The 54,775-nt window shown below is 71.1% G+C and carries 51 protein-coding genes (1 of these 51 only partly in view); 21 read left to right on the top strand and 30 right to left on the bottom strand.

Going from position 1 to position 54,775, the window contains the following annotated elements; genetic code table 11:
• Window positions 1–129 precede the first annotated feature (129 nt).
• Together D0Z08_RS17060 and D0Z08_RS17055 are read right to left on the bottom strand one after the other, a co-directional pair.
• The gene (locus D0Z08_RS17060) at window positions 130–699 is read right to left on the bottom strand and encodes an anthranilate synthase component II (protein WP_118926444.1); all 570 of its coding nucleotides are present in this window, start codon (window positions 697–699) and stop codon (window positions 130–132) included.
• 11 nt (window positions 700–710) lie between these two features.
• On the bottom strand, window positions 711–2,636 hold the full coding sequence (locus D0Z08_RS17055) for an anthranilate synthase family protein (RefSeq protein ID WP_118926443.1): 1,926 nt from the start codon (window positions 2,634–2,636) through the stop codon (window positions 711–713).
• A gap of 2 nt (window positions 2,637–2,638) precedes the next feature.
• Here D0Z08_RS17055 and D0Z08_RS17050 point away from each other — a divergent pair, with 2 nt between their 5' ends.
• The 3 genes from D0Z08_RS17050 (at window position 2,639) to D0Z08_RS17040 (ending at window position 6,677) form a co-directional block, all read left to right on the top strand.
• Complete coding sequence (locus D0Z08_RS17050; RefSeq protein WP_245994053.1) at window positions 2,639–3,820, top strand: carboxylate-amine ligase; 1,182 nt, start codon at window positions 2,639–2,641, stop codon at window positions 3,818–3,820.
• Window positions 3,821–4,198: 378 nt separating this feature from the next.
• On the top strand, window positions 4,199–6,040 hold the full coding sequence (locus D0Z08_RS17045) for a hypothetical protein (protein ID WP_118926442.1): 1,842 nt from the start codon (window positions 4,199–4,201) through the stop codon (window positions 6,038–6,040).
• Between the two features lie 205 nt (window positions 6,041–6,245).
• The gene (locus tag D0Z08_RS17040) at window positions 6,246–6,677 is read left to right on the top strand and encodes a hypothetical protein (protein WP_118926441.1); all 432 of its coding nucleotides are present in this window, start codon (window positions 6,246–6,248) and stop codon (window positions 6,675–6,677) included.
• Between the two features lie 2 nt (window positions 6,678–6,679).
• On the opposite strand, the gene D0Z08_RS17035 is transcribed toward D0Z08_RS17040, so the two are convergent.
• The 3 genes from D0Z08_RS17035 to D0Z08_RS17025 all read right to left on the bottom strand — a co-directional run bounded on the left by D0Z08_RS17035 (window position 6,680) and on the right by D0Z08_RS17025 (window position 9,069).
• On the bottom strand, window positions 6,680–6,988 hold the full coding sequence (locus D0Z08_RS17035; protein WP_220454225.1) for a hypothetical protein: 309 nt from the start codon (window positions 6,986–6,988) through the stop codon (window positions 6,680–6,682).
• Window positions 6,989–7,056: 68 nt separating this feature from the next.
• Window positions 7,057–7,320 (bottom strand): ribbon-helix-helix domain-containing protein, encoded by a 264-nt coding sequence (locus D0Z08_RS17030; RefSeq protein WP_118926439.1) that lies wholly within the window; start codon window positions 7,318–7,320, stop codon window positions 7,057–7,059.
• Window positions 7,321–7,344: 24 nt separating this feature from the next.
• On the bottom strand, window positions 7,345–9,069 hold the full coding sequence (locus tag D0Z08_RS17025; protein ID WP_182481355.1) for a CHAT domain-containing protein: 1,725 nt from the start codon (window positions 9,067–9,069) through the stop codon (window positions 7,345–7,347).
• Window positions 9,070–10,002: 933 nt separating this feature from the next.
• Between D0Z08_RS17025 and D0Z08_RS17020 the strand changes: the two genes are divergently transcribed.
• A complete protein-coding gene (locus D0Z08_RS17020; protein ID WP_118926437.1) occupies window positions 10,003–11,502 on the top strand; it encodes a S8 family peptidase in 1,500 nt (499 codons plus the stop codon).
• A 50-nt stretch (window positions 11,503–11,552) separates the two neighbouring features.
• Here D0Z08_RS17020 and D0Z08_RS17015 read toward each other — a convergent pair whose 3' ends face one another.
• Genes D0Z08_RS17015 through D0Z08_RS17005 form a run of 3 tightly spaced genes read right to left on the bottom strand, consistent with a single transcriptional unit; the run spans window position 11,553 to window position 13,234 of the window.
• Complete coding sequence (locus D0Z08_RS17015) at window positions 11,553–12,164, bottom strand: hypothetical protein (protein ID WP_118926436.1); 612 nt, start codon at window positions 12,162–12,164, stop codon at window positions 11,553–11,555.
• Window positions 12,165–12,179: 15 nt separating this feature from the next.
• Complete coding sequence (locus tag D0Z08_RS17010) at window positions 12,180–12,650, bottom strand: carboxypeptidase-like regulatory domain-containing protein (protein WP_118926435.1); 471 nt, start codon at window positions 12,648–12,650, stop codon at window positions 12,180–12,182.
• Complete coding sequence (locus tag D0Z08_RS17005) at window positions 12,650–13,234, bottom strand: RNA polymerase sigma factor (RefSeq protein WP_220454224.1); 585 nt, start codon at window positions 13,232–13,234, stop codon at window positions 12,650–12,652. The genes D0Z08_RS17010 and D0Z08_RS17005 overlap by 1 nt, the downstream gene beginning before the upstream one ends.
• A 147-nt stretch (window positions 13,235–13,381) precedes the next feature.
• On the opposite strand from D0Z08_RS17005, the gene D0Z08_RS17000 reads away from it, so the two are divergent.
• Together D0Z08_RS17000 and D0Z08_RS16995 are read left to right on the top strand one after the other, a co-directional pair.
• A complete protein-coding gene (locus D0Z08_RS17000) occupies window positions 13,382–13,768 on the top strand; it encodes a hypothetical protein (RefSeq protein WP_118926433.1) in 387 nt (128 codons plus the stop codon).
• Window positions 13,765–14,025, top strand: a complete 261-nt coding sequence (locus D0Z08_RS16995; RefSeq protein WP_118926432.1) for a response regulator transcription factor — start codon at window positions 13,765–13,767, stop codon at window positions 14,023–14,025. The genes D0Z08_RS17000 and D0Z08_RS16995 overlap by 4 nt, the downstream gene beginning before the upstream one ends.
• Before the next feature lie 14 nt (window positions 14,026–14,039).
• On the opposite strand, the gene D0Z08_RS16990 is transcribed toward D0Z08_RS16995, so the two are convergent.
• Window positions 14,040–16,247: a HelD family protein gene (locus D0Z08_RS16990; RefSeq protein WP_118926431.1), complete on the bottom strand. Its 2,208-nt coding sequence runs from the start codon at window positions 16,245–16,247 to the stop codon at window positions 14,040–14,042.
• 104 nt (window positions 16,248–16,351) lie between these two features.
• Here D0Z08_RS16990 and D0Z08_RS16985 point away from each other — a divergent pair, with 104 nt between their 5' ends.
• Window positions 16,352–16,927: a hypothetical protein gene (locus tag D0Z08_RS16985; protein WP_118926430.1), complete on the top strand. Its 576-nt coding sequence runs from the start codon at window positions 16,352–16,354 to the stop codon at window positions 16,925–16,927.
• Window positions 16,928–16,936: 9 nt separating this feature from the next.
• Here D0Z08_RS16985 and D0Z08_RS16980 read toward each other — a convergent pair whose 3' ends face one another.
• Window positions 16,937–17,518: a TetR/AcrR family transcriptional regulator gene (locus tag D0Z08_RS16980; protein ID WP_220454223.1), complete on the bottom strand. Its 582-nt coding sequence runs from the start codon at window positions 17,516–17,518 to the stop codon at window positions 16,937–16,939.
• A gap of 67 nt (window positions 17,519–17,585) precedes the next feature.
• Here D0Z08_RS16980 and D0Z08_RS16975 point away from each other — a divergent pair, with 67 nt between their 5' ends.
• Window positions 17,586–19,133 carry a DHA2 family efflux MFS transporter permease subunit gene (locus tag D0Z08_RS16975; protein WP_118926428.1) on the top strand — a complete coding sequence of 516 codons (1,548 nt, stop codon included), beginning with the start codon at window positions 17,586–17,588 and terminating at the stop codon, window positions 19,131–19,133.
• 104 nt (window positions 19,134–19,237) lie between these two features.
• Here the strand turns inward: D0Z08_RS16975 and D0Z08_RS16970 are convergent, their stop codons facing one another.
• Window positions 19,238–20,011, bottom strand: coding sequence for an enoyl-CoA hydratase-related protein (locus tag D0Z08_RS16970; protein ID WP_118926427.1), 774 nt, complete (start codon window positions 20,009–20,011; stop codon window positions 19,238–19,240).
• 93 nt (window positions 20,012–20,104) lie between these two features.
• Between D0Z08_RS16970 and D0Z08_RS16965 the strand changes: the two genes are divergently transcribed.
• From D0Z08_RS16965 to D0Z08_RS16940, 6 genes are all read left to right on the top strand, one after another.
• Window positions 20,105–21,616: a molybdopterin-dependent oxidoreductase gene (locus tag D0Z08_RS16965; protein ID WP_118926426.1), complete on the top strand. Its 1,512-nt coding sequence runs from the start codon at window positions 20,105–20,107 to the stop codon at window positions 21,614–21,616.
• Between the two features lie 74 nt (window positions 21,617–21,690).
• Window positions 21,691–22,335: a fasciclin domain-containing protein gene (locus D0Z08_RS16960; RefSeq protein ID WP_118926425.1), complete on the top strand. Its 645-nt coding sequence runs from the start codon at window positions 21,691–21,693 to the stop codon at window positions 22,333–22,335.
• A 38-nt stretch (window positions 22,336–22,373) separates the two neighbouring features.
• Complete coding sequence (sigK, locus tag D0Z08_RS16955; RefSeq protein ID WP_118926424.1) at window positions 22,374–22,979, top strand: ECF RNA polymerase sigma factor SigK; 606 nt, start codon at window positions 22,374–22,376, stop codon at window positions 22,977–22,979.
• Entirely contained in the window at window positions 22,976–23,764 is a 789-nt protein-coding gene (locus D0Z08_RS16950; RefSeq protein ID WP_118926423.1) for an anti-sigma factor, read from the top strand. Before sigK ends, D0Z08_RS16950 begins: the two co-directional genes overlap by 4 nt.
• 16 nt (window positions 23,765–23,780) lie before the next feature.
• Window positions 23,781–24,611: a DUF1295 domain-containing protein gene (locus D0Z08_RS16945; RefSeq protein WP_245994052.1), complete on the top strand. Its 831-nt coding sequence runs from the start codon at window positions 23,781–23,783 to the stop codon at window positions 24,609–24,611.
• Window positions 24,608–25,369 (top strand): tyrosine-protein phosphatase, encoded by a 762-nt coding sequence (locus D0Z08_RS16940; RefSeq protein ID WP_118926422.1) that lies wholly within the window; start codon window positions 24,608–24,610, stop codon window positions 25,367–25,369. Before D0Z08_RS16945 ends, D0Z08_RS16940 begins: the two co-directional genes overlap by 4 nt.
• Here the strand turns inward: D0Z08_RS16940 and D0Z08_RS16935 are convergent.
• From D0Z08_RS16935 to D0Z08_RS16920, 4 genes are read right to left on the bottom strand one after another with little or no spacing between them, the layout of a single operon-like run.
• On the bottom strand, window positions 25,363–25,845 hold the full coding sequence (locus D0Z08_RS16935; RefSeq protein WP_245994050.1) for a carboxymuconolactone decarboxylase family protein: 483 nt from the start codon (window positions 25,843–25,845) through the stop codon (window positions 25,363–25,365). The two genes, D0Z08_RS16940 and D0Z08_RS16935, sit on opposite strands and share 7 nt — an antisense overlap.
• 2 nt (window positions 25,846–25,847) lie before the next feature.
• Complete coding sequence (locus D0Z08_RS16930; protein WP_118926421.1) at window positions 25,848–26,915, bottom strand: NAD(P)H-dependent amine dehydrogenase family protein; 1,068 nt, start codon at window positions 26,913–26,915, stop codon at window positions 25,848–25,850.
• A 54-nt stretch (window positions 26,916–26,969) separates the two neighbouring features.
• Window positions 26,970–28,085, bottom strand: a complete 1,116-nt coding sequence (locus D0Z08_RS16925) for a YihY/virulence factor BrkB family protein (RefSeq protein ID WP_245994048.1) — start codon at window positions 28,083–28,085, stop codon at window positions 26,970–26,972.
• Between the two features lie 4 nt (window positions 28,086–28,089).
• Window positions 28,090–28,764: a TetR/AcrR family transcriptional regulator gene (locus D0Z08_RS16920; protein WP_118926420.1), complete on the bottom strand. Its 675-nt coding sequence runs from the start codon at window positions 28,762–28,764 to the stop codon at window positions 28,090–28,092.
• Between the two features lie 82 nt (window positions 28,765–28,846).
• On the opposite strand from D0Z08_RS16920, the gene D0Z08_RS16915 reads away from it, so the two are divergent.
• Entirely contained in the window at window positions 28,847–30,028 is a 1,182-nt protein-coding gene (locus D0Z08_RS16915; RefSeq protein WP_118926419.1) for an acyl-CoA dehydrogenase family protein, read from the top strand.
• Here the strand turns inward: D0Z08_RS16915 and D0Z08_RS16910 are convergent.
• Window positions 29,997–32,792, bottom strand: a complete 2,796-nt coding sequence (locus D0Z08_RS16910) for an AfsR/SARP family transcriptional regulator (protein WP_182481354.1) — start codon at window positions 32,790–32,792, stop codon at window positions 29,997–29,999. The genes D0Z08_RS16915 and D0Z08_RS16910 overlap by 32 nt on opposite strands.
• Before the next feature lie 112 nt (window positions 32,793–32,904).
• Here D0Z08_RS16910 and D0Z08_RS16905 point away from each other — a divergent pair, with 112 nt between their 5' ends.
• Both D0Z08_RS16905 and D0Z08_RS16900 read left to right on the top strand, forming a co-directional pair.
• The gene (locus D0Z08_RS16905; RefSeq protein WP_118926417.1) at window positions 32,905–33,243 is read left to right on the top strand and encodes a response regulator transcription factor; all 339 of its coding nucleotides are present in this window, start codon (window positions 32,905–32,907) and stop codon (window positions 33,241–33,243) included.
• Window positions 33,244–33,260: 17 nt separating this feature from the next.
• Complete coding sequence (locus tag D0Z08_RS16900; protein WP_118926416.1) at window positions 33,261–35,288, top strand: CARDB domain-containing protein; 2,028 nt, start codon at window positions 33,261–33,263, stop codon at window positions 35,286–35,288.
• Between the two features lie 7 nt (window positions 35,289–35,295).
• On the opposite strand, the gene D0Z08_RS16895 is transcribed toward D0Z08_RS16900, so the two are convergent.
• From D0Z08_RS16895 to D0Z08_RS16845, 11 genes are read right to left on the bottom strand one after another with little or no spacing between them, the layout of a single operon-like run.
• Entirely contained in the window at window positions 35,296–36,216 is a 921-nt protein-coding gene (locus D0Z08_RS16895) for an AEC family transporter (RefSeq protein ID WP_118926415.1), read from the bottom strand.
• Window positions 36,217–36,249: 33 nt separating this feature from the next.
• A complete protein-coding gene (locus D0Z08_RS16890) occupies window positions 36,250–36,594 on the bottom strand; it encodes a TraR/DksA family transcriptional regulator (RefSeq protein WP_118926457.1) in 345 nt (114 codons plus the stop codon).
• Window positions 36,595–36,644: 50 nt separating this feature from the next.
• On the bottom strand, window positions 36,645–37,811 hold the full coding sequence (locus D0Z08_RS16885) for an acyl-CoA dehydrogenase family protein (RefSeq protein WP_182481353.1): 1,167 nt from the start codon (window positions 37,809–37,811) through the stop codon (window positions 36,645–36,647).
• Window positions 37,811–39,823 (bottom strand): acetyl/propionyl/methylcrotonyl-CoA carboxylase subunit alpha, encoded by a 2,013-nt coding sequence (locus tag D0Z08_RS16880; RefSeq protein ID WP_118926456.1) that lies wholly within the window; start codon window positions 39,821–39,823, stop codon window positions 37,811–37,813. Before D0Z08_RS16880 ends, D0Z08_RS16885 begins: the two co-directional genes overlap by 1 nt.
• A gap of 8 nt (window positions 39,824–39,831) precedes the next feature.
• Window positions 39,832–41,424: an acyl-CoA carboxylase subunit beta gene (locus D0Z08_RS16875; RefSeq protein ID WP_118926413.1), complete on the bottom strand. Its 1,593-nt coding sequence runs from the start codon at window positions 41,422–41,424 to the stop codon at window positions 39,832–39,834.
• On the bottom strand, window positions 41,421–41,882 hold the full coding sequence (locus tag D0Z08_RS16870; RefSeq protein WP_118926412.1) for an SRPBCC family protein: 462 nt from the start codon (window positions 41,880–41,882) through the stop codon (window positions 41,421–41,423). The genes D0Z08_RS16875 and D0Z08_RS16870 overlap by 4 nt, the downstream gene beginning before the upstream one ends.
• Before the next feature lie 10 nt (window positions 41,883–41,892).
• Window positions 41,893–43,047 carry an acyl-CoA dehydrogenase family protein gene (locus D0Z08_RS16865; protein ID WP_118926411.1) on the bottom strand — a complete coding sequence of 385 codons (1,155 nt, stop codon included), beginning with the start codon at window positions 43,045–43,047 and terminating at the stop codon, window positions 41,893–41,895.
• Window positions 43,048–44,820 (bottom strand): acyclic terpene utilization AtuA family protein, encoded by a 1,773-nt coding sequence (locus D0Z08_RS16860; RefSeq protein ID WP_118926410.1) that lies wholly within the window; start codon window positions 44,818–44,820, stop codon window positions 43,048–43,050. It lies immediately after the preceding gene.
• Window positions 44,817–45,644 carry a TIGR03084 family metal-binding protein gene (locus tag D0Z08_RS16855; protein WP_118926409.1) on the bottom strand — a complete coding sequence of 276 codons (828 nt, stop codon included), beginning with the start codon at window positions 45,642–45,644 and terminating at the stop codon, window positions 44,817–44,819. The genes D0Z08_RS16860 and D0Z08_RS16855 overlap by 4 nt, the downstream gene beginning before the upstream one ends.
• Complete coding sequence (locus D0Z08_RS16850) at window positions 45,641–46,285, bottom strand: TetR/AcrR family transcriptional regulator (protein ID WP_342772356.1); 645 nt, start codon at window positions 46,283–46,285, stop codon at window positions 45,641–45,643. The genes D0Z08_RS16855 and D0Z08_RS16850 overlap by 4 nt, the downstream gene beginning before the upstream one ends.
• A 60-nt stretch (window positions 46,286–46,345) precedes the next feature.
• Window positions 46,346–46,564, bottom strand: a complete 219-nt coding sequence (locus D0Z08_RS16845; RefSeq protein WP_118926408.1) for a PIN domain-containing protein — start codon at window positions 46,562–46,564, stop codon at window positions 46,346–46,348.
• Between the two features lie 131 nt (window positions 46,565–46,695).
• On the opposite strand from D0Z08_RS16845, the gene D0Z08_RS16840 reads away from it, so the two are divergent.
• The 4 genes from D0Z08_RS16840 to D0Z08_RS16825 all read left to right on the top strand — a co-directional run bounded on the left by D0Z08_RS16840 (window position 46,696) and on the right by D0Z08_RS16825 (window position 51,303).
• Window positions 46,696–47,586, top strand: coding sequence for a hypothetical protein (locus D0Z08_RS16840; RefSeq protein WP_118926407.1), 891 nt, complete (start codon window positions 46,696–46,698; stop codon window positions 47,584–47,586).
• Between the two features lie 211 nt (window positions 47,587–47,797).
• Window positions 47,798–48,700, top strand: coding sequence for a hypothetical protein (locus tag D0Z08_RS16835; RefSeq protein WP_118926406.1), 903 nt, complete (start codon window positions 47,798–47,800; stop codon window positions 48,698–48,700).
• A 57-nt stretch (window positions 48,701–48,757) separates the two neighbouring features.
• Window positions 48,758–50,092, top strand: a complete 1,335-nt coding sequence (locus D0Z08_RS16830; protein WP_245994047.1) for a D-arabinono-1,4-lactone oxidase — start codon at window positions 48,758–48,760, stop codon at window positions 50,090–50,092.
• 5 nt (window positions 50,093–50,097) lie between these two features.
• The gene (locus D0Z08_RS16825) at window positions 50,098–51,303 is read left to right on the top strand and encodes an alanine racemase (protein ID WP_118926454.1); all 1,206 of its coding nucleotides are present in this window, start codon (window positions 50,098–50,100) and stop codon (window positions 51,301–51,303) included.
• 18 nt (window positions 51,304–51,321) lie between these two features.
• Here D0Z08_RS16825 and D0Z08_RS16820 read toward each other — a convergent pair whose 3' ends face one another.
• The 3 genes in view from D0Z08_RS16820 to D0Z08_RS16810 are tightly spaced (at most 5 nt apart) and all read right to left on the bottom strand, a layout consistent with a single transcriptional unit that may run on beyond the window.
• A complete protein-coding gene (locus D0Z08_RS16820) occupies window positions 51,322–52,827 on the bottom strand; it encodes a CoA-acylating methylmalonate-semialdehyde dehydrogenase (RefSeq protein WP_118926404.1) in 1,506 nt (501 codons plus the stop codon).
• Between the two features lie 5 nt (window positions 52,828–52,832).
• The gene (locus D0Z08_RS16815) at window positions 52,833–54,179 is read right to left on the bottom strand and encodes an aspartate aminotransferase family protein (protein ID WP_118926403.1); all 1,347 of its coding nucleotides are present in this window, start codon (window positions 54,177–54,179) and stop codon (window positions 52,833–52,835) included.
• Window positions 54,180–54,181: 2 nt separating this feature from the next.
• Window positions 54,182–54,775, bottom strand: the 3' portion of a protein-coding gene (locus tag D0Z08_RS16810) for an ABC transporter substrate-binding protein (protein WP_118926402.1). Its footprint extends 591 nt past the window's final position; 594 of the gene's 1,185 nt are visible here — the last part of the coding sequence; its start codon lies beyond the right edge, outside the window; the stop codon is at window positions 54,182–54,184.

Raw genomic sequence — 54,775 nt, 5'->3', positions numbered from 1 at the left:
GGCCCGAGCCTGGCTCGGTGTGATCTGGCGCTGCTGGCAGAACGACACCGCCTACGACCCCGACCAACACGGCGCCCTCAGAGCACTCCTCGACGCCGCTGACGCGGCCTGACGTTGACACAGGGCTGCTCATCGGTGCTCCAGGAAGTTGGCCAGCATCGCGACCCCGTGCTCGGTGAGGATCGACTCGGGGTGGAACTGCACGCCCTCCTGCGGCAGGTCCACGTGCCGCACCCCCATCACCGTGTCCCCGGCGGTCGCGGTCGGCGTCAGCACGTCGGGCAGCTTCACGGCGGCCAGCGAGTGGTAGCGCACCGCCGCGAAGTCCTGGGGCAGCCCGCGGAAGAGGCCAGCGCCGTCGTGCCGGATCCGGGCCACCAGACCGTGGGCGGGCACGGCACGGTCCACGACGCCGCCGTACGACGTCACCATCCCCTGCATCCCGAGGCACACCCCGAGCACCGGCCGGCTGCCGTCGAGCAGCACCTCCCGGCCGACGGAGAAGTCGCGGAGCTCGGCGGGATGCCCGGGGCCGGGCGAGAGCACGACGTACTCGTGGCGCAGCACCTCCTCCGGCCCGCACTCGTCATGCTGGACCACGGTCGGCAGCACGCCCGTCACGCCGGCGATCAGGTGCACCAGGTTCTGGGTGTAGGAGTCGTGGTGGTCGACCACGACGACGTCGGGCGCGCGGGCCATGCCCCCACCACTCAGCCGGCAGGCAGCAGGACGGCGGAGACCAGGTCGTGGACGATGTCCCAGCCGCGCTCGGTGAGGATCGACTCGGCGTGGAACTGGACGCCCCGGTAGTGCGGCCCGGCGAGCGCGTTGACGTCGCCGGTCGCAGGATCGGCCTCGACGCTGACGCCCTCGGGGAGCGCCGCCCCGGTCGAGACCCGACCGACGAAGGTGTTGTAGAACCCCACCCGCTCGCGGCGACCGTCGACCACGACCTCCGACTGGGTGCCCTGGAAGACGATGTCCTTGTAGGCCAGCGGGATGCCCAGCTGGTGGCACAGCGCCTGGTGACCGAGACACACGGCGAGGAACGGCCGCTCCGCCTCGAGCAGGGAACCGACCGCGTGCCGCAGCGACGCCATCTTCGTGTCCTCGTCGTCACGGGGGTCGCCCGGGCCGGGTCCGACGATGACGAGGTCGTAGCCGTCGAGGCAGCCAGGCTCGTAGTCCTCGTGCCGGACGACGGCCGACGTCATGCCCATCACCGCCAGCAGGTGGCGCAGCATGTTCACGAAGTCGTCCTCGCCGTCGAGGATCACCACACTCTTGCCGGCCAGCCGCGGGTCGGGCGGCGTACCGGCCTGGTCGTTCAGCCAGAAGCCGCTCAGCCGCTGGTTGCGGGAGTTGAGCGCGATCAGCACGTCCTCGTCGGCGACCAGCGTCGCGACGTCGACGGTCGGCACCGGCGCCCGGTCGACGAGCCCGAACGCCGACAGGATGCCGCCGGCCTTGGCGTGGGTCTCGGCGACCTCGTACGCCGGGTCGGAGTCGCGCACCAGCGTCGCGCCTGCCGTCACCTTGAGCCGGCCGTCGAGGTCGACGTCGGCGGTGCGGATGACGATCGGGCTGTCGATGACGTGCTCGCCGTCGGCGTCGCGACCGAACAGCGCGAGCGCCGAGGCGTAGTAGCCGCGGCCCTCGGGCTCGTACTGCTTGATCAGCCGGACGGCGTTCTCCACCGGCGACCCGGTGACCGTGGCGGCGAACATCGTGTCGCGCAGCACTTCGCGCACGTCGCGGGAGGTGCGGCCGGCGAGGAGGTACTCGGTGTGGATCAAGTGCGTCATCGGCTTGAGGAACGGCCCGAGCACCTGGCCACCCTCGTGGCAGATGTCGCACATCATCTTGAGCTCCTCGTCGACGACCATGAAGAGCTCGTAGATCTCCTTCTCGTCGCGCAGGAACTCCGCCAGCCGTACGTCGGTCCCCCGGTCGTCGCCGGCGGGCGGGCGGAGGTGGAAAGTGCCCGAGATCGGGTTCATCCGGACGTCGCCGCCGTGCACGCTGACGTGCCGCTCCGGGCTGGCGCCGACGAGGTAGCGGTCGCCCGTGAAGAACAGGAACGTCCAGTAGGCGCCGCGCTCCCGCTCGAGCAGCCGGCGGAAGACGGCGAGCGCCTTGTCGGCGCCCCAGTCGGCGACGACCGCACGGTAGGTGCGCCCGACGACGAGGTTCGCGCCCTCCCCCTGGCCGATCTCCTCGGAGATGATCTGCTCGACGACCTTGGCGTAGTCGTTGTCGTCGAGGTCGAAGCCGCCACGGTCGGAGAAGTCCACGCCGTCGTCGTCGATGGCGTCGACGATGTCGGCGACGCTGAACTCCTGCTCGGTCTCGACGTCGACGACCACCAGCGGCGTGCCGTCGTCGTGGACGTCGAAGCCGCGCTCGGCCACCTGGCGGAACGGTACGGCGACCAGCCGGTCGCACTGCCGTCCCGGAGGCGGCGGTCCGTCCTCGAGCGGGATGTCCATGATCGAGTCGGCGACCCATCGGCGACCGCCGAGGAGGCCGACCGTGTCGCGATCACCCGCCCGGGTGGAGCGCCGGATGATGGCCCACGCCTCGTGCCCCTGGATGGCCGCGATGGCTTCCCGGGCAGAGGTGGTGGGATGAGTCATGGGTGAAGCCTAAGCGGATCACGCCGAGCGCCTCGGGGTACCTCGCAGCAGTGGAACCGCGGACGATCGGCATCGAGGAGGAGCTGCTCCTCGTCGATCCGGCGACCCGGCACGTCTCTCCGCGCTCCCAGCGGGTGCTGCAGCAGGCCACCCACCGACGTTCGCACAGCCCCGACAGGTCCGAGGAGGACCTCGACAAGGAGCTTTTCCGGCACCAGCTCGAGACCCGCACGCCTCCCGCCGCGGACATCAGCGAGGTGCGCGAGCACGTGGTCGCCCAACGGCGGGCCGCCGCCGGGGCCGCCGAGCGGGCCGGCGTCGTCACGGTCGCGTCCGGGACCAGCCCGGTGGCGACCGGCGAGCTGCGGATCACGCGGGACGACAGGTACCTCGCGATGGTCGCGCTGTACGGCGAGATCGCCCGCACCGGCGGGATCTGCGGCATGCACGTCCACGTCCAGGTCGACTCCGACGAGCAGGGGGTGGCGGTCATCGACCGGCTGGTCCCCTGGCTGCCGGTTCTGCTCGCGATCAGCGCGAACTCGCCGTACTCCCAGGGCCACGACACCGGCTACGAGTCCTGGCGGTCGCAGGTGTGGGCGCAGTGGCCGAGCGCCGGCCCGACGGAGCGGTTCGGCTCGCTGGAGGTCTACCAGGAGGTGAGCCGCCGGTTGATCGCCACCGGCGCCGCGCGGGACCGCGGCATGCTCTACTTCGACGCCCGGCTGTCGGTGGAGAACCCGACGGTGGAGGTGCGGATCTCGGACGTGTGCGCCGACCCGGACGACGGCGTCCTGATCGCGGCCCTGGTGCGCAGCCTGGTGATGCGGTTCGCGGATGCGGGGCCCGACGCCACCGACACTGGCACCTGCCCGCCCTGGCGCGCCGAGCTCCTGCAGGCGGCGCAGTGGCGGGCGGCCCGATTCGGCCTGTCGGACCGGATGCTGAGCCCGACCACGGTCGAGCTCAGCCCGGCGCGCGAGGTGCTGGCGCAGCTCGTGGCGACCGTGCGCGACCAGCTCGAGGCGTGCGGCGACACCGCCTTCGTCCACGACGGACTCGAGCGGGTTCTGGCGGGTGGCGGAGCGAGTCGCCAGCGTGCGGCGTACGAGCGCAGCGGCGGCGACATCACCGCCGTCGTCGACGACCTGGTGGTCCGCACCAACGCGTGTCACCGGAGGTGACGGCCTCGGGATCCGGCAACAAGTGCAGGTCGTGCGCGACGGCCCGGGTCACCGGCTAGCATCAGTGGTGTCCTGCCCGACCGGGCATCACGCCAAGTCAGTACGGAGCCTAGGTGGAATCTGCGCCCGCGTACGAACCGGGCCCCCTTCCGAACGTCTTCTACATCGGCATGGGCAAGCCGGTTCGACCCTCATCCACAAGCTGTTCCTGAGGCACCCGGACATCTGTGTGTCCGAGGACTCAAGGAGCTGAACTTCTTCGGCAACTTCCAGCACTGGAGCAAGGGCGCCGACTGGTACCGCCACCGCTTCAGGAACCACACCGGTGAGCGGTTCGTCGCCGACATCTCGCCCGGCTGCCACATCAAGCCGAAGACCATGGATCGACTGGAGGAGACCGTCGGGACCGACGTCCGCCTGATCTTCACCTTCCGGCGGTTCACCGACTTCGCCTACTCGCGCTACCTCCAGAAGGCGCGCTCCCGGCGGCTGGCGGCGACCTTCCTCGACGAGCTCGAGGGCAAGGGCAAGGGCAAGGGCAAGGGCAATTTCTACCACCCGCTGGGCGAGCTCCTGGAGCGCTACGTCGAGCAGTTCGGGTCCGAGAACTTCCTCTTCATGGAGTACGAGAAGCACTTCAAGCGGGACGCCCCCCAGTTCGAGGAGAAGATCTACGACTTCCTCGGCCTGCCCAACGACGTCTCCTACTACAGCTCCGACGCCGACGAGAAGGTCAACGCCGGCTACACCCCTCGCTTCGTCCACGCCAAGGACGGCGACTACGAGGAGGAGCGCGACGGCGCCGTCTACCGCGTTCCGAAGGGCACCCTGGTCTACTGCAACGGCCGCGGCTACCAGAACCCGCACTGGGACGACCCCTCGCCGCAGGTGATCGAGGAGGCCGCCAAGTGCGAGTCGCTGTGGACCAAGACGATGGACCGCGAGCTCTACCAGTACGTCCAGGAGAAGTACACGCTCCCGCTCGCCGAGGACGTGAAGGCCAGGCTGGGCATCGACCTGTCGTACTGGGACATCGAGCCGCGCGGGATCGCGTACGTCGACGCCCCCTGCCGGACGCCTACATCGTGTCCGGCGGGACGGACGTGCACGCGACCGCGCCGTGGGGATGAGGTAGTCGTGCACGCTGTCATCGTCGGCAACTCGAACTGCGTCTTCCGCTTCGGCTTCAGCAAGATCGTGACCGAGCGGCTCGCGGCCGAGAACATCGATGTCTACAACCTCTCCATGGGCGGCAGCTGCTCGCTGTTCCACGTGCACATGTGGAACCAGCACCGCCAGCTGCTGGAGACGGCCGACCTCGTGATCCTCGATTCGATGATCATCGACATCTACCACCGCAGGAAGGCCGCCCTCTCCGCGGACCAGGTCGAGCGCTCCATCAACGACATGTACGCCCCTCTACAGCACGCTGCCGGGTCGGGTCGTGTCGGTGTTCTTCCCCTCGATGGCCTACGTGCGCTCGTTCCGGGACCTCGACGTCTACGAGTTCCACCGCAAGAGCTCCCAGCTCCACGGCATCGACGTACTCGACATCTACGCCGAGGTGGACAAGCACCAGGGCGAGCTCGACGACGTGTTCATGAAGGACAGCCACCTCCACCTGAAGTACTCCACGAAGATCGCCGACCTGCTGTGCGACCACCTGCTGTCGGAGGGCGAGCTCACCGACCGCGGGCCCGGGCCCGACCGCCGGGTCGTGGTGGATCCCTACCAGTCGCTGACGCTCGACGACCCCTCTTCTTCGACCTCGCGCGGGTCACCCACCAGTCCAAGCACACGACCCGCACGGTCGCCGAGCTCGAGGGTTCGATCCCGTTCCGGCGCTTCGCCGGCCTGTCGGCGATGGGCGTGTTCCAGTGGAACAAGGGTGGCGACGCGCGACTGGCCCTCGACGGCCTCGACGGCCTCGACGAGCCGTTCGTCAAGCAGCTGCGGGGCGGGTTCGCGGTGTTCGACGCGTTCACCGCCGAGCCGGTCGTCGGTGACGAGACCGAGGTCAGGGTCGCGAGCGACGACGAACCACCGTCCGAGCCGCCGTACAAGGAGCCGTCCGACGGAGCCCTGATGAGTCCGCACCTGATGGGTTTCCTGTTCCGGCAGCCCGGCCAGGAGATCGTCCTGGAAGGGGGACCGCGCTCGGCCGTCGAGCTCACCCCGGTCATCGAGGACCGGATCTTCGGGCCGGCAGCGGACGCCTGAGCCGAGGCGCCTGCGGCCGGAGCGTCAGTCCTGCAGGCTCAGCGCCTGGACCGGGCAGGCCTGGACGGCGGCGTAGACGGAGACCAGGTCAACGTCCTCGACGACGCGCCGCCGGCGGGCGGGTCAACCTCTCGGCCCGAGTGGCCAAGGTCGGGCCTGCCGTTTGGCGTCCCGCACAATCGGGTGCATCTGTCAGCATCGGAGGATGGGACCCAGTGAGGAGCACACCCGCCCGGACGGCATCGACGACCTGACCGTCGAGGCGCTCGGCAACATCTCCGAGGCGCTCGAGGCGGTCGAGATCGCGCGCGGCCATCTCTACGCGTTCCACCGGCTGTCCGGCACCGCCGACTTCACGCTGGGGAGGGGCGTGCAGCAGCTGCGCGAGGCGGGTCATGGTGATCTCGCCGACCGGTTCGAGCGGGAGCTCGTGGGGCGCAACGTGCTCGACGGGCGGTGGACGTTCCAGATCGTCGAGGAGTACGACGACGGCTACTACGCGCTGTTCAAGTCACTCGAGGCGTCGGCTCGGGACGAGCTCGTCGGCGGGCGGCGCCACCTGTACGAGGCCGAGCTGAAGGAGGCGCGTCGTACTCATGGCCGGCCGGGGCACGAGGCCGAGCCCGGCGACGACTGAGCTCAGACCTCGATCAGACTGAGGGAAGGATCGACAGCTCGGATGTCGTCGGGGTCGGAGGTCATCACCGCGTGGCCGTGGAGGCGCGCGTGCAGCGCGACGTGGACGTCGACCACGTCGGCATGGCCGGTCAGGCCGATGAGCACTCCGACGGCCTTGGCCGTGTCGGGATCGAGGTTGCCCAGCGTGACCTCAGACTGGTCCATGAACGCGGCCAACCTCGCCTGGCGCGGCCCGCCACGCCAGACCTGCGCAAGCACGCCGGGCACCACATGGATCGCCCGGCCGTCCGCGAGGGCTTGATCCACCATCGATCGGACTGTGCTGTCGCCCCGCTCGATCGCGATGAGAGCTCCGGCGTCGAGCGTGAGATCTACGATCACTGAGGCTCCGCGTGCCGCGCCGCCATCTCCCGATCGACGCGGGCCAGTTGTGCCTTCGCCCAGGCGCGGTCTGCCGCACTGGGCGGGCCGAGCTCCTCGTCCCACTGGCGGAGCAGCGCTTTGAGCCCGATCGGCGGCGTCTTCTCCTGCAGCGCCTCGGCCACGTACGCCGACACCGACGGCGCCTGTCCGTCCTCGACCGCCCGCTTGACCTGCTCGACCAGGTGGTCGGGCAGGCTCACGGTGATGCGGGTCGTCATACTGTGATCATACTCCGAGCTCGCTTAGACGCCGAGCGCGACGAAGGCGGCGGCGGTGCCGGCGGCGACCGGATCGGCGGCTGCTGCTCGGCGGACGTGAAGCAGCGCGGTCGCCGGGTCGTCGCCTCGGACGAGGCCGTCGTGGAGGCCGACCATCAGCCCGGCGGTCGCCGCGTCGTTGACCTCCGCGACGCTGCAGACCAGGCCGGCCGTGCCGATCGAGAAGAGCGCAGCCGCCAGGCCGAGTAGCTCCTGGGCGCCGACGGGGGCGAGGACACCGGACTCGCAGGCGGAGAGCACGACGCGGTACGGCGCGGTGGTGAGTCGTTCCAGGTCGTGAACGGTGAGGGGTCCGTCGGCGAGGTCGAGGGACGAGAACAGCGGGCTGTCGGCTCGGAACCGCCCGTGGGTCGCGAGGTGGGCGAGGTCGGCGCCGTCGAGGGCTGCCAGGACGTCCGCCACGGTGGCCTGCGGACCATCGAGCAGTACGGCGTCCGCGAGCCGTCGGGCGAGGACCGGGACCTCGGCTCCGCCTGACTCGAGGTTCGGCCCGGCGACCAGCAGGGTGCGGCGCGGGGTCGGTCGCCGTACCTCTCGGGCGCGGAGCCACTGCCCCGCCGACGGCACCACGCTGAACGGCCGGTCGTGCAGGGTGGGCACGAGCGACCAAGCCAAGCCGTGGAGGCGGGCGGTCGGGGCGAGGGTGATCGGGCCGTCCGGGATCAGGCGTGCGGCGTCGCCGAGAATCGCCTCCTGGAGGCGGCGGCCGATGTCGGCCGTGTTGGCCGGGCGGCCGCGGGAGGCCCGTCGGAGCAGCATCGACGCAGGCCCCAGCAGGTCGTTGACCTCAGCCGTGGTGCCGGCAACCCGGCGGCGGACGCGGCCGTTGTGAACGACGAGCACGTGCAGGGTGCCGTCGACATCGACCAGCTCGACCAGGCACCCGTCGCCCACGCCAGCCACGATCTCCTCAGCAGTCGCGGGCCGCTGCGGGTCGGTGTCGGCCGCGGACTGGGTGTGGCTCTCGGTGCGGACCGCCCGCTCCAGGCGCAGCCGCTCCTTCTCCAGATCCTCCGTCGGCTCGCCCGCCTGTCGGGCTTCCGCGAGGCGGCGGCCGTTGTCGCGCAACGCCGCGAGGGAGGCGGGGATGGTCGCCGCGTCTGACGTCGCGGGCGGCTGGGCGAGAGCAGTGGCGCGGGTGCGCTCGCTCCAACGGAGGAGGGAGCGCGGCTCGTGCGCGGCGTGGCGGAGGGCAATCTCGGTCAGCTCGCGGCCGTGGGTCGTCGCCAGAGCCCGCAGCTCGGAGCTCCCCATCAACCGCCGGTGCTCGTCGATCGCGTCAAGGCCCGCACCGCAGGCGCGGAGGACGCCGCCCCGGTCTTCGCACTCCTCCCGCTCCAAAGCGCCAGCCAGGTAGGCGCTTGCCCGCACGAGGCCGTTGGGACGATGGCGATAGGTCGCTGCTCTGCGCCAGAGTTGGAGGCGCTCGTCACCGCTGGCGATGCGGCCGGCGGCAGTCAGCGCGACAGGCGCCTCGTCGGCGCGCTCGAGATGGAGTGCTTGCGCCGTAGGAAGGGCATCTCGGGAGAGGCTGACCCGACGGCCAGCCAGAAGACCCGCCCGAACCTCGATCAGACGCGCCCGTGCTTCGTGCCAACCCCGTCCCTGGCGCGAGAACACCGATCTCGCACGGCGTGCCGCGGTTCTCGCGCGCTCGGGCTCATCGGCGGCGAGCATCGCGGTCGCCATCAGCAGATCGAACTCTGCTTGTTCTAGTGCAGGTAGCGACGTCCCGTTGAGTCTGTCCTCAAGCATGGCCACCGCTTCGTCTGCCAATCCAGCCGCTAGGTATGCGGAGGCATGCGCAGCCGTTCCAACGAACCGCATCGGACGTCCTGCATCTCGATAGCCATCGACGATTGCGGCGTAGCGCGTTAGTGCTCCGACCAGGTCACCCCGAGCCATGGCGATCTCAGCGAGGTTCTCCATCGCGGCCAATACGTCGATTGAGTCCGTCCGCAGAAGGACCCGTTCGGCGAGTAGCGATTCGCTTTCGGCGACATCAATCCGGCCCTGGCAGAGCTCGATGAAGCTGAGCCAGATCCTCGTTCGCCCCTCCCAAACGAGATCGCGACTGCGGATGATCTCCTTGAGCGCGGTTCGCATCACAGGCAGAGCCTCATCGTGGCGGCCGAGCAGGACCAAGGCCCCCGCTTTTCGCATCCGGATTCGCGCCCCGCTAGGTCCAGTCGCTCCTGTCAGCGCCTCATCGATCTGCTCCAGGCCGGCCCGGGTGCGACCCGCGAACACCAGGGTGGCGCCGTAGGTCGCCTGGACATCTCGGACCCGTGCATCGTCGCCAGTACGTCGCGCAGCACGGAGACCCTCCCTCAACTCCCCAAGAGCCTCCTCTGACCGTCCCATGTGCCGAAGCACGATTCCCCGACTTTGGTGCGCGTAGGAGCGTGCGGCTGCGTCTGTCCCCTTAGCGGTCAACTGAGCCGCTTGACGAAGGGCCTCATCCGGATCCGCGAACGCCAGTTCGAGCAGTTCCTCCAGCATCTGCGCCTCGAGTAGTCGGGGTTTCCCCTGTTTACGGGTCTGACGGAGCGGGACTACGTTAGCGCCGCGCGCGGGACTCGGCCCGGAGCCCGCCCCCTACCTGCCCCCGCGAGGAGCATCATGACCGAGTCCCCCCGACCGACCTTCTCCCTCCGCGACCTATTCGAAAGGATTCGATTCCGCCTTCCGTGGTCTCCGATCAAGCCGCCGATCGCCAAGCCGGACCCCCCTCGCGTTGACGCCGAGCGGCTTCGAAGTCAGGTCGCGGTCGTCCGGCGGGCGTTCCGTGAAAACGGCGACGTCGGCGTGGCCGCGCCCGATGGCCCGTACCTCGCCAAGGACGACGCAGACGCAAACTTCCTGTTCCGACCGGGGATTGCCCTCGTTCGTGACAACACCGACGACCAGCGCTACTTCGACGAGTTCGTTGACTTCTTCACACGTAGGGACGATCTCTTCGGCGGCCGGGCGCCCGTGCGCAGGGAGGACGTCCGGTTGCCCGATGGCCTTGTGATGGTCGATATGCCCTCTCGTTCTGACGAGGCCGATTCCGTGCTCGTCACCCTCGACGAGATCGACAAGGAGCGCCGCGCACAGTTCGGCGACAGGGAGAGGTCGAACGAGGACGACGAGGAGGAGGACAAGGAGCCACCGGTGCTGGCACAGCCCGACCACGTCCTGTACGTGACCGGCCCTGTCGGCAACCTGTGCCCGGCAATCGAGCCCGAGCGGCCACGCGAGACCGGGCCGTGGCCCCCGGTCAATCCGGACGGGCAAGTCGGCGACGGCGTGCGCGTGTCCGTCGTCGACACCGGCTGGTGGACTGCTGCCGCTTCACACCCGACCACGAAGCAGTGGGTCTCCGACGTGTACGCCGACAAGGAGGACGAGGAGCACCTCAACGGGACAGAGATCCACGAGTACGCCGGTCACGGCACCTTCGTCGCTGGGGTGATCAAGTGCCTGGCGCCGGCAGCCCGCGTCGAGGTCGAGGGCGTGTTGACCCACGGCGGTGCGGTCTCCGAGTCGGAGATCTGCGAGCAGCTCAACGAGGCGATCAACGAGAACGACCTCCCCCAGCTGATCAGCATCTCGGCCGGCTCGCGCACCCTCAACAACAACGGCCTGCTCGGGCTCGAGATCCTGTTGGCCACGAAGGGCGTCATCAAAAACGTCAACACGCTCGTGGTCGCCGCGGCGGGCAACGATGGTGATGACGAGAAGTTCTACCCCGCGGCGTACCCCTGGGTGGTCGGCGTCGGCTCGGTCGACCCGGACAGGAAGCGGTCCAAGTTCTCCAACTTCGGCAAGTGGGTGAAGGTCTACGCCCGGGGTCGCGACCTCGTCAACGCGTTCCCGGTCGGCACCTACACCTGTCACTACCCGGAGAACAAGAACCCCCAGACCCAGAGCGGGACTCCGGAGGTTCGCCAGTTCGACGGCTTGGCGCGGTGGAGCGGTACGTCGTTCGCCGCACCCATGGTGACCGGCGCCATCGCGGCGCACATGAGCGCGACCGGTAACACCACCCATCCGTGGAGGGCCTACAACGAGCTCACCACCGCCGCCGCGGCCGCTGGACCCGGCCCCGACGGGAAGCCGATCATCGGCCCCCTTTAAAGGCTCGTTGGCTCGCGCTGCGTCGGCAGTATTCGCCGACGGAGCGCGAGTTAGTCGATGACGTTGTGGTCCGACGTGATCTCGAGGTCGGCGAAGTCCTCGATCTCCTCGCCCCGGTCGTTGAACGTTGCCGATGTCTCCAGACCGACCAGCGGGTCGGCCACCAGAGCCCGAACCAGCGCGAGGGCGGCTCTCGACGGACGGCCAAAGATCTCCACCAGGACGTCCCCGCGCGCGGCGCTCTCGGCCCGGCCGAGGTAGACCGGCGTACGTGGGCCGACGCGCTTCTTCTCCACCACTTCGCTGAAACGTGGTCCGACCGTGCAGTCGACCTGGACAAAGCCGTCGTCGCCACCGCACGTGCTCCTTCCGGGCGATTCCTCGGACACCAGCACGAAGACGCTGGAGGCGTCGGGTCCATGCAGGCCGATGCTGACGAGGAGCCTTCCGCCCTGACCGGACCCGGAGACCGACGTGATGTCCGACTGTTCGACGTGCGCCATCATCGCGGCCGCGAGCCCGCGCGCGGTCGCGTCCTCGCGGCCTGGGGAGTCTGCGGACGTCGTGGGTTCATCGGCATCCGGCTCTGTCCCTGACTCGCACCCGCTGAGCAGCACCAACGCGGCCAGGCTCGCGGCGACGGACCCCCGGATGTTCAGCACAGGCGCAAGGTAGCCCTAGATCGTCGCCCAGGGCGTGGTGAGCGACCAGCCCTCACGGGTGACCACGAACCGCGCCGGCCCGGGCTCGACACCGTCGAACCGGAAGAACCCGGAAGCGTCGGCCTCAACAGAGCGGTCGTCGGCGTCCGGACGTTGCAGGGTGACCGTGGCGGGGCCAGCCCCAGCGTCGTCGACGACCTCGCCCAGCAGGGCGTCGCCGTCGACCTCGATCTCGAGGGTGATCGCGCCGCGGACGAAGGTCAGGGTGCGCGGGGCTCCGGAGGGGCTGCCGCTGGAACGGACCGCGGCGCCGGCGTCGAGCGCGGAGTCGTGGAGCAGCTCGGCGAGCTCGGCGTCGACGGTGCGCCAGGTGAAGGCCATCCGCGCGGCGTTCCGGCGGCGGTCGGAGACGGCCGCCTCTTCCTCAACCGCGGCCGCGAGCTCGGCCATCAGCTCGTCGTCGTTGAGCTCGTTCGGGTCAGTCATCACACGACACCCCCCACCGGGTCGGGTCCGAGACCGCGCAGGGCGCGGGTCCGTCGTAGCTGTTCGAGGGCGCGGGCGCGCGTCGGCCCGATCGAACCGATCGGGATGTCGAGCCGGGCACTGATCTCGTCATAAGCCAACGGGGGGTCGGTGAGCAGCAGGAGGAGCAGCTCGCGGCGGCCGGCGGGCAGCTCGGCGAGCGCCTCGCGGAGGGCCTGGCGGCGTTCGGCCGCGAGCAGCTCCGTGTCCGCGACATCCCCGGCGACGGCGTCGAGGCCGCCGCTGTCCTGCGGGTCGACGGGGCGGGTCCGGCTGCGGGCGGCGAGGACGCGGAGGCACTCGTTGCGGGTCGTCGTACGGATCCAGCCCGGGAGAGCGTCCGGCTCGCGCAGCGCGCCGAGGTGCTCGACCAGGCGCAGCCACACCGTCTGGCTGACGTCGTCGCCGTCGGCCTCGGACAGCCGGTGGCGGCGGATGATCGCGCCCACCAGCGGTAGGAATCGGTCGACGATCGCATTCCAAGCACTCTGGTCCCCCTCCCGCGCCGCGGGGACGAGAGTCGCGAGCGGATCTGTCGTTTCCATCAGATGCATCGTCCCGCAAAGAGGAGCATCGGCGCAGCCTTGTTGATACACGGGATTTTCCCTGTATCAGGCCAGTCCGCCTGCCGCTCCTCCTTCCGTGAACCACAGCGGTGACTCCCCACCGCACTCCCCGGAAGGACCACAGCAATGACCTGGAACGAGACCCACGCCCGGACCCGCATCTTCCGCGAGGTCGAAGCAGCCGCCGAGAAGGACATGACCGGGGCGCTGCCCTGGCGCGAGGAGTGGGCGCCGTACTTCGGCAGCCCCGAGGGCCTGCTCAAGGCGCTCCGCGCCCGCTGGATCCGCATGTGCGAGGCCCAGCTGGACGTCCGCAACGGTGAGGACGTCTTCGCAGACACCCTCAACCAGCTCCGGCGTACCCAGGCCGGCGTCCTCGCCATCCTCAGGAAGGCCAGCGAGGCGAGCGAGACGGGAGTCAACGGCGCCAAGGTGCTCGCGCTCACCGGCGCGTCGCTCGTCCCGAGCCCCCGCAAGGGCCGTCGCTTCCGGGGCGGACCGGTCCTGCCGTGACTCTCGCCATCTCGGAACCCCGGGCGCACCTGCCCGTACGGCGGCTCGACCGTCTCTCCCGGCGCGAGCTGGAGGTGCTGGAGCTGATTGCCGAAGGCTTCTCCAACGCGGCCATCGCGGCCGAGCTCTACGTCGCCGGGAAGACGGTCGAGACGGTGTGCTCGAACATCTTCCGCAAGCTCGAGCTGCACCCGTCCGACCACGTGAACCGCCGGGTGCTCGCGGTCCTGGTACTGCTGCGCGAGACCGCGAGCTGACGGTCAGCTCACGGTCAGCTGACGGTGGTCAGCAGCTGCGTCGCACGCGTGAGCACGACGTACAAGGTGGCGCGACCGGTCGCCGACTCGGCCTCGATCTCATCCGGGGAGACCACGACGATGCCGTCGAACTCGAGGCCCTTCGTGTCGAGGCCGGTCAGCACCACCACGCGGTCGTCACCCGACGGCGGCACCGACGAGTCGATCGCCGCGCGGGCGCCGCGGGCGTCGTCAGCGAGCTCCGGCCAGGAAGCCAGCCAGGCGTTGACCTCCGACCGGCGCGCGGCAGGTACGACGACGCCGACGGTGCCGTTGACCCGGCCGGCCGTGCCGACCACCGCCTCGCGGGTCGCGGCCTCGAGATCGGCCGACCCGGTGATGACCGTCGGCTCGGCACCGGTACGGCGTACCGCCTCGGGCAGGTCCGCGTTCAGTCCCACCCGTCCGGCGTACGCGGCGGCGAAGTCGTAGATCTCCGCTGAGTTGCGGTAGTTCGTCGACAGGTGGAACTCGTGGATCTGCTTGCCCTCGAGCACGGCCGCGCGCACCGCGGCCGCCTCCTCCGGCGCCGGCCAGGACGACTGCGCCGGGTCGCCGACGATCGTCCACGACGCGGTCCGGCCACGCCGGCCGACCATCCGCCACTGCATGGGCGTGAGGTCCTGCGCCTCGTCGATGAGCACGTGGGCGAAGGGGTCGTCCTCGATGCTGTGGGTCGGCGCGGACCAGGCCCGCCCCGACGGCGCGTACTCCCGGTCGGACGCGGTCATCAGCTCCTGGATATCCACGGCGCCCTCGATCAGCGACACGGGGTCGTCGCGCTCGTCGTCGGCCTTATGCGGCACGTCGCCCAGCGCGTAGCGCAGCTCGTCGAGCAGCGGCATGTCCTCGATCGACAGGTTGACGGTCGCCGTCGTACCGCTCCAGGACTTCAGCAGCAGCCGCTGCTCCTCGGTCGACAGCACGCCCTCCGCCACCCGGGCCAGGAACTCCGGGTCGCGCAGCCACGACAGCACGGTCGGGGCATCGAGCGGCGGCCACCAGCCGAGCGCGAAGTCGAGGAAGTCGTTGCGCGAGAGCATCTCGTCGTCGAACTTCTCCCGGCCGTGCTCGCGACCCCGCTCGCCCCGCACCTGGCGCCACATCGCGTCGAGCAGCGCGGCGGAGACGCGCGGCAGCTGCTTGTTGCGGCGGCCCTGGGACATCAGGTGGCGACGGACCCGGCCGAGCGCGCCGCGGTCGAGGTGGATCCGGTCGTCCCGGAAGAACACGCGGTACTCGGTCGGGCTGCCCGGCGCCTGCTGGCGCGCGGCGCGACGCATGACCTCGGCCATCCGCTCGGAGCCCTTGACGTCGGCCACGGCGGGCTCGTCGTGGCGGGTCGCCCGGAAGCCGTCGACGACCTCACCGAGCGAACGCAGCGCCACCGCGGTCTCGCCGAGGGACGGCAGCACCCGCTCGATGTAGCGCATGAAGACGCCCGAGGGGCCGACGATGAGGACGCCACCGGACTCGTAGCGACGTCGCTCGTTGTAGAGGAGGTACGCCGCGCGGTGCAGCGCCACGACCGTCTTGCCGGTGCCCGGTCCTCCGGAGATCGACACGACGCCCTTGCTGGGCGCGCGGATCGCCTTGTCCTGCTCGGCCTGGATGGTGGCGACGATCGAGTGCATCGACCGGTCGCGGGCCCGCGAGAGCTGCGCCATCAGCGCGCCCTCGCCGACGATGGGCAGCTCGCGACCCGCGGCCTCGGCATCCGTGAGCGCTTCGGCGTCGAGCAGCTCGTCCTCGACGCCGACCACCCGCGGGCCGGTGCAGCGCAGCACCCGGCGCCGGATCACCTCGTGCGGCTCGGCGGCGGTCGCCTGGTAGAAGACCGCGGCGGCCGGGGCACGCCAGTCGATGATGAGCGAGTCGTGGTTGTCGTCACGCAGGCCGATCCGCCCGACGTACCGCGGCAACGGGTCCACAGCAGCGGTCATGTCCAGCCGGCCGAAGACCAGGCCCTCATGAGCCGCATCGAGCTGGGCGATCCGCTTCGCGGCCTGGAAGACCATCGCGTCGCGCTCGACCAGACCGCCCTCGTGGCCGAGGCGTCCCCGGGAATGACCCTCCTTGGCGAGCTGCTGCGCGGCCACTCCGGCCCGCTCCAGCTGCTGGTACACCCGGTCCACGAACGCCTGCTCCGACGCAACCTCGCGATCGACCAGCTGATCTGCCACCGATGCTGCCCCCGCTGTGTTTCCTGAACCGAGTCCTGCCGCGCTGCTCTGTTGGCAGCAAGTTCCCAACTTTACACTGATGGCCCGCCGCACAAGGATCCGCCATGTCCCGACTCCGACACCTCTCAGTCCTCCTCGTCGCGGTGGTCGCCGTGGTCGCCGTTGCGACGCCGGCGTCGGCCGGGCGCCAGACCACGACCGACGCCGCACGCGACGTCTACCGTGCCCCGGCGGGCGGCGGCGTGCCCACGCTGGCGCCCGACAACCGCACCCACGACATCGTGCGGGCGGGCACCGTCCACCGCGGTCCGAGAGTGACGCTCTGGCTGCAGGTACGGCGCCTCGCGCGCACCGACTACATCGCGAGCTGGCACGTCCGTACGCCTGGCGAGACGTGGTCGGTGCACTACGACCGCGAGGAGGGCCCGGCGATCACGTCGCTCTTCCACGGATCCGCCGAGGTGCTCGACTGCGACGGCCTGCTTGGCCGGGCGGTGCCCCGGAAGGAACGCGTGGTGGTGACGGTGCCACGAGCGTGCATCGGCCGCCCCGCATGGATCCGGTTCGGGGCCTGGATGCGCCACGAGACCCCGACCGTCAACGTGATCGACGACGCTCGCATCGACGCCGGCTTCAACGCCAACCAGCCCCGGCTCGGTCCGCGGGTCCGGCACAACTGACGGCGCGGCTCACGCCCTCAGGGCCTCGTCGAGCCGGTCGAGCAGCCGACCGAGGTCGGCGTCGCGCTGGCGTCGCGGCACGTCCCGCAACGGTCCGGTGCTGTGGAGCATCGAGAAGCCGTGGACACCGGCCCAGCAGGTCAGCTCCGCGCCCTCCCGCTTCGCCGGCGGCAGGTACCCGACCGCCAGGCACTCGTCGAGCGCGTCGGTCAGGTGCTGGTAGGGACCGGTGAGATCACCGAACGACGGACCGCTGAACGCGACGGCGAAGAGTCCGGGCTCGGCGAGCGCGTAGTCGACGTACGCCTTGCCGACCTCGCGCAGTCGTCGTCGCGCCCGCTCCACCGGGTCCTTGACCCGCACCCGCTTGACCCGCGCCAGCATCGCGGCCGACAGCCCGTCGAGGCCGACCTGGGTCACCTCGTGCAGCAGCTCGTCGCGGTCGGCGAAGTGGCGGTAGGCGGCGTTGTGGGAGACGCCGGTACGGCGGGCCACCTCGCGGATGACGATCCCGTCCGGGCCCCGCTCGCGCCCGAGCTCCACCGCTGCCTCGACCAGCGCCTCGCGCAGGTTGCCGTGGTGATAGCTCACGTGCCGCATCGTAACGCGATCCGGATTCTATGTTGACAACGTCCACATAGAGGCGCACGATGGACCTATGTTGACAGCGTCCACTTCTCGCAAGGCAGGGATCCTGATCGCCGTGTACGTCGCGGCCCTCGCGATCAACCTCGACATCACGATCGTCAACGTCGCCCTGCCGAGCATCGCGACCGAGCTCGACGCCGGCACCCGCGGCCTGCAGTGGGTCGTCGACGGCTACAACCTCGCCTTCGCCGCACTGGTGCTCGCTGCCGGCAGCCTGTCGGACCGCTACGGCCGACGTCCCGCGCTGATCATCGGGCTGCTGGGCTTCGCCGCAGCCAGCGTCGCCGGCGCCCTGGTCGACACCACCGGCGGCCTGATCGCCGCACGGTTCGCGATGGGGACGTTCGCCGCGCTGATCTTCCCGACGACGCTGTCGATCATCTCCAACACGTTCACCGACCGGCGCCAGCGCGCCGCCGCGCTCGGCGGCTGGGGTGCGGTCGTCGGCGTCGGCGTGGCCTCCGGCCCGGTCACCGGCGGCCTGCTCCTCGAGCACTTCTACTGGGGCAGCATCTTCCTCGCACTTGTCCCCCTCGCCCTCGTGGCCGCGGGGCTCGCGTTCGCACTCGTCCCGGAGTCGCGGGACCCGGCGGTGCCGGCCCTTGACCGGCGCGGGCTGGTGGTCTCGATGGCGATGCTCGGCACCCTCACCTACACGGTGATCGAGGCCCCGGAGCACGGCTGGGACAGCGCGTTCACGCTGCTCGGCTTCACGGCGTCCGCGGCCCTGGTGCTGGTGTTCGTGATGGTCGAGCGCGCTGCCGAGCACCCGATGCTCGACGTACGGCTCTTCGCCGACCGCCGCTTCAGCGCCGCCAGCGGTGCGGTCACGGTGACGTTCTTCGCGCTCTCCGGCTTCATCTTCCTGATCACCCAGTACTTCCAGGTGGTCCGGGACTTCGGACCGCTGTCCACGGGCGCCCGGATCCTCCCCGTCGCGATCTCGATCGCCATCGCATCGGTGGCGGGCGGCATCCTGGCTCCGCGGGTCGGGACGCGCGCCGTCGTCGTGACCGGCCTGACGTTCTTCGGTACGGCGATGGCCTGGATCGCGCTCACCGTGGACGTCGACACGTCGTACTGGGCGACGATCGTGCCCCAGATGGTGGTCATGGGACTGGGCATGGGCCTGATCTCCACCCCTGCCACCGAGTCGATCATGCTGGTCCTCCCACCGGCCCGGGCGGGCGTCGGGTCAGCCGTCAACGACGCGACCCGCGAGCTCGGCGCGACCCTCGGGGTCGCGGTGATCGGCTCGGTCTTCTCGTCGGTGTTCGGTGCCCGGCTCGTCGACAGCGCGTTCGAGGCGACCGGTCGGGCCGAGGAGGCCGCCGACTCCGTGCCGGTCGCGTTCGGGATGGCCGGTGCCGACCCGGGCCTGCTGGCCGCGGTCCAGGACTCGTTCCTCGCCGGGCTTGCCACCGGCTGCACGGTCGTGGCCGGACTCTGCTTCGCTGCCGCGCTGATCGGGGCCTGGGCCCTGCCCGGGCGCCGGTTCCACGCGGCGAAGGCTGCCGACGCCGAGCTGGTCGAGGATCTCGAGCCGGCAGTCGCCTGACGCTCGTCGTACCTGAACTTTCGGCCCTGCGTGGGGCCGATTTGGGGCCGAAACTTCAGGTACGACGAAGCTGCCGGCCCGCCGGGTCAGCACGGTCAGCACGGTCAGCCCTTAGCGGCAGCCTTGCGGTTCAGGAACGCCGTCATCGCCTCGCGGGCCTCGTCGGAGCCGAAGAGGCTGGCGCTGAGCGCGACCAGCTCCTCACCCTTGGTGTCGATCCGCTCGAGCAGGTCGGCGGCGAGCAGCTTCTTCGTCTCCCGGAGCCCCTGCGCAGCGCCGGTGACGAGCTGACCGCACAGCTCGGCGACCGCGGCGTCGAGCTGGTCGGCCCGGACGGCCTTGGTCGCCAGGCCCATCGTCACCGCCTCGGAGCCGGTGAAGACCTCGCCGCCGAGCGCGGTGAGTGCGGCCGCGCGCTGGGTGAGCCGGGGCAGCACGGTGAGCGAGATGACGGCGGGAGCGAGGCCGAGCTTCACCTCGGTCAGCGCGAACGTCGCGTCGTCGGCGGTGACCACGATGTCGGACGCGGCCACGATCCCGATGCCTCCGGCCCGGGCGGCGCCGGCCACGACGGTGACGACCGGCTTGCTGTGGGCGACGATGGCGCGCTGGAGCGAGACGATCGCGCGTGCGCCCTCCTCCATCGGCGTGGTGGCGGCCTCCGAGAGGTCGGCACCGGAGCAGAACACCCGCCCGGACGACTTCAGCACCACGACGAGCGCGTCGTCGTCCTGGTCCGCGCGCTCGAGCCGCTCGAACAGCTCGGTGACGAGCTGGCGCGACAGGGCGTTGCGGTTGTGCGGCGAGTCCAGGGTGATGGTCGCGACCTGGTCGGCGACGTCGTAGTGGACGAGCTCTTCGGGGGTGCTGTCGGCCATGGGCTCCATCTTGGTGGACCACCAAGAAACAATCAAGCCTGACTGTTTCTTTGTGCACCCATCCGCGGGCCCCGCCGTACCGAACCACTCACCATGAGGACCCGACTGATCTGGGCCGCGTACGGCGTGCTCGCCACCCTGGCCGGACTCGGTCTCGCCCACGCGGTCGCCGCACTCACCGATGCCGACACCTCCCCGGTGCTCGCCGTCGGCTCGGCGGTCATCGACCTGACGCCCACCCCGATGAAGGAGTGGGCGATCCGGACCTTCGGCTCCGCCGACAAGCTGGTCCTGGTCGGCTCGGTGCTCGCCGGCGTCCTCGTCCTGGCCGGCGTCGCCGGCCTGCTGGCCCGGCGCCGCCTCCAGTACGGCGCCGGCCTGCTCCTCGTGCTGGTCGCGATCGCCGCGACCGCCGTCGTGACCCGCCCGGAGGCATCGGTAGCCAACCTGGTGCCGAGCGCGGTCGCGGCGGTCGGTGCGGTGCTTGCCCTGGTGTGGCTGGCACGCGAGCAGGCCGGCGCTCCGAGGAATGGCGCTCCCAAGGACGGCAGCCGTCGCGGCGTCCTGATTGCCGCCGGCGTCATCGGCGCCGTCGCCCTCGTCGGCGGCGTGGGTGGCCAGCTGATCAGCAAGCTGCGGCTCCGACCCGAGGACGTCACCCTTCCCGACCCGGCCGACCCGGCGACCCCGCTGCCCCGCGGCCTCGACCAGCAGGTCCCCGGGATCACGCCGTTCCGCACCGACAACGACGACTTCTACCGGGTGGACACCCGCCTCGACACCCCGGTCGTCGGCACCGACGACTGGACGCTGACGATCGACGGCGACGTCCAGCGCACGGTCACCCTGAGCTTCGACGACCTGCTCGCGATGCCGATGATCGAGCGCGACATCACCCTCACCTGCGTCTCCAACAGCGTCGGCGGCCCGTACGTCGGCGGCGCCCGCTGGCTGGGCGTCCGGCTGACCGACGTGCTCGAGCGCGCCGGCGTCGGCGACCGGGCCGACCAGATCCTCTCGACGGACTTCGACGGGATGACGATCAGCACGCCGCTCGCGCTCGCCACGGACGGCCGGGACGCGATGATCTGCGTCGGCATGAACGGCGAGCCGCTGCCACGGGAGCACGGCTTCCCCGTGCGGATGGTGGTGCCGGGCCTCTACGGCTTCATCAGCGCGACCAAGTGGCTCACCCGGCTGACGCTGACGACGTACCAGGCGCAGGACGCCTACTGGACCGAGCGCGGCTGGGCGACCGACGCCCCGATCAAGATCTCGGCCAGGATCGACACTCCTCGGGCGCTGGCCGAGCTCGAGCCGGGCGACGTCGTGATCGGCGGCATCGCCTGGGCCCAGGAGCGCGGCGGGATCGCGAAGGTCCAGGTCCGGGTGGACGGCGGCGCCTGGACCGACGCGACCCTCGGCCCCGACGGCGGCGACGACTACTGGCGGCAGTGGTTCTACCGCTGGACGGCGACGAGCGGCTCCCACCGGATCTCCGCCCGGGCGGTGTCCGGCGACGGCGAGCCCCAGACGGCCGCGCGCGCCGAGCCGTTCCCCGACGGCGCCAGCGGCCTCCACGAGCTGCTGGTCGAAGTCGCCTGAGACCCGACCCATCCGTTCCCCGCACCGCTCCGAACCACTCACATCACCACCCCGAAACCGGAAGGCATGAAGCCATGAAGCTCAACCACCTCCGCCGCGGCACCGGCATCGCCGTCGCCGCCCTCGCACTCTCCGTGACCCTCACCGCGTGCGGCGAGGACGACAAGTCGAGCGACGCGAACGACGACGCCCCCGCTGCAGCCGACGGCGCCGCCGCCCAGACGTTCGGGGAGGGCTGCGCCCAGGTCCCGACCGACGGCGCCGGCTCGTTCGACGGCATGGTCAACGACCCCGTCGCGACCGCCGCGAGCAACAACCCGCTGCTGACGACGCTGGTCACCGCGGTCGGCGCGATCGACGGGCTCGGCGACACCCTCAACGGCGCCGAGGCACTGACCGTGTTCGCGCCGTACAACGGCGCCTTCGAGGAGATCCCGCCGAAGGACCTCAACGGGCTGGTCGAGGGCGGCATGGCCGACGGCCAGGACAGCACCCTCTACAAGATCCTGGCGCACCACGTGGTCGGGATGAACGCGGACACCGACGCGGTCGTCGGCGACCACGAGACCCTCGCCGGCGACTCGCTGACCATCGAGGGCGACGAGGACGGGATGACCGTCACGGACGGCACCGTGACCGCCAACGTGCTCTGCGGCAACATCCCGACGGCGAACGCGACCGTGTACGTGATCGACAAGGTCCTGACCGGCGTCAAGTGACGCTCGCCGGATCACGACGGACGCGGAAGGATCAGCTCATGGATCCCGGCGTGCACGCCTCAGCCGGCGCCCCCCACGTGGGGGCGCCGGCTGGGGCCGGCCCGGACCTGGCCGCGCTCCTCCAGCGCTCGGCCCGCGGCGACCGCGCCGCGTTCGCAGCGTTGTACGACGCCACCGCGGCGCGCGTGCACGGGCTCGTCCTCCGGGTCGTCCGCGACCCCACGCAGGCCGAGGAGGTCACCCAGGAGGTGTTCCTCGAGATCTGGCGGACCGCCAGCCGCTTCGACCCCGAGCGCGGCAGCGCGGTCTCCTGGCTGCTCACGATCGGCCACCGCAAGGCGGTGGACCGGGTGCGCAGCGCCGAGGCGGCGAGCCGGCGCGAGTCGACGTACCACCACCGCAACCAGACCGTCGCCCACGACACCACCGCCGACGCCGCGCAGGCGTCGCTGGAGGCCCGGCGCGTCCGCACCGCGCTCACCCAGCTCACCGAGGTCCAGCGCGAGGCGATCGAGCTGGCGTACTTCGGCGGCTACACCCACACCGAGGTGGCCGCCCTCCTCGACCTCCCGGTCGGGACCGCGAAAACCAGGATCCGCGACGGCTTGATCCGCCTCCGCGACACGATCGGAGTTGGACGATGACCGATCACGACGACACCCGGGACACCCGGGACACCCGGGACGCCCAGCGGGAGTACGACGCGCACGCGCTCTCGGGCGCCTACGCCGTCGACGCCCTCGACGACCTCGAGCGCGCCCGGTTCGAGGAGCACCTGCGTCAGTGCCCCGACTGCCGGGCCGAGGTGGACTCCCTGCGGGAGACGGCCGCGGCGCTGTCGACCGACGCCGTCGAGCCGCCGGCCGGGCTGCGCGCCGACGTGCTGGCGGGCATCGAGGCGATCCGGCCGCTGCCACCGCTCACCGAGCACGGCCGGAACCAGCCCGCCCCCGTCGAGCGCCCGCGCCGGCCCTGGCTGCTCGGCACCGGCCCGATGCTGGTCGCCGCCGCCCTGGTGCTGGTCGCGCTCGTGTCCACCGCATGGCTGCGACCGTGGGCCGGCGACGACGAGCCGGGCGAGATGACCGCCACCGAGCGGGTCCTGGCCGCCGACGACGCCGACCGGATCGTCCAGAGGTTCCCCGACGGGTCTCGTGCGACGGTCGTGTTCTCGCGATCGGAGGGGCGCGCCGTGCTCCTGACCGAGGACATGGCGCTCGCGCCCGACGGCAGCGACTACCAGCTCTGGCTGCAGGCGCCCCAGGGGAGCCCCGTGTCGGCCGGGCTGATGCCGGACCAGGCCGACGCCACCGTCCTCCTCGAGGGCGACGCGAGCCGGGCGACCTGGGTCGGGATCACCGTCGAGCCGGACGGCGGCTCCGCCCAGCCGACGACCGATCCGATCGCCGCCTTCGACCTCCCCACCTGACGGTCCTGGTGCGACCGTGGTGACCGCCGTCCTCGCCTCCCTCGCCTCCGTGGCCGTGGTCGCCGTCGCCGCCATGACCACGACCGCCCTCATCGCGCGTCGACAGGGACGGGTCGTCGTGGTCGACGTGACCTGGGGTGTTGCCCTCGCCCTCGCCGCGGTCGCCGCTGCCCTCGTGGGGGCGGCACTGGCCGAGGGGGCCGCGTGGCGGGCGTGGGCGCTGGTCGCGGCAGTGGGGGTCTGGGGGCTCCGGCTGTCGTGGCACATCCATCGCCGCAGTGGCGGCGGCGAGGACCCGCGCTACAAGCGGCTGCTCGGGGGACCGCTCGACGACGTCGGCATGGGCGTCGCGGTCCGCAAGGTCTTCCTGCTCCAGGGTGCCGCGGTCTGCCTGGTCGCCCTGCCGGTCACGATCGGCGCCGTCGTGGACGTGGAGTGGCATCCCCTGGTCGCGGTCGGAGCGGTCGTCTGGCTGGTCGGCGTCCTCTTCGAAGCAGTCGGCGATGCCCAGCTCGCCGCCTATCGCGCGCAGCCGCGCGCGACCAGGCCGCCCGTGCTCGACACCGGCCTGTGGCGCTTCACCCGCCACCCCAACTACTTCGGCGATGCCTGCGTCTGGTGGGGGACCTGGCTCGCCGGCGGCCTGGCCAGCGGCTGGGTGGCCGGGCTCGCGACCGTGGTCGCCCCGGCGACGATGACGTACTACCTGGTCTTCGCCACCGGCGCCCGGCCGCTCGAGGAGAACATGATGCAGCGGCCGGCGTACCGGGACTATGCGCGGCGCACCTCGATGTTCGTCCCCTTGCCGCCGCGGCGTTCCGCGGCCCCGCCTACGCTCGGCGGGTGACCTCCTCGAGCAACGAGATCCTCCGGCTGGCGTCGGCCGACAACTTCCGCGATGTCGCCGGCCCGGGCTACGCGACGCTCGACGGGGCGCGGGTCCGGCAGGGCGTGTTCTACCGGTCCAACGAGCTCCGGCTGACCGACGCCGACCACGGCACCCTGGCGGGTCTCGGGCTGCGCGCGGTGCTCGACCTGCGCTCCGCGCTCGAGATCGAACGGCACCCCGACGTGGAGGTCCCCGGCGCCGACTGGCACAACTTCGACGTGTCCGGGATCCCCATGGACCTGGTCGCCGAGCTCCGGGACCGGCGCAGCGCGGTCGAGCTGATGGACCGCGTCTACCGCAGCTTCGTCGAGAGCGAGGACGCGCGGGAGGAGTTCGGCGGGCTGTTCCACCAGCTCGCGACCGGCGGCCCGCAGCTCTTCCACTGCACCGCCGGCAAGGACCGCACGGGCTGGGTGGCGGCGCTGCTGCTGCACATCGCCGGGGTCGACGATCCGACCATCGAGAGCGACTACCTGCTGACCAACGAGCTCACCAGCAGCAGCCGCGCCCGGGTCGAGGCCGAGATCGTCAGCCTCCTCGGCGCCGAGCACGTCGCGTCCTACGAGCCGACGCTGGTGGCCGACCTCGAGTACCTGCGGTCCGGCTACGACGCCGTCGAGCAGGAGTACGGCGACCGCACGGGCTACCTGCACGACGGCCTCGGACTCGACGACGCGACGCTGGAGACGCTGCGGGACCTGCTCCGCGATCAGTGACTCGGCAGCACGCAGACGCTGTCGATCCCGAGCACGTGGTTGAGCCGGCCGAAGGCGAGCCACGACCCGAGACACATGCTCAGCTCGACGATCTCGCGGTCGGAGTAGGCCGCCTTCATCCGCGTCCAGAAGCTCTCGTCGAGCCCGTGGTGGTCGAGGGCGTAGCGCTCGGCGTACTCGGCGGCGAGCCGGGTGCGCTCGTCGAACGCCCGGGTCGTGCGCCACTCCTCCACCGCGGCGGGGAAGTCGTCCTCGACCTTCTCCCCGTCGCGGTCGGTCCGCCAGTCGAGGCAGAAGACGCAGCCGTTGATCTGGGCGACCCGCAGTCGCGCCGCCTCGAACTCGCGCAGCCCGAGGGTCGTGTGCTCGTAGACGGCCAGCGAGAACTGCGAGGCCGCCGGGCCGATGCCCGGCACCAGGTCGCCCCACACGTGGCCGATGGGGTCCTTGTCCTCCGGGATGTCGATGACCAGCATGCTCAGCTCCCCAACCTTCCTGTCGCCGGCCGCAGTGGCACGTCGAACGCGTCGTAGATCCCGGGCCCTGCCTCGACCAGCCAGTCGATGGCGTTGACCAACCGGCCGACCGCAGTGGCGTTGCCGCCGGCAGCGGGGTTGCCGCCCTCGTCGGTCGCCTCGAGGGTCACCTCGATCCGCGGCCGTCCCTCGATCACCACCCGGTGCGCACCGACGCCGTTCGGAGCCTGCGGCCAGTCCGGCGCGGCGGACGGGTGGATCCGGGTCACGTGCTCGATCACGATCCGCGCCTCCCCCTCGACGATGCCCTGGACCTCGAACCGGACCGCGCCCTGGGTCCCGACGTCGAACGTGCCCATCGTCGCGGTCTCGACCGCCGCCTCGAGCGGCTCCCGGTCGACGGTCTCCTTGATGTCGGCGACCTCGACCCCCAGCGCCCGGGCGATCATCCGGACCTGACCGCCCCACACCATGGTGGGGACGCTGGGCGCGGTCATCAGCGGCTCGTAGTCCATCGGCTGCCCCATGCCGACGAGGTAGCGGACCGAGTCCTCCGCGTCGTACGTCGAGTAGTCGAAGATCTCCTGGCAGCGCACCTCGTCGATCGTCGTACCGACGCCGGTGAGGAGCGCCGGGAGGATGTCGTTGCCCCAGCCCGGGTCGACCCCGCTGCCGAAGAACGACCCGCCACCCTCGGCCACGGCGGCCTCCAGCGGCTCGATCATCTCCGCCGGCGCGTTGCGCGGGTCGTAGAGCGGATAGAGCGACGGCGTCACGACGACGCAGCCGGCGGACACCGCACGCAGCACGTCGGCGAACGCCTCCTGGTCGCGGCCGTCACCGGTGACGGCGTACACGAGGGCCCGCGGGCGGGCGGCCAGGACGGCGTCGAGGTCGTCGGTGGCGAGCACGCCGGTCGGGCCGAGGTCGGCGAGCTCGCCGGCGTCGCGGCCCACCTTGTCCGGATCGCGTACGACGACCGCGGCGACTTCGAGCTCCGGGTGCGCGTGGACCGCGCGGATGGCGGCCCGGCCGACGTTGCCGGTACCCCAGACGACAGTGGGGATCATGGGGGTCCCTCCTCAGAAACTAGAACACGTTATACATTGCCGACTCGGCGCGTGTCACTGGTTCCCGGGACGGTTGTCCCGATCGAGCTGCCGCGCCTCCTCCTCCGAGGGGAGCGGCGGGGCGGCGGGGATCCGCTGGCGGATGATCTCCTCCGTGCGCGGGTCGAGGACGATCTCGTGGCTGTCGCCGTCGCGGCCGTCGAACCGCACCGCCACGGTCTGGAAGCCCTTGTGCCGCATGCTCTGGGCGTACATCGCGTAGGCCTTGCGGTCGGCCTCGGTGAGATCGACCTGGTCGGTGAAGGGCGTCAGCAGCGCCCGCGGCCACAGCTTCTCCGCCAGGACGACGTTGACCTCGATGCCGAGCACGCCCATGATCGCGCCGACGTAGAGCAGCACCATCAGACCGAGGACGACGCCGAAGGTCTTCTCCATCTCGCTCGTCGCGTCGACCACCCGGGCGACGTAGATCGTGCCCAGCCACTGGAGCATCTGCCAGAGGAACGCGATCGTGAATCCACCCGGCGCAGCACGCGCGATGTCGTGCTTGATCGCCTTGGCCGCCGCCATCCGGAGCAGGATCGTCATCACGGTGCCGAGGATGAGGACGGTGATCAGTCGCACCAGCCAGTGGAACCACCCGGCGGACGACACGGCGCCCAGCAGCTCGGTCTCGGTGACGACCGCCGACAGCACCGAGATCCCGAGGATCATCGTGCCCGCCGTGGCCAGCAGGAACACGCTGTAGACCCGCGTCAGCACCGGATGCGTGCGGATGTTGCGCGGGACCGCCCACGCGGTGGCCTGGACGTTCTGGAGGGCAAGTCCGAGGCCGACGGCGCCGTAGAGCGCGCCGAGACTACCGACGACGATGGCGCCGACCGACCCCTGCAGCCCCTCCGGCCGGCCGAGCTGGCTGCCGATGATGGGGAACTGCGCGAGCGCCGAGTCCAGCGCCTGCTTCTCGAGCTCGGGATAGCCCTGGAGCACGAAGCCGAGGATCGAGGACGCCAGCAGCATCAGCGGGAAGATCGCGATGAAGGCGTAGAAGGTCAGCACCGCGGCCAGGTAGTTTCCCTGGTCGTCGAAGTACTTGTAGACGACCGCCAGCGGGACCCCGATCAGCGGGACCCTGCGCTGGGTGCGGTCTATGCCGGACGCAACCCCCACATGGTCAATCTACGGGGTCGACCACCAGGTCATCGGGGACGTCGTAGCCGAGCTGGGCCAGCATGTCCTCCAGCACCAGGTTGACCTGACGGCTCAGCCGGTCGACCACCTGGTCCTGCGTCTCGTCCTTGTTGTCGAGCCACCAGATGACGCCGGCGTCCACCATGCCCATCAGCCCGGCGAGGACACCGTCAGGGGCGGTCGGCGCCACCTCGGTCGGACGGAGGTAGGCGGCCATCGCTGTCACCAGCTCGTCGAGGAACCGGCTGCGCCCGGTCCGGGCCTGGTGCAACGTCTTCGTCTGCCCCTGGGCGGCGACGAAGCGGTAGAGGTTGGGGTGCTCGGTGGCCCACGCCACGGTCACGCCGATGATGCCGTGGATGACCTCGTACGGCGTACCGCGGCGCCTCAGGTGCGGACGGATCTCGTCCAGCAGGTCGGCCGAGGCCCGCCGCGCGACGTCGAGGTCGAGCTGCTGCTTGCTGGCGACGTACCGGTAGACGTGCGGCCTGGGGATGCCCGCCCGTTCGGCGATCTGGGCCATCCCGACAGCGGGGCCCTCCTCGTCGATCGCCGCGGCGGCGGCCGCGACCAGCAGGGCGCGCCGGCTCGGATCGTCGCCGACCTTGCGGATCCGGCGCGCGACGGTCGAGTCGACCCACTTCGCGACATCCACCATGGGGTTCACGATAACGGGTACACCTTGTACCCTGATTCCCAGTACACCCTGTACCCATTACCTGCTCGAAGGAGCTCCACCGATGCCCGCACGCCGTTCGCCCTGGATGAACTCAGCCGACGGGGAGCTCGACGACCTCCGCGACCTCGCCCGCACGTTCTGCGAGAAGGAGATCAAGCCGAACATCGAGGACTTCATCGCGAACAAGCAGGTCGACCGCGAGCTGTGGACCAAGGCCGGCGAGCTCGGCCTGCTGTGCCTCTCCATCCCCGAGGAGTACGGCGGTGGCGGTGGCACGTTCGCCCACGAGGCGATCGTGATCGAGGAGCAGGCGTACGTCGGCGACAGCTCGTGGGGCGCGTCGCTCCACAGCGGCATCGTGGCGCACTACATCCTCGCCTACGGCACCGAGGAGCAGAAGCACGAGTGGCTCCCGAAGCTCGCCAGCGGTGAGGCCGTCGGCGCCATCGCGATGACCGAGCCCGGCACCGGGTCGGACCTGCAGAGCGTCAAGACCAAGGCCACCAAGATCCAGGATGGCCAGGGCGACCAGTTTTATCTCATCAACGGCTCGAAGACGTTCATCACCAACGGCGCGCAGGCCGACGTGGTGATCACGGTCGTGAAGACGAACCCCGAGGAGGCCGCCGCCGGCATCTCGCTGATCATCGTGCCGACCGACGCCCCCGGCTTCTCGCGCGGCCGGGTGCTCGACAAGATCGGCATGAAGGGCCAGGACACGGCCGAGCTGGTCTACGAGGACGTCCGCGTCCCGGTGACCAACCTGCTCGGCTCCGAGGAGGGCCAGGGCTTCATCCAGCTGATGCAGCAGCTCCCGCAGGAGCGCCTCATCGTCGCGGTCTCCAACGTCGCCGCGATGGAGATCTGCATGGACGAGACGATGCGCTACGTGCACGACCGGCACGCGTTCGGCCGGCCGATCTGGGGCTTCCAGAACACCAAGTTCAAGATGGCCGAGATCGCCACCGAGGCCCGGGTCGCCCGGTCGTTCGTCGACGAGTGCATCCAGCTGCACGTCGAGGGCCAGCTCGACATCCCGACCGTGGCGATGGCCAAGCTCTGGTGCTCCGAGCGCGCCCAGAAGGTCGCCGACATGTGCCTCCAGCTGCACGGCGGCTACGGCTACATGAACGAGTACCCGATCGCCCGCGCCTGGGCAGACCTCCGGGTCTCCCAGATCTACGCCGGAACCTCGGAGATCATGAAGGAGATCATCGCCCGGTCGCTTCCCGCGCCAGCCTGACCGCGGCCTCGAGCTCGAGGGCGGCGCCGCGTTCCTCCGCCGTACGACGGACCTCGGGAGCGAGGGCGGCGACCGCGGCGCTTGTCCGGGCCTCGCGGAGCATGAGGTCGGCGGGCACCATCACCGACCCCTCGTCGGCGTAGGCCCGGTCGGCGGCGGCGAGCAGGGTCGCGGCGAGTGCCGGCCGGTCGCGGCGTACGGCGATCGCGGCGAAGGTCTCGAGGGTCTCCATCAGCCGGAACTCGTGGTGGTCGAGCCCCAGCAGCACGTCCGTGGCCGACGCGAGCCAGCGCTCCGCCGAGTCGACGTCACCGTCGACCAGCGCGGTGTCGGCGAGCAGGGCATGGGAGACGGCGACCTCGAGCGGATCGTCCGCGGCGATCTCGAGCACCTCGGCCAGGCAGGTCCGCGCGGTGGCCGTGTCGCCGAGCTGGATGGCGTTGCGCGCGCGGTTCGACAGCGGGATCGCCAGCGACAGCTCACCGGCGAGCTGACGCCGCAGCGCGATGCTCTCGTCCATCAGCGGCGCCGCCTCCTCCAGGCGCCCGTCGTCGTGGACGATGCCGGCGAGCGAGTTGAGCGCCCGTGCCGCCCATCCCCGGTCGCCGGCCTCCATCAGGAGGTCGTACGCCGTACGGCTGTGCTCGATCGCCTCCTCGGTGAGTCCCTGCTCTCCCCGGCAGATCGCGAGGGCGTACGTCGTCCGCCCGCGCAGCCCCGGATCGGCGTCCGGGGCGAGCGCCAGGGCCCGCGGCAGCCACTCGACGTCCTCCCCCCCGGGAGCGACGTGGTACCAGTACCTGCCCAGCGCGCCGGCCAGGGCGAGCAGCTGCGCACCCGGAGGCGTGTCCTCCAGCGCGGACTCCGCGAGCCGGGCGATCGCGGCGCGCAGGTTGGCGTGCTCGGGATCCAGCATCGCCACCCACGCGTGGACACTGGCCCGCTTGCCCTCGGAGTCGATGACGAAGTCGCGGAACCACGCGGCGTGCCGGTCGGCGACCGCGTCGCGCTCGGAGCCCAGCAGCTCCTCGGCGTACTCCCGCAGGGTCTCGAGCAGCCGGTAGCGGCCGTTCCGCTCGTCGACGACCAGGCTCGCGCGCACCAGGGTCACCAGGTCGGACGCGGTCACACCAGCCACCGCCTCCGCTGCCTCAGCGGTGAACCCGCCGTCGAAGATCCCGAGCCGCGCGAACCGCCGGGTCAGCTCCTCCGGCAGCAGCTCGACGCTCCACGCGATCGCGTCCCGCAGGGTCCGCTGCCGTGAGGTGCGGTCCCGCGGGCCGTCGGTCGCGAGGTCCAGCGTCTGCCGGTTGGCCAGCTGCTTCCGGAGCAGGTCGAGCGGCACCTCGTCCGCGCGGGCGGCGACCAGCTCGATCGCCAGCGGGATCCGGTCGAGCTGCTCGCAGACCTGCGCTACGACGTCCACCGGGGCGTCGAAGCGGCGGTCGACGGCCCGCGCGCGAGCGACGAAGAGGGGCACCGCGTCGGCAGGGGCGAGCGGTGCGAGCGGCACCACGCGTTCGCCGTACAGGCGCAGCCGGACCCGGCTGGTCACCAGCACCCGCAGCCCGGCCGCGCCGGCCAGCAGCTCGGAGACGAGCGGCGCGGCGTCCTCCACCTGCTCGAAGTTGTCGAGGACCAGCAGCAGCCGCCGGGCCCGCAGGTGCGCCACCAGCGCCGCGACCTGGTCGGTGCCGGCGGCCTCGACCCCGAGCACGTCGGCGATCCCGCCCGCGACCAGCCGGTGGTCGTGCAGCGCGTCGAGCGCGACGAACCAGACGCCGTCCGGGTGGTCTGCTGCCAGACCGTGGGCGACCGCGATCCCGAGCCGGGTCTTGCCGATGCCACCGGGGCCGGTGACCGTGACCAGCCGGTTGTCGGGCTCCCGCAGCAGCGCGACGACCTCGGCGATCTCCGGCTCGCGGCCGACCAGCGAGGTGACGGGCGCGGGCAGGTGGCGCCGGCCCCGCAGCTCGACGTCCTCGACCCGCAGCGCCGGGTCGTCGGCGAGGATCGCAGCCTGCAACCGCTGCAGGTCCTCGCCGGGATCGAGGCCGGTCTCGTCGGCCTTGACCTCGCGACCCTCGGCGAAGACTGCGAGCGCGTCGGCCTGCCGGTCGCTCCGGTGCAGGGCGAGCATCAGGTGGCCCCGCAGCTCCTCGTTGAGCGGGTGCTGCTCGACCAGCGGCTCCAGCCAGGGCACCAGCTCGCGGTGGCGCCCGAGGGACAGCAGCGCCCGGGCCCGGACCGCGGCAGCGGTCATCCGCTCCGCCTCGAGAGCGACGACCACCGGCCCGACGACGGGGAGGTCGCGCAGGTCCTGCCAGGCCTCGCCCCGCCAGAGCCCGAGCGCCTCCTCGACCTGCTGGGCCGCCAGCGCGGGGTCCGACTCCGCGGTCGCCTGCTCGACCAGCGCGCTGAACCGGTGCGCGTCGATGTCGACGCCGTCGGTGAGCAGGCGGTAGGCCCGACCCTCGGTGACGAGCCGGTCGCCGTACTCCCCGAGCGCGGAGCGCAGCGCCGAGACGTAGACCTGGAGGCTGCGGAGGGGGTTGGCCGGGCCGGCCTCGCCCCACACCTCGTCGACCAGGCGCTCGACGGAGACGACGGCGGGCGCGAGCGCGGTCAGCACGCCGAGCACGGCGCGCTGCTTGCGCGGGCCCAGGTCGACCGGGGTGGCGTCGGCGGTGACCTCGAGCGGCCCGAGTACGGCGATGCGGAGGCCCCTGCCACCCACCCCGACCCGGTCGCTTCCGCTCGTCACCCCCGGAGTCTGCATCAGTAAAGAAGAGAATTGAGCGGAATTTGAGCACTGCCGGGGACTCTCGTCCGGACAGCCCACCCCCGTGGCTGCCCACCCGAGAGGAACACCACCGATGACCGTCATGGCCCAGCCCCGCAGGACCCGGCTCGAGCCGCCCGTTCCCGCCCGTCCCCTGCGGTCCGTCCCCGCACCCCAGCCGTCCCAGCCGGCGCGGTCGAACCGGATCTCGCAGCGCGAGGCGGAGGTGCTGCGCCTGGTGGCCCGCGGACTCTCCAACGCCGAGATCGGGTCCGAGCTCTTCATCTCGCTGCCGACGGTCAAGTCGCACGTCGCCCGGCTGCTCGCCAAGCTCGGGGCCCGCGACCGGGTGCAGCTGGTCGTCGTCGCCTACGAGTCCGGCTTCGTGGTGCCGGGCCGCCTCCAGCAGGCCTCGGCCCGACCGGTCGCCTGAGGGACTGGAGCGGTCCCATGGTCCGACGTCCCGCCACTGCGGCCCTGGTGGCCGGTCTCGCCGCCACCCTGCTCGCCAGCGTCCAGTCGGCGCCCGCCGCGGAGGCCGCCGTACGCCGTCCCGACCTCGTGGTCGGTGCGCTGACCGGTGCGGCCCAGGCGCAGGCCGGGACGACGCTGCGCGTCTCCGTCACCACGGTGAACCGCGGCCGCGGCCCGGCAGCGGCCACCACGACCAGGGTCTACCTGTCCCGGGACACCCGGGTGGGGCGTGACGTCGCCGTGGCCGCGGTCCGGGTGCCGCGGCTCCCCGCGGGTCGCCGGAGCTCCACGATCGTGCGGCTGTCGATCCCGGCGACGGCTGCCGTGCGGAGCTACCGGCTGCTCGCGTGCGCGGACGCCCTGCGGCGGGTGCGCGAGGTCAGGGAGGGCAACAACTGCCGGCTGGCGACGCGTTCGGTCCGCGTGACCGCGCCGGACCCCGACGTCCCCGACTTCCCGCTCGACCCGGACCCCGTCTCCGCCACCTCGATCGAGGAGGAGCCCGGCCGCGCGGTGACCCGCCTCCTCGACCCCCAGGTCCCGGCGACCCTCGGGCCGATCACGGTGACGGCGAGCGACGGTACGACGTACTCCCTCGTGGTCCCCGCCAAGGCGCTCCTCAGCGCCGAGCAGATCACGCTGACTCCGATCGCGGACGCCGACCTGCCCCTGCTGTCGAACGGGTTCATCGCGGGTGTCCGGCTGGAGCCGGAGGGGCTGCTGCTCCAGGCGCCCGCCAGGCTCACCATCAAGAGCCCGGACGCCGGACCGCTGGCCCAGCAGACCGCCTACGTCTTCCACGAGGAGGGCGAGGACTTCCACCACTACCCGCCGGCGGTCCCGGCGGCCGGCGACGGCGCCAACACGGTGCGGCTGGAGCTGACCCACTTCTCGGTCGCCGGTGTCGGCGGGGGCACGGACGCCGACCGGGCGGCGCTCGCCGCCCACCCGCCTTTCCGGGACGTGGCGCAGGCCGCGGCCACCGTGGCCGAGATCCTCCGCCAGGCGCGGGAGTCCGGTGGCGACTCCGGCCCCGCGCTGGACCAGGCCCGCGGGGTGCTCGAGGCCTACTACTGGGACGTCGTCGACGGAAACCTGGCGGCCGCCGAGACCGACGCGAGCCTCGCGGCCGGCGCGACGGCGGAGGCCGTTGCGTTGCTGGCGCAGCTGGAGCGCCTCGGGAGCATCGACAGCCCCATCCACACCAAGGTGAAGGCCCGACTGCGGACGATCTGGGCGAACGCGATCGAGCACTATTGGCAGCGCTGCACCCAGCAGCACGACCTGCGCGCGGTCGGCACCCTGGTCGGCATCGCGCGCCAGGCCGCCCTGATCGGCTGGCTGGACCTCTCCGAGAAGGCGTGGGACTACGCGCAGCGGTGCTCGCACTACCAGGTGGAGTTCACGTCGCTCATGGGTCACTCGCGCAACCACTTCCCAGGCAACGGAAGCTCGGTCCGGAGCACCGCCCAGCTCCAGCTGGAGTCGACCACGACCGTGCCCGCACTCGGTGCCGGTGTCAGCGAGCTCGCCTACACGCAGGCCGCGCTCTGGCAGCGGGTCGAGGGCGAGGACAGCTGGGTCGAGGACAACCTGGTCGGGACCAAGCCGGGCTCGATCCGGGTCGACGTGCTGGAGCGCGCGAACCCGATCGACGAGGGACCGGGCGGTCCGCCGCCGGCACCGCCGGTGCCGTACGTCCGCGTTGATCCCGGCGTCGGCGCCGACGGCGTGGAGGACCCGCCACAGGAGCGCCTGCGGAGGACCACGAACCTGCCCGGCTACGAGCCGGAGGAGTACGACACGACGTTCTGGCACTCCAACCTGATCGCCTTCTTCGACGAGTTCTACCCGGTGCGGATCGAGGCCGACCTGAAGCAGACCGCGGGGTCCGAGATCCTCCTCGACGAGACCTGGGACCACACCTTCGGCTCGGACAGCACGATCATCGGGATGTACACCGGGCACACGACCCTGAAGGTCACCCACACCCCGCAGAGCTGAGCCCGGATTACGCCAGCAGGGCGGCGATCACGACCGCGGCCGGGGCGGCGCACACGGTGGAGACGAAGATGGCGTCCCGCGCCAGCAGCACACCGCGCTCGTAGCGGGTCGCGACGACGAACACGTTCTGCGCCGTCGGCAGGGCAGCCAGCAGGGTGACCGCGAACAGGTCGAGGTCGTCCATGCCGAGCAGGAACCGGCCGGCGGCGTACGCCGCCAGCGGCTGCGCGACCATCTTCAGTCCGACGACCGCGACCAGCGCCCGCGGCCGGACGCCGCGTCCCGGCAGCGGACCGAGCCGCAGCGCGACGCCGTACGCGATCAGCATGGCGGGCACCGCCATCCCGCCGACCAGCGCGAGCGGGTCCTGGACCGGCTGGGGGAGCCGGGTGTCGGTGACGGCGAGCAGGACGCCCAGCCCGGTGCCGATGGTCAGCGGGTTCGTCACCGGCCGCAGCAGGACCTTGCCGACGGACATCCGGCCGGGGCTGCGGTCGACGTCGAGCAGGGTCAGCGCGAGCGGCTGGAGGACGAGCAGCTGGAGCAGGAGGACGGGAGCCACCAGGGCCGCGTCGCCGAGGGCGTACGCCGCCACCGGGATGCCGAGGTTGCCGGCGTTGACGTAGCCCGAGCACAGGCTGGCCACGACCGTCGTACCGAGGTCCCACCCGCGCCGGACCGCCAGCACCGCGATCGCGAGCACCGCTGCGGCGACGCCGGCGACCGTGGCCACCAGGTGGCCCGAGAACACCTCAGCAGGATCGGACTCCGCGAGCACCGTCACCAGCAGCGCCGGGCTCGCGACGTAGAACGCCAGCAGCGACAGCGTGCGCTGACCCGCGGCGTCGACCAGCTTGATGTGGCCGACCAGGACGCCGAGCCCGACCACGGCCGCGATCGTCGCGAACCCGCCGAGCACACCTCCCACGCCCTGATCCCATCACGGGACGGCGGCACCCGGTCATCGCGGGCTGGACGTCGCGCAGCTGATGCAGGCCCGTGCCAGGGGCCGGACCTCGAGCCGGTCATCCCCGATCGGCCCGCCGCAGCCTTCGCAGGTCCCGTAGGCGCCGGCGTCCAGTCCCGCCACGGCCGCGTCGACCTCCGCCAGGTGGAGCTGCGCCTGTCGGACGAGGGATCCGACCTGCGACCGCTCGAAGGCGATCGTCGCCCCTTCGGGATCGTGCTCGTCGTCGGCGTTGGTGTCGCGCGAGGACGCGACCATCGCGGCGAAGTCCTCGGTCAGGCTCGCCAGGCGGCCGAGCGTCCGTTCGCGCTCCACTTCGAGACGACGCGAGTGATCCATGACGACCATGCTGACGCGGCCGTCAAAGGGGCACAGTCCAACTGCGCGGCCTAGTAGCTCTTCGGCAGCCCCAGCGTGTGCATCGCGACGAAGTTGAGGATCATCTCCCGGCTGACCGGTGCGATCCGGCCCAGCCGCGACGCGACCAGCATGTTCGCGAGCCCGTACTCGACGGTGAGGCCGTTGCCGCCGTGGGTGTGGACGGCGACGTCGGCCGCGTTGCAGGAGACCTCGCCGCCGGCGTACTTGGCCATGTTGGCGTACTCGCCCGCGGTGAAGTCGTCGCCGGCGTCGTAGAGCGCCGCGGCCTTCTGCCACAGCATCCGGGCCTGCTCGAGCTCGATCTTGACCTTGGCCAGCGGGTGCTGGATGCCCTGGTGGGCTCCGATCGGGGTGTCCTTCCAGACAGTGCGGGTCTTCGCGTAGTCGACCGCGACGTCGAGCACGTAGCGCGCCATCCCGCACGACAGGGCGCCGCCCATGATCCGCTCCGGGTTGAGGCCGGCGAACAGCTGCCAGAGGCCGCCGTCCTCGTCGCCGACCAGCGCGTCGGCCGGCAGCCGGACCTCGTCGAGGAAGAGCGTGAACTGCTTCTCCGGCGCCGACCACGCCATCTCGATCGGCTGCTTGGTGAAGCCCTCGGCGTCGGTCGGTACGACGAACAGCGCCGGCTTGAGCTTGCCGGTCCTGGCGTCCTCGGTGCGCGCCACGATCAGCACCGACTGCGCTTCGTCGACACCGGAGATGAAGGTCTTGTTGCCGCTGAGCACCCACTGGTCTCCGTCACGGGTGGCGGTCGTTGTGATCTGGTGGGCGTTGGAGCCGGCGTCTGCCTCGGTGATTCCGAACGCCATCAACAGGCTGCCGTCCGCGATGCCGGGTAGCCACTTCTGCTTCTGCTCCTCGGTGCCGCAGCGGGCGATGATCGAGCCGCAGATCGCCGGCGAGACGACCATCATCAGCAGCGGCGCACCCGCGGCGGCGGCCTCCTCGAGGACCGCGGCCAGGTCGGCCATGCCGCCACCCCCGCCGCCGTACTCCTCGGGGAGGTTGACGCCGAGGAAGCCGTTCTTGCCCATCTCCATCCACAGCTCGGTGGTCTTGCCACCCTCGCGCGCCTGCTTCTCGACGTACTCACGGCCGTACTTGCCGGCGAGCTTCTTGACCGCCTCGCGCAGGGCCACCCGCTCCTCGGGCTCGGTGAAGTTGATGGTCATCAGTCGGTTCCTTCTTCTTCGGAGTCGGGCGTCACGACGGCGAGCACGGTGCCCGCCTCGACCTGCTGGCCGACGGTGGCGGCGAGCTCGGTGACTGTGCCGGCGTACGGCGCGGCGATGGTGTGCTGCATCTTCATGGCCTCCATCACGAGGATGGGCTGGCCCTCGGCGACCTCGTCGCCGACGCGGGCGTGGATCGCCACCACGGCACCGGGCATCGGTGCGAGCAGCGAACCTGCTGCGACCTGGCTGGCCGGGTCGACGAAGCGAGGCTTGCGCCGCAGCGCCACGTGGCCGAGCGGCGACTCGACGTCGACCGCCTCCTGGCCGGCGTCGCCGGTGACCCGCACGACGAACGTACGGCGGACGCCACCGGTCTCGAGCACGACCTGGTCCTGGCCCGCCGAGACGACGACCACGTCCTCGAGGTCAGCGGACGAGAACGAGCGGCCGCCGTACCAGCGGACCGGCAGCTCCTCCCCCTCAGCGCCGCCGACCAGGAACACGGTCTCCTGCGGGTGGGCGACGACGTTGCGGAAGCCCGCCGGGATCCGGCTCTGCACCTTGGCGGAGACCCGCGCCCGCTCGGCCAGCGCGATCGCCGCCGCGAAGCCCGACAGCGGCACCGTCAGCTCGCCACCGGGAGCCGCGCCCAGCACCGAGAGATCGGCACCGTCGAGCCAGGTAGTGTCCATCTGCGCGTCGACCACGACGGGATCGCGGAGCAGGTTGACCAGCAGGTCGCGGTTGGTGCGCAGGCCGTGGATCTCGGCCCGGGCCAGGGCGCCCGCGAGCTGCCGGAGCGCCTGGTCGCGCGACGGTGCCCAGACGATGACCTTGGCGATCATCGCGTCGTAGAACGTGCCGATCGCGTCGCCGGAGCCGACGCCCGAGTCGAGCCGGATGCCGGATCGGCCGGGGAAGGGAGCCTCGAATTCTCCGATGACTCCCGGCACCTCGAAGCGGGTGAGCGTGCCCGACTGCGGCTGGTAGCCGGCGGTGGGGTCCTCGGCGTAGAGCCGGACCTCGATGGCGTGCCCCCTCGGCGACGCGACCTCGAGGTCCGTCAGCGAGCGCCCCTCGGCGACGGCGATCTGGAGCGCGACCAGGTCGACGCCGTAGACCGCCTCGGTGACCGGGTGCTCCACCTGGAGGCGGGTGTTCATCTCCAGGAAGTAGAAGCGGTCCTTGGCGACGTCGTACAGGAACTCGACGGTGCCGGCACCCCGGTAGTCGATCGCGTCGGCCGCCGCCTTGGCCGCCTCGTGCAGCGCCTTGCGGGTCGCGTCGGGGAGCGCCGGGGCGGGCGCCTCCTCGATCACCTTCTGGTGCCGCCGCTGCACCGAGCAGTCGCGCTCGCCGAGGACGATCGCGCCGCCCGACTCGGCGGGGGTGCCGAGCACCTGGACCTCGATGTGGCGGCCGGACTGGATGTAGGGCTCGACGAAGACCGTGCCGTCGCCGAACGCCGACGCCGCCTCGGACTGCGCCTTCGCGATCTCGCGGGCGAGCTCGTCGAGCTCGCGGACGATCCGCATCCCGCGGCCACCGCCACCGGCGGACGCCTTCACCAGCAGGGGCAGGTCGTCGGCCGTCGCCGTCTCGGGAGTGAACTCGCCGAGGACCGGCACGCCCGCGGCCTCCATCAGCTTCTTGGACTCGATCTTCGAGCCCATCCGCTCGATGGAGTCGGGCGCCGGTCCGACCCAGGTCAGGCCGGCGTCGATGACCTGCTGCGCGAACGCCGCGTTCTCGGACAGGAAGCCGTAGCCGGGGTGGATCGCGTCCGCGCCGCTCCTCTTGGCGGCCTCGATGACCAGGTCGCCACGGAGGTACGTCTCGGCGGGGGTGTTGCCCGGCAGCCGTACGGCGACGTCGGCGTCGGCCACGAACCGCATGCCGGCGTCCGCGTCGGAGTGGACGGCGACGGTCTCGATGCCGAGCTCGCGGCAGGTGCGGAAGACCCGCCGGGCGATCTCGCCACGGTTGGCGACCAGAAGTCTTGTGATCACGGTGGCCCTCACATCCGGAAGACGCCGAAGTTCATGGCGCCTTCGATCGGCTGGTTGTCGATGACGGACAGGCAGATGCCCAGGACGGTGCGGGTGTCCCGCGGGTCGATGACGCCGTCGTCGTAGACCATGCCGGAGAGGAAGTAGGGCAGGGACTGCTCCTCGATCATCCCCTCGACCATGTCCTTGATGCCCTTGAAGCCCTCGGCGTCGAAGACCTCGCCCTTCTTCTCCGCGGACTCGCGCGCGACGATCTCGAGGACGCCGGCGAGCTGCTGCGGCCCCATGACCGCGGACTTCGCCGACGGCCAGGTGAAGAGGAACCGCGGGTCGTAGGCGCGGCCGTTCATGCCGTAGTTGCCGGCGCCGTACGACGCCCCCATGATCACAGTCAGGTGCGGCACCTTGGAGTTGGAGACCGCGTTGATCATCAGTGCGCCGTGCTTGATGATGCCGCCCTGCTCGTACTCCGTGCCGACCATGTAGCCGGTGGTGTTGTGCAGGAACAGCAGCGGTGTGTCCTTCTGGTTGGCCAGCTGGATGAACTGCGCCGCCTTCTGCGCCTCCTCCGACATCAGCACGCCGCGCGCGTTGGCGAGGATGCCGATCTCGCGGCCGTGCAGGGTCGCCCAGCCGACGCACAACGAGGAGCCGTAGAGCGGCTTGAACTCGTCGAACGCGACCGCGTTGTTCGGGCCGGTGCCGTCGACGATCCGCAGGATCGCCTCGCGCGGGTCGAACGGCTCCTTCAGGTCGGTCGGGATGAGGTCGAGCAGCTCCTCGGGGTCGAGGTCCGGCTCTTCGTACGACGTCGGGTCGGGGCTGGTGCCCTGCTTGCGCCAGTTGAGGCGGGCTACGACCCGACGGGCCTGCAGGATGGCGTCGTGCTCGTCGAGCGCCAGGAAGTCCGACGAGCCGGAGATCCGCGAGTGCATCTCGGCGCCGCCGAGCGACTCGTCGTCGGTCTCCTCACCGGTCGCCATCTTGACCAGCGGCGGGCCGGCGAGGAACACCTTCGCCCGCTCCTTGACCATGATCACGTAATCGCTCATGCCGGGGACGTAGGCGCCACCGGCGGTCGAGTTGCCGAACACGACCGAGATGGTCGGCTGCTTGCGGGCCGAGGCCCGGGTGAGGTCCCGGAAGCCGCGGCCGCCCGGGATGAAGATGTCCTTCTGCGTCGGCAGGTCCGCACCGCCGGACTCGGTGAGGTTGATCGACGGGAGGAAGTTCTTCTCGGCGATCTCGGCGGCCCGGAACGACTTCCGCAGCGACCACGGGTTGAGGGCGCCGCCCTTCACCGTGGGGTCGCTGGCGACGATCATGCACTCGACGCCCTCGACGACGCCGATGCCGGTGACCATGCTGGCGCCGACCGCGAAGTCACTGCCCCAGCCGGCCAGCGGCATCAGCTCCAGGAACGCCGAGCCCTCGTCGATGAGCAGCTCGATCCGCTCGCGAGCCAGCAGCTTCCCCCGCTCCTTGTGGCGGGCGATGTACTTCCCGCCGGCCTCGACGGCCTTGGTCTGCTCGGCGTGCAGTGACTCGATCTTCTCGAGCATCGCCTCGCGTCGGGTCTCCTCGATTGTCTCCGCGGTCATGACTCCAGCACCCTCTTCATCCTCTCCAACGTCGTCCGCATGCCGCGCTCGTTGGTGCGGCCGCGGAGCCGCCCCATGGCCATCCAGTAGCCGCGCAGGAACCACTTCGGCTCGAGCCGGAAGTACTCCGTCACGCGCGTGCCATCACCGTCGGGCTCGAGCAGGTAGCCCCAGTTGGTCCACGCGCTGCCGTCGAGACCGACCGCGAACTCGAACACCTCGTACTCGACGCACTTCGTCACCGTGCAGGGCGACCAGTACGTCGGGCCGACGCCGTTGCGCTTGACGTGACCCTTGAAGCGGGCGCCTACCGCCGGCCCAGTGGCGCCGTGCGTCCACCGCGCCTCGAAGGTCTCGGGCGAGAACTCACCGATCCGGGTGACGTCGCTGACCAGGTCCCAGACCTTCTCGGGCGACGCCGCGATCGTCAGCGTCACCTCACGGCTGAGCCCGCTCATCAGCGCGCCCTCATTTCGAGTACCCCAGCAGTCGGGCGGCCAGGTCGGTGAGCACCTCGGTGGCGCCACCGCCGATCGGCAGCAGGCGGACGTCGCGGTAGTGGCGCTCGACCTCGGACTCGCGCATGTAGCCCATGCCGCCGTGCAGCTGCACGGCCTGGTCGGCGACCCAGACCGCCGTGTCGACGGCGGTCTGCTTGGCCAGGCAGGCCTCGGCGATGCAGTCCTCGCCGGCGTCGTACCGGTTCGCGACCTCGAGCGTGTAGCTGCGGGCGACCGCCACCTGGCGGTGCATCTCGGTGAGCTTGGCGCGCACCACCTGGTTGGCGACCAACGGCTTGCCGAAGGTGTCGCGGGTGCGGCAGTAGTCCGCGGCCAGGTTGAGGCAGCGCAGCGCGTGGCCGTAGCCCATCAGCGCCAGCCAGATCCGCTCGGAGACGAAGTTCTGGGCGATGTAGTAGAAGCCGTGGTTCTCCTGGCCGACCAGGTTGCCGACCGGGACCCGCACGTCCTCGTAGGACAGCTCGCCGGTGTCGGACGCCAGCCACCCCATCTTGTCGAGCTTGCGGGAGACGGTGAACCCGGGCGTCCCCTTCGGTACGACGATCAGCGAGATGCCGTGCGCGCCGGCCTCTCCGGTGCGGACCGCCGTGGTGACGAAGTCGCCGCGCACGCTCGACGTGATGAACGTCTTGGCGCCGTTGATCACGTAGTGGTCGCCGTCGCGCACCGCCTTGGTCGCGATGTTGGCGACGTCGGAACCGGCGCCCGGCTCGGTGACGGCCAGCGACCCGATCATGTCGCCGCTCAGCACCGGCCGCACGTAGGTGTCGATCAGCTCCTGCGAGCCGTTCTGGATGATGTGCGGGATGCCGATGCCGTGGGTGAACGCCGACGCCATCAGGCCCCCGGACCAGCCGCCCTCCATGAAGCCCTCCTGCATGGCGCAGGCGTCGATGAGGGTCCCGCCGTCGCCGCCGACCTCCTCGGGGACGCCGACGCCGAGGAAGCCGGCGTGGGCGAGCTTCTTCTGGAACTCGCGCGGGATCTCGCCGTCCTTCTCCCACTGGTCGAGGTAGGGCGTCACCTCGCGCCGGGTGAACTCGAGCGCCGACTCCTTGAGGGCGACCTGCTCGTCGGTGAAGCCGTAGTTGAACGTGGTCATCTAAAGAACGTTCCCTTCGATGTTGACGAGACGAGAGCGGATCCACTCCGCGAGGCCCTTGGCCTGGGGGTCGAAGCGGGCGGTGGCGGCCACGCCCTCGTCGAGCAGGCCGTGGATCAGGACGTTGACGCCGCCGAGGTTGGGCAGCACGTAGACCTCGATGTCGAGGTCGGCGGCCTCGGGGATCAGCTCGCGCACCCGCCGGCGCGACATGAACTTGGTCAGCCAGGTCACCCGCTCGGCGTACTTGGGGTGGCCGTCGTTCTTGACCCAGAGCCCGATGTTGGCGTCTCCGCCCTTGTCGCCGGAGCGGCCGTGCACGAAGGTGCCCAGCGGGATCCGACGGGTGAGCGTGTCCATCGGCGCGGGGTACGGCGACGGGCGCTGGCCCTCCTGCGGGTCGACCGGGACGTCGGCGGTCTCCGGGTCGTCGATCACCTCGGTGCTGCCGTCGTGGTGGACGACGGTGTGCTGGACGACGCTGCGGGAGATGTACGCCGGCCGGTAGACGCCGTACGCCGTGCCCGGGCCGGGCATCCGGGTGACGCTGAAGCCCGGGTAGGAGCCCAGCGCGAGCTCGATGATCGGGGCGGTGAGCGCCTTGCCGACCTTGTCGGCGCTCGGGTCGAACGCGGTGACCCGGAGCAGCAGCGAGGCGCCCTCCTCGGTCTCGGCGTCCTTCTGCACCGGTCCGATGCCGGACCACACCACCTTGGCGGGTCGGTCGTCGCCGAGCGCGGCCTCGACCTGGGCCTTGACCCACTCGACCTTGGGCTCGCAGTCGAGGCCGGTGACCACGAACTCGGCGGAGTTCCGGAACCCGGCGAAGTAGTTGAGGCACGCCTTGAGCTGCTCCGGCGGCGCCGAGCCGGAGATGCCGGTGACCGCGACCCGGTCGTCGCCGACCTGCTCCAGCCGCAGCGAGGTGAGGTCGACGGTGACGTCGGGATTGAGGTACTTGGTCGTCTGGATCTCGTAGACGAGCTGCGCGGTGACGGTGTCGACCGTGACCGCCCCGCCGGTGCCGTCGTGCTTGGTGATCATCATCGAGCCGTCCTCGGCCAGCTCCGCGATCGGGAAGCCGAGCGGTCCCGCCTCCGTGATCGGCCGCTTCTCGCCGGTCGAGCTTGTCGAGACCAGGTCGAGGAAGCCGCTGAAGTTGCCGCCGGTCGCCTGGGTGCCGCACTCGATGATGTGCCCGGCGACGACAGCACCCGCGAGCGCGTCGTACGAATCGGGCGTCCAGCCGAAGTGGGCGATCGCCGGCCCGACGACGACGGAGGCGTCGGTGACCCGCCCAGTGACGACGACGTCGGCGCCGTGGGTGAGCGCCGAGGCAATGCCGAAGGCGCCGAGGTAGGCGTTGGCCGTCAGCGGGTTTCCGTAGGTGTCGTGCAGGAGGCCGAGGTCGGCCACCTGGTCGCGGATGTCGTCGCCCTCGACGTGCGCGATCCTCGGGTCGAGGCCGAGGCCGGTCGCCACCTCGCGCAGCTTGTCCGCGAGGCCGCGCGGGTTGACGCCACCGGCGTTGACGACGACCTTGACGCCCTGCTCGAGCGCGAGGCCGAGGGCGTCCTCGGCCTGCTTCACGAAGGTGCGGGCGTAGCCGAGGCTCGGGTCCTTGAAGGTGTCCTTGCCGAGGATGAGCATGGTCAGCTCGGCGAGGTAGTCACCGGTCAGGTAGTCGAGCGGCCCGCCCTCGAGCATCTCGCGGAACGCCGAGAGGCGGTCGCCGTAGAAGCCGGAGCAGTTGCCGATCCGGATCGCGCTCATGCCTTCACCTCCCGGCCGCCACCCGCAGGACCGGCGAACGCCTGCGCGATGGTCAGCCACTTCTCCGCGTCTGCGCCGACCGCGACCAGGTCCGTGTCGTCGCGGTGGATCCGCTGGGTGACCAGCTGGCAGAAGTCGTACGCCGACCCCGCCACGCTCTGAGCGGCGTCCTCAGGCCCCCAGACCCAGAGCTCGCCACTCGGCGCCTTCAGCGCGATCCGGAACTCCTCGGCCGGTGGTTCCAGCTGGTGCTGCGCGAAGGAGTAGTTGCGGGTGCGGACGCCGAGGTGGGCGACCTGCCTGATCCGGTCGGTGACGGCAGGCCTCCCGCTCATCGAGCCGGTGGAGACCAGCGCGTCGTAGACGTCGAGCGCGTGCGCCCAGGTCTCCATGAACCGCGCCGTCGCCATCGAGGTCGGCGACATCGGCGGGCCGAACCACGGCATCTTCTGGCCGTCGGGCAGGGCGCGGAGCGCCTCGGCGAGTGCCGTCCGGCCGGCGTCCCAGCGGGCCAGCAGGTCGGCTGGCTCGAGCCGGGCGAGGGCGTGGGCGGCCGCGTCGACGAACCCGGTGGGATCTTCGATCGCCTGCAGCACGACCGCGTCCCACGACTCCTTGCCCTCGGGGGTGTGGGCATTGGTCGCGAGGACGGCGACCTCGTCGGTCCAGAGCAGGTGGGCCACCGTCGTGGCGATGGTCCAGCCCTCGGCGGGGACCGGTGTGGCCCAGCCGCCCTTGTCGCTGTCATCGAGGCCGGCGACAGCAGCACGGAGCTGGTCGCCCTCCGCGGTGAGGTCGGCGAGGACGTCGTCGAACACGCTCACTGGTGGTCTCCATCCGTTTCGTCGGTCGTGCTGGTCGGGACTAGGGCGCCATCGAGGGTGCGCGCCCACTGGTCGAGGATCCGGCGACGCCGTCGGGTGTCGTCGCCGAGGGTGCTGGCCAGGCCGAGGCCGCGCACCAGGTCGAGGGTGGCCTGGATCAGCTCGCGTACGCCGGGCTGGGACTCGTCGGCACCCAGCAGCTGGACCGTCATCTTGTGCGTCTCGCGACCGACGACCTGCTCGAGCGGGGCCACCGCCTCCAGCAGCGCCTTGTCGGTGCGCGCGGCCACCCAGAGCTCGAGCGCGGCGGTGAACACCGGCCCCGCGAAGTGGTCGCCGAGCATCTGGATCACCGCACGGGTGCGGTGCTTGCCGGCCGGCAGCTGCGCGGCTGCGGCCTCGAGCTCCTCACCCCGGCGCTCCGTCAGATGGGTCACCGCCGCGACGACGAGGTCGTTCTTCGTCGGGAAGTGGTGCAGCTGGGCGCCGCGGCTGACGCCGGCACGCTCCGAGACGAGCGTGGTCGTCGTACCGCTGAAGCCGTTCTCGACCAGCAGCTCGACGGTCGCCTCCAGCAGCCGCGCCCGCATCGCGCGGGTGCGCTCCTCCTGCGGCACGCGGGAGGTCGTCGACGAGGTCACCCGTTCAGGATGGCTCGCCACAAACAAACAGTCAAGCCTGACTGTTTGTATTTGGGCCAGTCAGACGATCTGGTAGCGGACGCCGATCGCGTCGTACGTCGACCGCGCGCGCCGGTCACGGGACAACAGCACCATGCCGTGCTCGGCAGCAGTCGCCGCGACGAGGGCGTCGTAGACAGCTCCTCCGCCGATCCCCTGCCTGGCGCAGGATGGCGAGGCCCGCGAGCGCGAGGGGCGGCCTGACCCCTTGCACTCGCGAGCATCGCGTGTGGATCCCATGTGGAGCGCATGGAACCCGCCCCCGGCCGCCCTGCCTGGTCCCCGATGGCCCGAGATCACTCACGGATCTCGCGACAGATGGCCGCTACGATCACGGTAAGAGCCGGCCCTTCACACACAGGGGGTCGAGTGTGAAATCGAGCCCTGCCGATCCGGACGACGGCTTCGCCGCGAGTCTGCGCGCGGCCATCGGCGCGCGCGACGTCACCCTGGTGTGGCTGCGCGACCGACTCGCCGCTCGCGGCAGCCCGGTGTCGTTGACGACCCTGAGCTACTGGCGGTCCGGCCGCCGCCACCCGGAGGGTGCCAGCTCGTTCGCGGCGATCGCCGAGATCGAGCAGCTCCTCGGCCTGCCGGAGAGCTACCTCACGAACCGGCTCGGCCCCCACCGCCGGGTCGGTCCGCTGGCCGCGCCGGTGCCCCCGTTCGAGGCGAGGCCGGTCAGCGGCGCCGCGGAGGAGACCACCGAAGCACTGGGCGCGCCGTTCGGGGTGTTCCGCGAGATCACGACCCACATCGTCGCCGATGTCGACGAGACCGGCGTGCTGCGGCACCGGTGGATCCGGATGGTCGTCCAGGTCACGTCCGGAACAGTGTCCGAGTACCCCTGGATCGAGGTCGTCGAGGGAGAGGACGGCCCACCGGCGTTCACGAGCGCGTATGGCGCGCGGCTGACCCGCACGTACGACCACCCGAGCGGTACGGCGTACGGCGTGGTGCTCGAGCTCGAGCGACGCGTGAGTGCCCCCGACACCGCCGCCCTGGAGTGGGTCACCGACTTCCCCTACGACGAGGCGCCGACCCTCGAGTGCATGCACGGCCGCTCCCGGTCGGGCGGCGAGCTCCTGCTGTGGGTCCGGTTCCACCCGTCCCGACTCCCGGCGTGGTGGGCGGAGTTCACCGACGACGGCGCCGCTCCGACCGCCACCAGGAGCCTCGACACCGGTACGACGGCGCACGTCTTCCGCCGCAGCTTCGGTCCCGGTGTCTTCGGCCTGCGGTGGGGCTTCGATGGGAGCTGAGGACGCGTCGGCTCCCGCGAGCGGGGGATCGGCGTCTTCCCCTGCCCGCGGGCGCCGCGCTGAGTACTCGCCCGACTCGGAGCCAGGGACGAGACACCCGAACGGACCGCGCTACTCCCCCAGGAGTCCGGGTCCAGTGGTCGGACCCGTCCGTCGCGCGGCCGTAGCATCACGCTAGTAGCCAGCCCTCCACACACTCTCGGGACCGCCTGTGAAATCACCGGACACCACGGAGGCCACCTTCTCCCAGCGCCTGGCCGATGCCATCGCCGTTCGCGACGTGAGCCTGGTGTGGCTGCGCGACCGGCTCCTCGACCGCGGCAACCCGGTGTCACTCTCGACGCTGAGCTACTGGCGGTCCGGGCGTCGCAAGCCGGACGGGGCCGCGTCCCTCGCCGCGCTCGCCGAGATCGAGGACCTGCTCCGGTTGGCGCCGGGCTCGCTGGAGGACAGCCTCGGACCGCCGTCCCGCACGATCCCCGTCCCGGAGGCAGAGTTCCCGTTCGACGACGACCTGGTCAGCACCGCGGCGGCCGAGACCTGCGCGGCGCTCCGGACGAGACCGACGGACGACCTGCGCGAGATCAGCACCCACGTCGTCGTCGAGGTGGACGATCGAGGGCGCATCCGGCAGCGCCGCACCCGCTCGGTGCTCCAGGCGACGTCGGGGGTCGTCTCCGAGCTGATCTGGATCGAGGTGGCCCCGAGCCGCACCGACGTGGTACCCGTCCTCACCGCGGCGATCGGTGGTCGCTTCGTCCGCAGCCTCCGCCACTCCAGCGGGACGGTCGTCGGCTACCTGGTCGAGATGGAGCGACCCCTGCCGGGAGGAAGCACGGCGATGCTCGAGTTCTGCGTCGAGTACCCCGAGGACTACCCATCGACCTCCGAGTGCACCCACGCGGTCGCCCGCCGCACGAGGGAGAGCGTGATCTGGGTCAGGTTCGACCCTGACCGGCTGCCGTCGTGGTGCGAGGAGTTCACGGTCGACGACGAGGAGGGCACCCGCGCGCTCGATGTCGCCTCCGGCTCCACGGTGCACGCCGTCCGCACCCAGTTCGGACCCGGAACCTTCGGCCTGCGCTGGGGATTCGACGGCGGGTCGTCCTTGTAGCGCCGCCAGGGCCGTCACGGCGAAGTAGGTCAGTTGACCTGGAAGGGGTCCCCCGTCATGCTGGAGACCTACGGGACGAGGGGACCTTCCGGGATGACCTGGCAGAACTGGGCACGCACCGAGCAGGCCACGCCTGCGCGCACCGCGACCCCCGCCTCGACCGACGAGGTCGCGGCCGAGGTGAAGCAGGCCGCGCAGGACGGCCTGCCCGTCAAGGCGATCGGCTCGGGGCACTCGTTCTCCGGCGTCGCCGTGGCACCGGGCGTCCAGCTGCTGCCCGACCGGCTCACCAGCGCGCACGCGATCGACCGCACGTCCGGGCTGGTCACCGTCGATGCCGGCCTCCCGCTGCACCAGCTGAACCCGCTGCTGGCCCGCCACGGCCTCGCGATGGAGATCCTTGGCGACATCGACCGGCAGACCATCGCGGGCGCGGTCTCGACGGGCACCCACGGCAGTGGTGAGCGGTTCGGCAGCATCTCGACGCAGGTCCGCGCGCTGGAGCTCGTGCTGGCCGACGGCACGGTGGTCACCTGCTCGGCCGACGAGCGGCCGGACCTGTTCGCCGCGGCGCGGGTGGCGCTCGGCGCGCTCGGCGTGATCACCAAGGTGACCCTGCAGTGCGTCCCGCTCTACGCCCTCCGCGCCGTGGACGCGCCGATGCCGCTCGACGACGTGCTCGACCAGGTCGACGACCTCGTCGCGACCAACGACCACTTCGAGTTCTTCTGGTTCCCGCACACCACGACCGCGCTGACCCGGCGCTTCTCGCGGCTGCCCGGCGACACCGACCTCCACCCGATGAGCGCGTTCACCCGCACGGTGGACGACCGGATCGTCACCAACATCGGGTTCGAGGCCATGCTGCGGGTCGGCAGCCGGGTCCCCCGGCTGGTCCCGGGCATCACCCGGTTCGTGACGAAGGCGGTCTCCGCTCGCGACTTCACCGACCTGGCGCCGAACGTGTTCGCCTCGCAGCGCAGTGTCCGCTTCCGCGAGGGCGAGTACTTCATCCCGCGCGCCGCTCTGGTGCCGGCGCTGCGCGAGCTGAAGACGTGGGTCGACACCCACGACGAGGCGGTGTCGTTCCCGTTCGAGGTGCGGTTCGCGCGCAGCGACGACATCTGGCTGTCGCCGGCCTTCGAGCGGGACTCCGCCGTCGTCGCGTTCCACCAGTACCACCGGATGCCGCACGAGCGGTGGTTCGGCGTCTGCGAGGACGTGCTCGGCGACGCCGGCGGTCGGCCGCACTGGGGCAAGATGCACCGGCTCGACGCCGCGGAGATGCGCGAGCGGTACCCGCGGTTCGACGACTTCGCCGCGCTCCGCGACGAGGTCGACCCGCACCGCGCCTTCGCCAACCCCTACCTGGAGAGGGTGCTCGGGAAGTGACCCTGATGAGCACCGCGAGCGGGCCCTCGTCGTACGACGACCTCGCCCGCGCCACCGCCGACCTCGAGCCGCCGTACGCCGTGCTCGACCTCGCCGCGCTCGACGCCAACGCCGCCGACCTCACCCGGCGGGCAGGCGGGTCGCCGATCCGGGTCGCGAGCAAGTCGGTGCGCTGCCGGGAGGTCATCCGCCGCACCCTGCGGCGGCCGGGCTACGCCGGGGTGCTGGCCTTCACGCTGCCCGAGGCGCTGTGGCTGGCCGGCGAGCACGACGACGTGGTGGTCGGCTACCCGACCGTCGACCGGCGCGCGCTGGCCGTGCTCGCGGGTGACGACAGGCTCGCCGACCGGGTCACGATCATGATCGACAGCGTCGAGCAGCTCGAGCTCACCGCCGCGGCGATCGGACCAGGCAGCCGGGGCGGCCCGAAGGTCCGGGTCTGCATCGAGCTCGACGCCTCGTTGCGACTCGCGGGCAGCCTGGTCCACCTGGGCGCGCGGCGCTCGCCGACGCACACGCCCGAGCAGGCGGCCGCCCTCGCGCGGGCCGTCGCCTCGCACCCGCGGTTCACGCTGGTCGGGCTGATGGGCTACGAGGGGCAGATCGCCGGCGTCGGCAACAACCAGCCAGGGCTGCGCAAGTACGCCGTCCGCGCGATGCAGCGGGTCTCCGCCCACGAGCTCGCCGAGCGCCGGGCCGCCGCGGTCGCCGCGGTCGAGGAGATCGCCCCGCTCGAGTTCGTCAACGGCGGCGGCACGGGCAGCATCGAGACCACCAGCGCCGAGGCCGCCGTCACCGAGATCGCGGCGGGGTCAGGACTGTTCGGACCGCACCTGTTCGACCACTACACCCGCTTCCGCCCCCGGCCGGCCGCCCACTTCGTCCTCTCCGTCGTCCGCCGGCCCTCGCCGCGCCACGCCACCGTCCTGGGGGGCGGGTGGATCGCGTCCGGTGCGGTCGGCCAGGACCGGCTGCCCGCTCCGGTGTGGCCGACGGGTCTGGAGCTGCTGCCCGCCGAGGGCGCCGGCGAGGTGCAGACGCCTCTGACCGGCAAGGGAGCGGCCGGCCTGCGGATCGGCGACCGGGTCTGGTTCCGGCACACGAAGGCCGGCGAGCTCTGCGAGCACGTCGACGAGCTGCACCTGGTGGAGGGCGGCCGCGTGGTCGGCACGGCTCCGACGTACCGCGGCGAGGGCAAGGTCTTCCTGTGACCGGCGGCCGTCGCTCCGTCAATCGTGCTGGGGGAAGCCCAGGTTGATCCCTCCGTGGGACGGGTCGAGCCAGCGGCTGGTGATCGCCTTCTCGCGGGTGAAGAACTCGACGCCCTGCGGGCCGTAGGCCTTCGCGTCGCCGAAGATCGACGCCTTGTAGCCGCCGAAGGAGTGGTAGGCGACCGGCACCGGGATCGGCACGTTGATGCCGACCATCCCGACCTCGACCTCGCGCTGGAAGCGGCGGGCGGCGCCGCCGTCGTTGGTGAAGATCGCGGTGCCGTTGCCGTAGGGGCCGGAGTTGATGAGGTCGACGCCCTCGGCGTACGACGACACCCGGACCACCGAGAGGACGGGACCGAAGATCTCGTCCTGGTAGACCTTCGACGTCGTCGGCACCTGGTCGATCAGGGTCGGGCCGAGCCAGAACCCGTCGGCGGCGCCGTCGTACTCCGCCTCGCGGCCGTCGACGACCACGCTCGCTCCGTCGGTCGCGGCGACGTCGAGGTAGCCGGCGACCTTGTCGCGGTGCTCGCGGGTGATGAGAGGGCCCATGTCGCAGCCCTTGCGCCCGTCGCCGGTGACCAGCTTGCCCATCCGGTCGCGGATCTTCTCGATCAGCTCGTCGGCGACCGGCTCGACGGCGAGCACGACCGAGATCGCCATGCACCGCTCGCCGGCCGAGCCGAAGCCGGCGTTGACCGCCGAGTCCGCGACCAGGTCGAGGTCGGCGTCGGGAAGGACCAGCATGTGGTTCTTGGCGCCCCCGAGCGCCTGCACCCGCTTGCCGTGGGAGGTGGCGGTCTCGTAGACGTACTTCGCGATCGGGGTCGAGCCGACGAACGAGATCGAGGCGACGTCGGGGTGGGTCAGCAGCGCGTCGACCGCCTCCTTGTCACCGTGGACGACGTTGAACACACCATCGGGCAGGCCCGCCTCCTTGAGCGCCGCGCCGATCCAGTTGGCGACGCTCGGGTCCTTCTCGCTCGGCTTCAGCACGACGGTGTTGCCGGTCGCGATCGCGATCGGGAAGAACCACATCGGCACCATTGCCGGGAAGTTGAACGGGCTGATGATGCCGACGACGCCGAGCGGCTCCTTCACCGAGTAGACGTCGACCTCGGTCGAGACGTTCTGCGAGAACGCGCCCTTGGTGAGGTGCGGCATGGAGCAGGCGAACTCGACGACCTCGAGGCCCCGGGCCACCTCGCCGGCGGCGTCCGACAGCACCTTGCCGTGCTCGGACGTCAGGATCGCGGCGAGCTCGTCCTTGCGCTCGTTGAGGATCTCGCGGAAGCCGAACATCACGTTCTGCCGCTTGGTGATCGAGGCGTTGCCCCAGTCTGCGAACGCGGCCTTGGCCACGCCGACCGCGCGGTCGACGTCGGCGGCGGTGCCGAAGCGCACCTCCTTGCTGACGACGCCGAGGGCGGGGTCGTAGACCGGTCCGGTGCGGGTGCCCTCGCCGGGGTCGGTCGCGCCGGAGATCCAGTGGTCCAGCATGTTGGTTTCTTGGCGAGTCATGGGTATTACAGCTCCTCGTCGAGCAGGGACAGGACTTCGTCGTACGTCGCCAGCGCCTCGGCCACCTCGTCGGCGGTGACCACGCACGGGGGCACGACATGGATGCGGTTGTCGGCGATGAACGGCAGCAGGCCGCGACCGACGAGCTCGCCCTTCGCGCGGCCCATCAGCGCCGCCGACAGCGGCTCGCGGGTGGACCGGTCGGCCACCAGCTCCATCGCCCAGAACACGCCGGTGCCGCGGACCTCGCCGACCACCGGGTGCTTCTCGGCCAGCACGGCGAGACCGGGGCCGATCGCGTCGGCACCGATCTGCTTCGCGTGGGTGACGATGCCCTCGCTCTCCATCGCGTCGAGCGCCGCCACGATCGACGCCGCCGCCAGCGGGTGACCGCTGTAGGTCAGGCCGCCGGGGAAGACCCGGTCGTCGAAGGTCCGCGCGATCGGGTCGCTGATGACCACGCCCCCTACCGGGACGTAGCCGGAGTTGACCCCCTTGGCGAACGTGATCAGGTCGGGTACGACGTCGTACGCGTCGAGTGCGAACCACTCGCCGGTGCGCCCGAAGCCCGCCATCACCTCGTCGAGGATCAGCATGATCCCGAACTCGTCGGCCAGCGCCCGCACGCCCGGCAGGTAGCCCGGCGGCGGCAGCAGGACCCCGGCGGTGCCGGGGATGGTCTCGAGCAGGATCGCCGCGACGCTGGCCGGGCCCTCGCAATCGATCACCCGGCGCAGGTGCCGCAGCGAGCGCTCGCACTCCTCCTCGGGTGTGGTCGCCCAGAACTCCGAGCGGTAGAGGTAGGGCCCGAACACGTGCACGTGGGCGCGCGCGTACTCGTTGGGGATCCGCCGCCAGTCGCCGGTCGCGACAACGGCGGCGCCGGTGTTGCCGTGGTACGAGCGGTACGTCGACACGACCTTGTCGCGCCCGGTGTGCAGCCGGGCCATCCGGATGGCGTTCTCGACGGCGTCGGCGCCGCCGTTGGTGAAGAACACCTTGTTGAAGCCTTCGGGTGCGCGCGCCGCGATCCGCTGTGCGGCGACCCCGCGGGTGAGGTTGCCGGTGGCCGGGCCGATCGTGGCGAGGGTCGACGCCTGCTCCTGGATCGCCGCCACCACCGCTGGGTGCTGGTGGCCGATGTTGACGTTGACCAGCTGGCTGGAGAAGTCCAGATAGGTACGTCCGGCGTGGTCCCAGACCCGGGTGCCGTGCCCACCCGCGATCGGCAGCAGGGCGAGACCGCCCTGTGCCGACCACGAGTGGAACACGTGTCCCCGGTCAAGCTCGGTGGTGCGGGCGTCGAGGTCCGCAACGGCGTTCGACCCCGACAACGCTGTCGGTTGGGTCATGGCTACTTCCCGCCCTCCTTGAGGGTGACGTCGATCGGCGCGTAGTCCGCGCCGATGGTGTCGACACCCTCGTCCTCGAGCTCGGCGAGTGCCTGCTCGACGTACTCGTTGGTGTAGGCCGACTCCGGCGGGGCCTCGGTGATGATGGTCGCGCCGGTCTCGTTCTTGGTGTTGAGCGCGATGTCGACGGTCTGCGCCCACGCTTCCTCGTCGATGGTCCCGACGCCGTTGGTCGACGGCCAGATCAGCTTGTTGACCTCGTTGGCCATCCACAGCTGGTGGCTCTGGCCGAGCTCGGATCCGGACTCGGCGACGATCGTGGCCGCCTCCTCCGGGTTGTCCCGGACGAACGCCCAGCCCTTGATCGACGCCTTGATGAAGGACACCGTCTGCTCCTCGTACGCCGGGTCGGAGAGCTTCTCGGTCGTCGCCCAGATCGCGTCCTGGAGCATCGCCGTGCCGACGTCGTTCCAGTTGATGACGTTGAGGTCCTCCGGCTGGTAGAGCTCGCCGGTGTCGGGGTTCTTGGTCTCGAGGACCTGCGCGTACTCGTTGTAGGTCATCGCCTGCGCGGCGTCGATGTCGCCGGCCAGGAA

Origin of the sequence: Nocardioides immobilis, assembly GCF_003515065.1 — a bacterium.
Taxonomy (GTDB): Bacteria; Actinomycetota; Actinomycetes; order Propionibacteriales; family Nocardioidaceae; genus Nocardioides; species Nocardioides immobilis.
This window is presented reverse-complemented; position numbering and strand designations above follow the sequence as displayed.

Bases quoted from the DNA above. Each gene is read 5' to 3' on its own strand.
- D0Z08_RS17060 (WP_118926444.1), bottom strand. From the start codon at position 699: ATGGCCCGCGCGCCCGACGTCGTCGTGGTCGACCACCACGACTCCTAC.
- D0Z08_RS17055 (WP_118926443.1), bottom strand. From the start codon at position 2,636: ATGACTCATCCCACCACCTCTGCCCGGGAAGCCATCGCGGCCATCCAG.
- D0Z08_RS17045 (WP_118926442.1), top strand. From the start codon at position 4,199: ATGGATCGACTGGAGGAGACCGTCGGGACCGACGTCCGCCTGATCTTC.
- D0Z08_RS17040 (WP_118926441.1), top strand. From the start codon at position 6,246: ATGGGACCCAGTGAGGAGCACACCCGCCCGGACGGCATCGACGACCTG.
- D0Z08_RS17035 (WP_220454225.1), bottom strand. From the start codon at position 6,988: ATGGTGGATCAAGCCCTCGCGGACGGCCGGGCGATCCATGTGGTGCCC.
- D0Z08_RS17030 (WP_118926439.1), bottom strand. From the start codon at position 7,320: ATGACGACCCGCATCACCGTGAGCCTGCCCGACCACCTGGTCGAGCAG.
- D0Z08_RS17025 (WP_182481355.1), bottom strand. From the start codon at position 9,069: ATGGCGACCGCGATGCTCGCCGCCGATGAGCCCGAGCGCGCGAGAACC.
- D0Z08_RS17020 (WP_118926437.1), top strand. From the start codon at position 10,003: ATGACCGAGTCCCCCCGACCGACCTTCTCCCTCCGCGACCTATTCGAA.
- D0Z08_RS17010 (WP_118926435.1), bottom strand. From the start codon at position 12,650: ATGACTGACCCGAACGAGCTCAACGACGACGAGCTGATGGCCGAGCTC.
- D0Z08_RS17005 (WP_220454224.1), bottom strand. From the start codon at position 13,234: ATGGAAACGACAGATCCGCTCGCGACTCTCGTCCCCGCGGCGCGGGAG.
- D0Z08_RS17000 (WP_118926433.1), top strand. From the start codon at position 13,382: ATGACCTGGAACGAGACCCACGCCCGGACCCGCATCTTCCGCGAGGTC.
- D0Z08_RS16985 (WP_118926430.1), top strand. From the start codon at position 16,352: ATGTCCCGACTCCGACACCTCTCAGTCCTCCTCGTCGCGGTGGTCGCC.
- D0Z08_RS16975 (WP_118926428.1), top strand. From the start codon at position 17,586: ATGTTGACAGCGTCCACTTCTCGCAAGGCAGGGATCCTGATCGCCGTG.
- D0Z08_RS16970 (WP_118926427.1), bottom strand. From the start codon at position 20,011: ATGGCCGACAGCACCCCCGAAGAGCTCGTCCACTACGACGTCGCCGAC.
- D0Z08_RS16965 (WP_118926426.1), top strand. From the start codon at position 20,105: ATGAGGACCCGACTGATCTGGGCCGCGTACGGCGTGCTCGCCACCCTG.
- D0Z08_RS16960 (WP_118926425.1), top strand. From the start codon at position 21,691: ATGAAGCTCAACCACCTCCGCCGCGGCACCGGCATCGCCGTCGCCGCC.
- sigK (WP_118926424.1), top strand. From the start codon at position 22,374: ATGGATCCCGGCGTGCACGCCTCAGCCGGCGCCCCCCACGTGGGGGCG.
- D0Z08_RS16950 (WP_118926423.1), top strand. From the start codon at position 22,976: ATGACCGATCACGACGACACCCGGGACACCCGGGACACCCGGGACGCC.
- D0Z08_RS16935 (WP_245994050.1), bottom strand. From the start codon at position 25,845: ATGCTGGTCATCGACATCCCGGAGGACAAGGACCCCATCGGCCACGTG.
- D0Z08_RS16930 (WP_118926421.1), bottom strand. From the start codon at position 26,915: ATGATCCCCACTGTCGTCTGGGGTACCGGCAACGTCGGCCGGGCCGCC.
- D0Z08_RS16920 (WP_118926420.1), bottom strand. From the start codon at position 28,764: ATGGTGGATGTCGCGAAGTGGGTCGACTCGACCGTCGCGCGCCGGATC.
- D0Z08_RS16915 (WP_118926419.1), top strand. From the start codon at position 28,847: ATGCCCGCACGCCGTTCGCCCTGGATGAACTCAGCCGACGGGGAGCTC.
- D0Z08_RS16905 (WP_118926417.1), top strand. From the start codon at position 32,905: ATGACCGTCATGGCCCAGCCCCGCAGGACCCGGCTCGAGCCGCCCGTT.
- D0Z08_RS16900 (WP_118926416.1), top strand. From the start codon at position 33,261: ATGGTCCGACGTCCCGCCACTGCGGCCCTGGTGGCCGGTCTCGCCGCC.
- D0Z08_RS16890 (WP_118926457.1), bottom strand. From the start codon at position 36,594: ATGGATCACTCGCGTCGTCTCGAAGTGGAGCGCGAACGGACGCTCGGC.
- D0Z08_RS16885 (WP_182481353.1), bottom strand. From the start codon at position 37,811: ATGACCATCAACTTCACCGAGCCCGAGGAGCGGGTGGCCCTGCGCGAG.
- D0Z08_RS16875 (WP_118926413.1), bottom strand. From the start codon at position 41,424: ATGACCGCGGAGACAATCGAGGAGACCCGACGCGAGGCGATGCTCGAG.
- D0Z08_RS16870 (WP_118926412.1), bottom strand. From the start codon at position 41,882: ATGAGCGGGCTCAGCCGTGAGGTGACGCTGACGATCGCGGCGTCGCCC.
- D0Z08_RS16865 (WP_118926411.1), bottom strand. From the start codon at position 43,047: ATGACCACGTTCAACTACGGCTTCACCGACGAGCAGGTCGCCCTCAAG.
- D0Z08_RS16860 (WP_118926410.1), bottom strand. From the start codon at position 44,820: ATGAGCGCGATCCGGATCGGCAACTGCTCCGGCTTCTACGGCGACCGC.
- D0Z08_RS16845 (WP_118926408.1), bottom strand. From the start codon at position 46,564: ATGGGATCCACACGCGATGCTCGCGAGTGCAAGGGGTCAGGCCGCCCC.
- D0Z08_RS16830 (WP_245994047.1), top strand. From the start codon at position 48,758: ATGCTGGAGACCTACGGGACGAGGGGACCTTCCGGGATGACCTGGCAG.
- D0Z08_RS16825 (WP_118926454.1), top strand. From the start codon at position 50,098: ATGAGCACCGCGAGCGGGCCCTCGTCGTACGACGACCTCGCCCGCGCC.
- D0Z08_RS16820 (WP_118926404.1), bottom strand. From the start codon at position 52,827: ATGACTCGCCAAGAAACCAACATGCTGGACCACTGGATCTCCGGCGCG.
- D0Z08_RS16815 (WP_118926403.1), bottom strand. From the start codon at position 54,179: ATGACCCAACCGACAGCGTTGTCGGGGTCGAACGCCGTTGCGGACCTC.